The 41504-nt window shown below is 60.5% G+C and carries 34 protein-coding genes and 1 pseudogene; 30 read left to right on the forward strand and 5 right to left on the reverse strand.

Features of this window, described 5'->3' with window-relative positions:
• From B3605_RS03085 to B3605_RS03115, 7 genes are all read left to right on the forward strand, one after another.
• Nucleotides 1–1382, forward strand: a 1382-nt coding sequence (locus B3605_RS03085) for a sugar ABC transporter ATP-binding protein (RefSeq protein WP_296432209.1), incomplete at its 5' end; no start/stop codon positions are given.
• 9 nt (nt 1383–1391) lie between these two features.
• Entirely contained in the window at nt 1392–2393 is a 1002-nt protein-coding gene (locus B3605_RS03090) for an ABC transporter permease (RefSeq protein WP_112973070.1), read from the forward strand.
• Nucleotides 2390–3403, forward strand: coding sequence for an ABC transporter permease (locus B3605_RS03095; protein WP_112943543.1), 1014 nt, complete (start codon nt 2390–2392; stop codon nt 3401–3403). The genes B3605_RS03090 and B3605_RS03095 overlap by 4 nt, the downstream gene beginning before the upstream one ends.
• Nucleotides 3400–3720 (forward strand): L-rhamnose mutarotase, encoded by a 321-nt coding sequence (gene rhaM / locus B3605_RS03100; RefSeq protein WP_112943544.1) that lies wholly within the window; start codon nt 3400–3402, stop codon nt 3718–3720. The genes B3605_RS03095 and rhaM overlap by 4 nt, the downstream gene beginning before the upstream one ends.
• Entirely contained in the window at nt 3717–5099 is a 1383-nt protein-coding gene (locus B3605_RS03105) for an FGGY-family carbohydrate kinase (protein ID WP_112943545.1), read from the forward strand. Before rhaM ends, B3605_RS03105 begins: the two co-directional genes overlap by 4 nt.
• A gap of 85 nt (nt 5100–5184) precedes the next feature.
• Nucleotides 5185–5952, forward strand: coding sequence for a 2-keto-4-pentenoate hydratase (locus B3605_RS03110; RefSeq protein ID WP_113008908.1), 768 nt, complete (start codon nt 5185–5187; stop codon nt 5950–5952).
• Nucleotides 5953–6057: 105 nt separating this feature from the next.
• Nucleotides 6058–6561: a hypothetical protein gene (locus B3605_RS03115; RefSeq protein ID WP_112818775.1), complete on the forward strand. Its 504-nt coding sequence runs from the start codon at nt 6058–6060 to the stop codon at nt 6559–6561.
• A gap of 39 nt (nt 6562–6600) precedes the next feature.
• On the opposite strand, the gene B3605_RS03120 is transcribed toward B3605_RS03115, so the two are convergent.
• Both B3605_RS03120 and B3605_RS03125 read right to left on the reverse strand, forming a co-directional pair.
• Nucleotides 6601–7332 (reverse strand): CpsD/CapB family tyrosine-protein kinase, encoded by a 732-nt coding sequence (locus tag B3605_RS03120; protein ID WP_409457178.1) that lies wholly within the window; start codon nt 7330–7332, stop codon nt 6601–6603.
• Between the two features lie 110 nt (nt 7333–7442).
• Nucleotides 7443–8978 carry a GumC family protein gene (locus B3605_RS03125; protein ID WP_113008907.1) on the reverse strand — a complete coding sequence of 512 codons (1536 nt, stop codon included), beginning with the start codon at nt 8976–8978 and terminating at the stop codon, nt 7443–7445.
• 484 nt (nt 8979–9462) lie between these two features.
• Between B3605_RS03125 and B3605_RS03130 the strand changes: the two genes are divergently transcribed.
• The 6 genes from B3605_RS03130 (at nt 9463) to B3605_RS03155 (ending at nt 15585) form a co-directional block, all read left to right on the forward strand.
• Complete coding sequence (locus B3605_RS03130) at nt 9463–10776, forward strand: polysaccharide biosynthesis/export family protein (RefSeq protein ID WP_296432212.1); 1314 nt, start codon at nt 9463–9465, stop codon at nt 10774–10776.
• Between the two features lie 91 nt (nt 10777–10867).
• On the forward strand, nt 10868–12409 hold the full coding sequence (locus B3605_RS03135) for an O-antigen translocase (protein WP_296432214.1): 1542 nt from the start codon (nt 10868–10870) through the stop codon (nt 12407–12409).
• A 646-nt stretch (nt 12410–13055) separates the two neighbouring features.
• On the forward strand, nt 13056–13559 hold the full coding sequence (locus B3605_RS03140) for a copper chaperone PCu(A)C (protein ID WP_113168312.1): 504 nt from the start codon (nt 13056–13058) through the stop codon (nt 13557–13559).
• A gap of 56 nt (nt 13560–13615) precedes the next feature.
• Nucleotides 13616–13984, forward strand: a complete 369-nt coding sequence (copC, locus tag B3605_RS03145) for a copper homeostasis periplasmic binding protein CopC (RefSeq protein WP_112818769.1) — start codon at nt 13616–13618, stop codon at nt 13982–13984.
• Nucleotides 13981–14859: a copper homeostasis membrane protein CopD gene (gene copD / locus B3605_RS03150; RefSeq protein ID WP_113168313.1), complete on the forward strand. Its 879-nt coding sequence runs from the start codon at nt 13981–13983 to the stop codon at nt 14857–14859. The genes copC and copD overlap by 4 nt, the downstream gene beginning before the upstream one ends.
• 123 nt (nt 14860–14982) lie before the next feature.
• Complete coding sequence (locus B3605_RS03155) at nt 14983–15585, forward strand: HupE/UreJ family protein (protein ID WP_112818935.1); 603 nt, start codon at nt 14983–14985, stop codon at nt 15583–15585.
• Nucleotides 15586–15658: 73 nt separating this feature from the next.
• Here the strand turns inward: B3605_RS03155 and B3605_RS03160 are convergent, their stop codons facing one another.
• Nucleotides 15659–16066 (reverse strand): response regulator, encoded by a 408-nt coding sequence (locus B3605_RS03160; RefSeq protein ID WP_047505068.1) that lies wholly within the window; start codon nt 16064–16066, stop codon nt 15659–15661.
• A gap of 308 nt (nt 16067–16374) precedes the next feature.
• Here B3605_RS03160 and B3605_RS03165 point away from each other — a divergent pair, with 308 nt between their 5' ends.
• The 12 genes from B3605_RS03165 to B3605_RS03220 all read left to right on the forward strand — a co-directional run bounded on the left by B3605_RS03165 (nt 16375) and on the right by B3605_RS03220 (nt 33701).
• Entirely contained in the window at nt 16375–21849 is a 5475-nt protein-coding gene (locus B3605_RS03165; protein ID WP_296432220.1) for an alpha-2-macroglobulin family protein, read from the forward strand.
• A complete protein-coding gene (gene pbpC, locus B3605_RS03170) occupies nt 21846–23936 on the forward strand; it encodes a penicillin-binding protein 1C (RefSeq protein WP_296432222.1) in 2091 nt (696 codons plus the stop codon). Before B3605_RS03165 ends, pbpC begins: the two co-directional genes overlap by 4 nt.
• Nucleotides 23937–24041: 105 nt before the next feature.
• Nucleotides 24042–26537, forward strand: a complete 2496-nt coding sequence (locus B3605_RS03175; RefSeq protein ID WP_296432224.1) for a heavy metal translocating P-type ATPase — start codon at nt 24042–24044, stop codon at nt 26535–26537.
• A gap of 9 nt (nt 26538–26546) precedes the next feature.
• The gene (gene cueR, locus B3605_RS03180) at nt 26547–26942 is read left to right on the forward strand and encodes a Cu(I)-responsive transcriptional regulator (protein ID WP_018896509.1); all 396 of its coding nucleotides are present in this window, start codon (nt 26547–26549) and stop codon (nt 26940–26942) included.
• A 161-nt stretch (nt 26943–27103) separates the two neighbouring features.
• Complete coding sequence (locus tag B3605_RS03185) at nt 27104–27643, forward strand: sigma-70 family RNA polymerase sigma factor (protein WP_296432226.1); 540 nt, start codon at nt 27104–27106, stop codon at nt 27641–27643.
• Nucleotides 27630–28394 carry an anti-sigma factor family protein gene (locus tag B3605_RS03190; RefSeq protein WP_112818763.1) on the forward strand — a complete coding sequence of 255 codons (765 nt, stop codon included), beginning with the start codon at nt 27630–27632 and terminating at the stop codon, nt 28392–28394. Before B3605_RS03185 ends, B3605_RS03190 begins: the two co-directional genes overlap by 14 nt.
• Nucleotides 28395–28413: 19 nt before the next feature.
• Nucleotides 28414–29127 (forward strand): Bax inhibitor-1/YccA family protein, encoded by a 714-nt coding sequence (locus B3605_RS03195; protein ID WP_018896506.1) that lies wholly within the window; start codon nt 28414–28416, stop codon nt 29125–29127.
• Nucleotides 29128–29382: 255 nt separating this feature from the next.
• On the forward strand, nt 29383–30150 hold the full coding sequence (cobF, locus tag B3605_RS03200; RefSeq protein WP_112818934.1) for a precorrin-6A synthase (deacetylating): 768 nt from the start codon (nt 29383–29385) through the stop codon (nt 30148–30150).
• A 65-nt stretch (nt 30151–30215) separates the two neighbouring features.
• Complete coding sequence (gene cobG, locus B3605_RS03205) at nt 30216–31577, forward strand: precorrin-3B synthase (protein ID WP_113168317.1); 1362 nt, start codon at nt 30216–30218, stop codon at nt 31575–31577.
• A 2-nt stretch (nt 31578–31579) separates the two neighbouring features.
• Nucleotides 31580–32212 (forward strand): precorrin-8X methylmutase, encoded by a 633-nt coding sequence (locus tag B3605_RS03210; RefSeq protein WP_112818761.1) that lies wholly within the window; start codon nt 31580–31582, stop codon nt 32210–32212.
• Nucleotides 32209–32940, forward strand: coding sequence for a precorrin-2 C(20)-methyltransferase (locus B3605_RS03215; RefSeq protein WP_112949545.1), 732 nt, complete (start codon nt 32209–32211; stop codon nt 32938–32940). Before B3605_RS03210 ends, B3605_RS03215 begins: the two co-directional genes overlap by 4 nt.
• Nucleotides 32937–33701 (forward strand): precorrin-3B C(17)-methyltransferase, encoded by a 765-nt coding sequence (locus B3605_RS03220; RefSeq protein ID WP_113168318.1) that lies wholly within the window; start codon nt 32937–32939, stop codon nt 33699–33701. The genes B3605_RS03215 and B3605_RS03220 overlap by 4 nt, the downstream gene beginning before the upstream one ends.
• On the opposite strand, the gene B3605_RS03225 is transcribed toward B3605_RS03220, so the two are convergent.
• Complete coding sequence (locus tag B3605_RS03225) at nt 33665–34435, reverse strand: cobalt-precorrin-6A reductase (RefSeq protein WP_183794334.1); 771 nt, start codon at nt 34433–34435, stop codon at nt 33665–33667. The two genes, B3605_RS03220 and B3605_RS03225, sit on opposite strands and share 37 nt — an antisense overlap.
• Between B3605_RS03225 and cbiE the strand changes: the two genes are divergently transcribed.
• The 3 genes from cbiE to B3605_RS03240 all read left to right on the forward strand — a co-directional run bounded on the left by cbiE (nt 34434) and on the right by B3605_RS03240 (nt 37846).
• On the forward strand, nt 34434–35666 hold the full coding sequence (gene cbiE, locus B3605_RS03230; RefSeq protein ID WP_113168320.1) for a precorrin-6y C5,15-methyltransferase (decarboxylating) subunit CbiE: 1233 nt from the start codon (nt 34434–34436) through the stop codon (nt 35664–35666). The genes B3605_RS03225 and cbiE overlap by 2 nt on opposite strands.
• 10 nt (nt 35667–35676) lie before the next feature.
• Nucleotides 35677–36435 carry a precorrin-4 C(11)-methyltransferase gene (gene cobM / locus B3605_RS03235; RefSeq protein WP_113168321.1) on the forward strand — a complete coding sequence of 253 codons (759 nt, stop codon included), beginning with the start codon at nt 35677–35679 and terminating at the stop codon, nt 36433–36435.
• Nucleotides 36436–37057: 622 nt separating this feature from the next.
• Nucleotides 37058–37846 carry a response regulator transcription factor gene (locus B3605_RS03240; RefSeq protein ID WP_112943566.1) on the forward strand — a complete coding sequence of 263 codons (789 nt, stop codon included), beginning with the start codon at nt 37058–37060 and terminating at the stop codon, nt 37844–37846.
• A gap of 6 nt (nt 37847–37852) precedes the next feature.
• Here B3605_RS03240 and B3605_RS03245 read toward each other — a convergent pair whose 3' ends face one another.
• Nucleotides 37853–38863, reverse strand: a complete 1011-nt coding sequence (locus B3605_RS03245) for a sterol desaturase family protein (protein ID WP_113198381.1) — start codon at nt 38861–38863, stop codon at nt 37853–37855.
• Nucleotides 38864–40274: 1411 nt separating this feature from the next.
• Here B3605_RS03245 and B3605_RS03250 point away from each other — a divergent pair.
• The gene (locus tag B3605_RS03250; RefSeq protein WP_162735405.1) at nt 40275–40562 is read left to right on the forward strand and encodes a hypothetical protein; all 288 of its coding nucleotides are present in this window, start codon (nt 40275–40277) and stop codon (nt 40560–40562) included.
• 471 nt (nt 40563–41033) lie between these two features.
• Nucleotides 41034–41504: pseudogene (locus B3605_RS03255) on the forward strand (polyprenyl glycosylphosphotransferase); the annotation flags it as partial.

Consider the following 41504-nt stretch of genomic DNA (forward strand, 5'->3'; position numbering starts at 1 on the left):
TCGGCGAAAACGGTGCAGGCAAGTCCACGCTCGTCAAGATCCTGACCGGCATCTACCGTCCGAACGAAGGCGAAATCCTCATCGATGGTAAGCCGACGACGTTTGCCAATGCGCAGGCAGCGATCGATGCTGGCGTCACCGCGATCCATCAGGAAACCGTGCTCTTCGACGAGCTGACGGTTGCCGAAAACATCTTCCTCGGCCATGCGCCACGCACGCGTTTGCGCACCATCGACTGGAAGTTGATGAACAGCCGCGCCAAGGCGCTGCTCACCTCGCTTGAAAGCAATATCGATCCGACGATCCGTCTGAAGGACCTCTCGATCGCGCAACGCCACCTCGTGGCCATCTCGCGCGCACTATCGATCGAGGCCCGCATCGTCATCATGGATGAGCCGACCGCCGCCCTGTCGCGCAAGGAGATCGACGATCTCTTCCGTATCGTCGAAGGCCTGAAGGCGCAGGGCAAAGCCATCCTTTTCATCAGCCACAAGTTCGACGAGCTTTACGAGATCGCTGACAACTTCGCTGTCTTCCGTGACGGGCGCGCCGTCGGCCACGGTAATTTGAAGGCCACACCGCAGGACGAGATCGTTCGCATGATGGTCGGCCGCGACGTCGAGAACGCGTTCCCGAAGATCGACGTCGCGATCGGCGGACCGGTGATGCAGGTCGAGAAATACTGTCACCAGACAGAGTTCCGCGATATCTCGCTGACGCTTCGCAAGGGCGAAATTCTCGGCATTTACGGCCTGATCGGCGCCGGCCGTTCCGAACTCTGTCAGTCCCTGTTCGGCATCACCAAGCCGTTGTCGGGTAAGCTCACGCTTGATGGCCGGGAGATCAGCATCAACTCGCCGCTCGATGCGATCAGGGCGGGCATCGTCTATGTACCGGAAGAGCGCGGCCGCCACGGCCTGGCGTTGCCGATGCCGATCTACCAGAACATGACGCTGCCATCGCTGGGGCGCACCTCGCGCAAAGGCTTCCTGAAGGCGGCCAATGAATTCGCGCTGGCGCGCAAGTATGCCGAGCGGCTCGATCTGCGCGCGGCGGCACTCTCGGTTCCAGTTGGAACTCTGTCCGGCGGCAACCAGCAGAAGGTGGTCATCGGCAAATGGCTGGCGACTATGCCCAAGGTCATCATTCTCGACGAACCGACCAAGGGCATCGACATCGGCTCGAAGGCGGCCGTGCACGGCTTTATCAGCGAGCTCGCCGCCGAGGGCCTCTCCATCATCATGATCTCATCGGAGCTGCCGGAGATCATCGGAATGTCCGATCGGGTGCTTGTCATGAAGGAGGGCCTGTCGGCCGGCCTTTTCGAGCGCAAGGACCTGACGCCGGAAACGCTGGTGCGCGCTGCCACCGGTAACGCTTGAGGATAGCTGATGTCCAGACTCTTGAGAAAACGCGAAACGCTGCTTTTCATCATCATCGCGGTGATGATCGCCGCCTTTTCGAGCCGCGCTGACGGCTTTGCAACGCCTGGAAACCTTGCCGGCATCTTCAACGACACGTCGATCCTGATCATCCTGGCGCTGGCGCAGATGACGGTTATCCTGACGAAGTCGATCGACCTGTCCGTTGCCGCCAACCTCGCCTTCACCGGCATGGCGATTGCGATGCTGAACGCCGCGCATCCGGATCTGCCGCTGATCGTCCTGATCCTCGCCGCGATCCTCATTGGCGCCTGCCTCGGCGCCATCAATGGCTTCCTCGTCTGGGCACTCGAGATCCCGCCGATCGTCGTCACATTGGGAACGCTCACCATCTATCGCGGCATGGCATTCGTGCTCTCCGGCGGCGAGTGGGTCAATGCGCATCAGATGACGCCGACCTTCCTCAACGTTCCCCGCACCGTCGTTCTCGGCATGCCGGTGCTGAGCTGGGCCGCGATCATCATCGTCGCGCTGATCTATATCGTACTGAGATACACCCAGTTCGGCCGCTCTACCTATGCCGCCGGCGGCAATCCGACAGCGGCGGTCTATGCCGGTATCGATGTCGGCTGGACCAAGTTCCTTGCCTTCGTTCTGTCGGGCGCGCTTGCCGGTCTTGCGAGCTACCTCTGGGTGTCGCGCTATGCGGTCGCCTATGTCGATATCGCCAACGGCTTCGAGCTCGATAGCGTGGCTGCCTGCGTCATCGGCGGCATATCGATCGCCGGCGGCGTCGGATCGGTGCTTGGCACCGTGCTCGGCGCGCTTTTCCTCGGCGTCATCAAGAACGCCCTTCCCGTCATCGGCATCTCGCCCTTCACGCAGATGGCGATCTCGGGCACCGTCATCATTCTCGCAGTCGTCTTCAACGCAAGGCGCGAGCGCAATCGCGGCCGCATCATCTTGCGCGACAAGGCCGCCGCGGAAACTCCAGCAGAGGTGGCAGCATGAGCACCGTCGTTTCCACGCCCACCGACAAACGGGTCATCCCGGATCGCCTGGGAACGCCATTCAAGCGGATCATGTCCAGCTGGGAAGTACTGCTCTTCGGCGTGGCCGTCGTTATCTTCATCTTCAATTCGCTGGCATCGCCCTACTTCCTCGACGCCTGGAACCTCTCGGACGCGACCTTCAACTTTACCGAGAAAGCGATGATCGCGTTTGCCATGGCGCTGCTCGTCATATCCGGCGAGATTGACCTGTCGGTTGCCGCCATCATCGCGCTGGCCTCGACCGCCATGGGGGCCGCGGCGCAGGCGGGTGTCGGTGCGCCGGGTCTTGTCGCCATCGGCGTCGGCGTTGGCCTGCTCTGCGGGATGTTCAACGGCTTCCTCGTCTCCGTGATGAAACTGCCGTCCATCGTCGTCACCATCGGCACGATGAGCCTGTTTCGCGGTATCTCCTATATCGTGCTGGGCGATCAGGCCTACGGCAACTATCCCGAGGAATTCGCCTTCTTTGGCCAGGGATATGTCGTCTGGGTCTTCTCCTTCGAGTTCGTGCTCTTCATCGTGTTGGCGATCCTGTTCGCCATCCTGCTGCACGCTACCAATTTCGGCCGCCAAGTTTACACGATCGGCAACAACGATTTCGCCGCGCGCTTTTCCGGCATCCCCGTCGAGAGAGTGAAGTTCATCCTCTTCATGCTGACGGGCGTGATGAGCGGCATCGCCTCGGTCTGCCTGACCTCGCGGCTTGGCTCGACGCGCCCGTCGATCGCGCAGGGCTGGGAGCTCGAGGTTGTGACCATGGTCGTTCTCGGCGGCGTTTCGATCCTCGGCGGTTCCGGCAAGATCGGTGGCGTCGTCATCGCCGCCTTCGTCATGGGCCTCGTCACCTTCGGCCTTGGCCTGCTCAACGTTCCCGGCATCGTCATGTCGATCTTCATCGGCCTGCTGCTGATCATCACCATCGCGATCCCGATCATCGCTCGCCGCATCAAAGCCATGAGTCCGAAATGACGCTGGAAATACACGCCTTCAAGATGACGCTCAATCCCGGCATGGAAGCCGAGTACATCAAGCGCCACGACGAAATCTGGCCGGAACTGGTCGAGCTGCTGCACCAGTCCGGCGCCAGCGATTACTCGATCCATCTCGACCGCGAGACGAACACGCTGTTCGGCGTGTTGACGCGCACCAGCGACAACACCCTGTCGAGCCTGCCAGACCACCCGGTGATGAAGCGGTGGTGGGCGCATATGCGCGATATCATGGCCACCAATCCGGATAATTCGCCTGTCCAGACCGACCTCGTCACCGTCTTTCATATGCCATGACATCAAGTCAGATCTACGCCCGCGTCGCGGTTCTCGATATCGGCAAAACGAATGCCAAGGTCGTTGTGCTCGACAGCGCCACCGGCGCTGAGGTTGCGGTCGTCAAGACGCCGAACGTGGTGGTCAAATCCGGTCTCTATCCGCATTACGATGTGGAGGCGCTGTGGGCCTTTGCGCTCGACGCGCTGAAGCAATTTGCCGTGTCGCCCGGTTTCGATGCGATCTCGATCACCACGCATGGTGCCAGCGCCGCTCTGCTTGCTGCGGATGGTACGCTCGCCATGCCGGTGCTCGATTATGAGCAAGAATATCCACGCGAGATTATCGACGCCTATACGGCGCTGCGCCCATCATTCGACGAAACCTATTCGCCGCGCCAGTCGATGGGCCTGAACATCGGAGCGCAGCTGCACTATCAGCAGTCGGCCTTTCCGGCGGCGTTCGCCAATGTCGCCACCATCGTCACCTACGCCCAATACTGGGCGGCGCGGCTGACTGGTATCGCGGCCAACGAGGTAACATCGCTCGGTTGTCATACGGATCTGTGGAACCCGCGCGAATCGAGCTACTCCAGCCTCGTCGACACGCTTGATATAAGACCGCTGATGGCGCCGATCCGCTCGGCCTTCGACGCGCTCGGCCCGGTGCTCCCTGAGATCTCGGAAGAGATCGGCCTCTCAAAACCAGTTCCCGTCTATTGCGGCATCCACGATTCCAACGCTTCGCTGCTGCCGCATTTGGTCAGTCGGCAAGCCCCGTTTGCTGTCGTCTCGACAGGCACGTGGGTGGTCAACTTCGGCGTGGGTGGCGATCTCGACCATCTCGATCCGAAGCGCGATACGCTTGCCAATGTCGATGCCTACGGTCGGGCGGTCCCGTCGTCGCGCTTCATGGGCGGTCGCGAATTTGAAATCCTGTCGGCCAAGATCGGGCCCGTGTCTATCGAGGACGCGGTCGCGGCCATGCCTGATGTCATCGAAAAAAGCATGATGCTCTTGCCGAATGTGGCGCCCGGGTCCGGTCCATTCCAAGGCAAGGAGCGGCGCTGGGTCAACGCCGAAGCGGCGAGCGCTGGCGAACATTACGCGGCGGTTTGCCTCTATCTGGCGCTGATGACCGAAGCGTGCCTGGGCTTGATCGGCGCCGGCGGTCCCGTTGTCGTCGAGGGGCCGTTTTCGCTGAATGAGACCTATCTCGATGTGGTCGCTGCGCTCACCGGCCGGGATGTGTTCGCCGTTCCCGGCTCGACGGGCACGAGCGCAGGTGCCGCACTTCTCACCGGAATTGCTCCGATGACAGGTAAAGAGAAGCATTTTCCTCCGCGCGAGATCTTTCACTTGCCGGAGTATCGGCGATGCTGGTACGCCGCGCTAGCATAAGACTCTTTCCGGATCGCCTCTTTGCGCCATCTATGAATGCCGGTAGAGTTGAAGCGCCTTTCATACTAGGTGAGGAAAGTACGACATGACAGTTTCATCCGGCGAGGGTTTCGATCCGCGGGCGCTGGCCGCGCGATTGAGTGGCCTTGAAAAGGCAGGCGAAAAAGCGCCGACGGCGGATTTCGCATTGCCCGCGACTTTACGCGAAGCGATGGATGCGCAGAATTTTCTTGCCGCCGAAGAGCGCATCTCGACACACGCATGGAAGGTCGCCATGTCGCCCTCGGGTGAGCCTGTCCTCGCGCCCTTGCATCCTTATTTTGAGGCCGTTTCAGGCGCGTCGATTTCCTGGCGTCCGGGCATGAAATTCGAGGCGGAAGTCGCGGTCCGCCTGGGCCAGGATCTTCCGGTCCGCCAGAGCGGTGACTATACACGCGATGAGATCGTCGCGGCGATCGCGGACTGCCATCTTGGCGCAGAGCTTTTGGCCAGCAGCATTGTGGAGAGCGGACAGGTGTCGTTCCTGCTCTATCTGGCAGAACGCATCGGCAATAAGGGCTATGTTCTCGGTCCTACGCTTCCGAAATGCATCGTCGACACCATCGGCAATACCTCACTTAAGGTGACGCATGGTGAACAGGTGATCTATGACGGCATCGCGCGCCATCCGAAGGACGACGTGCTGGTATGGCTGATGGCCTACGCGAATGACAAGCTGCGCCCGCACACCTCGCTGAAGAAGGGCGCCCTGATCACCACCGGTACGCTCTGCGGAGCCATCGAGCTGACGTCGCGCGGCCCGATCGACATCGTTCTCGGCAACGAAACGCGTCTCAGCCTTTCCATCGTCTGATCGATGAGTGCGTTCTTCCCCGCCTTCGCATAGGCGGCGCAGAAAAAAACGCGGAACATTGATGGTCTTCATGCATTCTCCCGGATTGGACTTCGGGAGGATGTCATGGGGATATATCGTCTCGCTTTATGCGCGCTCATTGTCTGCACTGCTGGAGGTGCAACCGCGAACGAGGCACCGTTTCTCAAGTCGCTTGCCGGCAGTTGGACCGGCGGCGGGATGATGAAGCGCACAACGGCCTCATCCCCGATCAATTTAAACTGTAGTTTTCAGTCGAAAGCCAATGGTGAAGCGTTGTCGATGGATGGCAAGTGCACCGGTATGTTGGTCGTTTCGCGCGCGGTGTCCGCGCAGCTTACGGCTACCGGCGGCAGCTACTCCGGCCGTTATATTGGTCCCTCAGGTAGGGTTTCGTCACTCAACGGCGCAAGGCGAGGCGATGCCATCGAGCTCGCGGTCACTTGGTCGAGGATCGTCAACGGCGATCGTGCTGCGACCATGACGATCCGGCACTCCGGCGCGAACGCACTGAGGATCAGAACGGTCGACAAGGACCCCGCATCCGGTAAGCAGGTCGTGACCAGTGAGATCAACCTGCAGCGAAATTAGCTGGCTGGCTTTTTGATGCGTGGCATCGAACTGGTTCGATCAGTAGCCATACTTTTCGGCACTGAACTTGCACTTGTTCAGCACGACGCCGAGGACGCTTGTCTTTTCGGCAAGCGTCTGTTCGCAAATGTCGATTTCGCTGAGCGTACTCTGCTCAGCGGCAGCAACCAGAATTACGCAATCGACATTCGGCAGAAACGCCAGAACGTCGTCCGTCGAAAGCATCGGCGGCAGGTCGTAAATGACGACATCGGGGCGCATCCGTTCACGCATGTCCTGCAGCGCCTGGGTCGACGCGGCGCTTTGTAGCAGTTCGGCGGAAAACTGGACGGCCTGTTTATTGGCGGCTATGGCGAGATTGCCTCCGTGGCGCCGAAAGATGTCGTCGGCCTGTAGCTCGCCTCGCAGGAACGATTCCATCGATGCGGCATCGCGAATTCCAAGCGTCTTGCCGACCTGGGGACGTTTCATGTCGAGATCCAGCAGTGCAGTGCGGCAGTCTTTCTGGTTCGCCAGACTGAACGCAAGGTTGAGTGCGCTAAAGGTCTTGCCGCAACCGGGTGTTGGCGATGTAATAGCCACTGATGTCCAATTGTTCTCCCGCATGTTCTGCAGGATCTTGGTGCGCATCATGTCGAAGGCGGTATGCGCGGTGTCTGAGCGATTGACCGTCACGATACGGTTTTTCGCAACGAGACTCGCATCCGGGGTAAACGGCTGAAGCTTTTCCCACGCTAGGTCGCTGATTTCCCGCGAAGGCGCTGGGGACATGTTACTCTTCTCCTGGAGCGCTTGCGAAAATGACGATACCACGGTCTGTTCCATTGGGTTTGCCTTAACTCTCTTGTTCGATGTAGCCGGCCATTCTCAGCGGTTTCGTGTTACATCGAACCGGGCTTCATGAAGCCGGATAGCAGCCTTTGAAAAGCGCTCGCCAACGGCGCATAGAAGTAGTGGATGATCAGGAGGAAGGCGGGGATGATGCTCGCCGAGACGGCTGCTGCCGCAAACCTCTTGTTGTAGAAGCCGCCGGTCGTCTCGCTCGGTGACCCGATATACGGAATGACGCCAAGCGGCTGACGCTGTAGGAGCTGGCTCAGTTCCGATGGTCTGCGGATCGTGCGGTTCATCATTTCGAGTAGGAACGTAAGCCCTAAGCCAAGAGCGATCCCGCCAACGGCGCCTGCAAGAATGACTATTCGACGCTTCGACTTCACCGGCGTTTCTGGCGGCTTGGCCGCCTCCAACAAGGAGAAGCGTCCGCCGTCCGAGCGGGCCTCGATCTGGGTGCCCAGCGATGCTTCAGCCCGCCGTGCAATTGCCGTGTTGTACTGTGTCTGGATATTGCCGAGATCGCGCTCGATGACGTTCAGCGCCGTTTGTGTTGCCGGGGTTTCGCTTACGGATTTCGTGATGTCGGCGATGCTCTTTGTCAGCGATGTGCGATCGCGGTCGATCGCCTCCAGACGCTTGTCGATATCCGCCAACTGTAGATCGAGAGCCGACACGCCCTGTTTGCCGGCCTGACCGGTTGCCTTTGCCGCACCCTTGCCGCGCAGCGTCGCAATGCGCGATCGCAGGCTTATAATATTGGGGCTGTCTTCGGAGAAGATCGCAAGCTGTTCGGCCAGGGCCTTGTTCAAATCCAAGAGCATCTGCTGCTCCGTGCTAAGCGGACCGACATTGCCTGTCGTGAAGGCATTTTCCGCAAACAAGCTTCTCCGCGCGCGGAGGTCCGCTTCTTCACGTTCCAGCGCCACCAGTCGCTCCTGCTGGCTCGCCTGTTGCTGCCGACGGAACTCCAAGCTCTCTGGAAGAGTATCCCTGTGATCGGTCTTGAATTTAAGAAGCTCGGCCTCGATTCGATTCAGCTCGGCATCCAGCCGCTTCACTTCTTCGTTGAAAAATTGCAACGTATCGCCGGCTCGGTCAGTACGCTGTCGTTGATTGCCCAGCAGGATCGAAGAAGCGAGTTCGTTGGCGGCCTTTGCCGCGAATTCCGGCGTTCCAGCTTCGAAGATGATGCTGAAAACCGTCGTTGCTCCGTCGCCAAGTGGTAGTTGATCAAAGGTGATGCGGGAACGCATGTCCTTGATTACTGCATCCGTCGATAGCTCCTGCCTTTCGCTACCGTAGACATCCAACTTGTCGGCGAGCTGGACCAGATTGTCGCCCGTCGTCATCTGCTGCTGAAGGATCAACAGCTGTTCAAGAGAGCTGGTAGGGACTGTCGACTTCACGAGATTTGTCGGAATCTGTGGAGCCTCGACGAGGATCTTTGCCGTTGACTGGTAGGACTTTGGCATCAGCAGAGCAATCGCCAGTGCAAGCGCTGTCGTGACGACGGTGAGAGCGATGATGTGCGGCAGTCGCCTTAGCAGGATCGACAAGTAGAAACGAAAATCAATATCACCCATTACAAGTTCGCCTGACTGATCCTGAGAATCTGAACGTGCTTTATCTTGCGTTCATTTTCGGTCAGTTCCCCAGCCGAGGGTAGTTCATCGATAGTGGATGCCGCGCTCGGGTTGCTAGTACCTTTGGTCAGGGTGTCGCTTACTGGCAATTTGACTGCATGATAATTTTGTAATTGATGATTTTATAGTTCGGAGTCGTGCGTATTTATGTCGTCACCGGCACATATTTCTGATTCATTCAGTTATTTAGTCATCGATGCGAATTAAATATTCTTTCTGTCGCCAAGAGAATGAGACGAAACTAGTCTATATTGGTAGAGCGGGCATATTGATCTCTCGCAGTAATACAATGAATGTTAAATCTACGAAATTCAATGAACCCTGCGTCCCTGGGCGAGATATTGCCGGGTGCGCGATAAGGAATTACTCGGCGAGGTGCGCAGTATGTTGAGCGTTTTCGCATTACGGTGAGGAATGATCGAGCATGGTCATGCAACGTAAGTGTTTTTCGACAGGTCGTCATCATCCAAAGCGGCTGGGTTGGTTGCCAACCCTGCTTGCGCTGGGAACGGCGATGTTTGCCGGCGTCGCCGCTAGCGCTCCGCTTCCGCCTCATACGAAGATCAGGTTGAGCGTTGTTCAATGGATGCCGACCAAGGGCGTCTATGAACAATGGGGCTCGATCGGAGGCGATTTCACCATTTCGGATGCGGGCACGGTGTCTGTCCCGGTGCTGGGCAGCATTGCCGTTGGTAATCTCGACGACGACGGTCTGGCCGCTGAAATCGCCAACCGTTTGAAGGAAAAGATCGGACTGGTCGATGCGCCGGCAACGACCGTCCAGATACTTGAATATCCACCTGTGTATGTCGTTGGGGATGTATCCAAACCCGGTGAGTACAAATTTAGCTCGGGGTTGACTGTATTGCAGGCGCTTGCTTTGGGCGGCGGCGAGTATCGCGCGCCTCTGGCGCTTGAAGGCGCTGGCGAAGTGACGCGGTTGGCCGGTAGCTTGAAGGAGCTGGACGACGCTATCACCCGCAGCAACGCCAAAATTGTCCGCTTGGAAGCGGAGATGGCCGGCGCGACCTCGGTCGATTTCTCGCAGCAGCCCGACAAGGCTGATCCGTTCGCCGCGGCCGTCTATAATCAGGAGAAAGTGATTTTCGAAGCCAGGGCGAACGCGGTTGATCGGAAAGCCAAGTCGTTCGCCGAGCTGCGGGATCTCCTCAACGAAGAAATCGGCGTTCTCGAACAGAAGACGAAAAGTACTGACGAGAATATCAAATCCATCCAGCAGCAGGTCGATAGCACCGCGATGCTCGTTGCCAAGGGCGCCGTGGTCGCGACTCGGCAGGGTGAGGTCGAGCGTGCACTGAGAAGCTATCAAGACACCCGGCTGGACATCAGCACGGCGATTATGCGAGCCCGCCAAAGCATCAGCCAGACGACGAGGGATCTGCAAGCGCTTTACGACGAGCGAAAGACGGAAGTCGCATCAGATCTCCAGTCTGAACGAGCCGCACTCGTTCAGCTTAAGCTCAAGCGCGAGACCAGCCAGAAACTGGTGTTGGACAGTCTGTCGTCTCTCGGTGGAGCCGTAAAGCAGGATGAGAAGCCCGTCTTGGGTTTCGTTATCGTGCGCAGGGAAAACGGGACGATAAACGAAATCTCCGCATCGGAGACTTCTGCACTCATGCCCGGCGATGTCGTCAAGGTAACTCGACCTTCCCTGCAAGCAGTGAAGCCGGTCGAGCAGGTTTTTGCGATTCCCGGGGCGGATCAGGCAAGCCGATGAACAGGCTCTCGTCGCGCAACAGCCACGGCCGTATCGCGGGTTCGCTCGCGCGGTATGCCGAACGCGCGCCATTAGAGGGTAGCGTGCCTTGATGGCCAGGGATGCAAACGCGACTGGACGACAAAGCTACACGCAGATCCTAAAATCCACGGTTCTGATCGGCGGGTCCTCCGTTGTGAGTATCGGTTTTTCGATTATTCGCAACAAGGCGATGGCGCTCCTGCTGGGACCTGAAGGCGTGGGTCTGATTGGCCTTTACAACGCGACGATCGACATCGTTCATGCCATAGCGGGCTTCGGGATGAACGCCAGCGGTGTCCGCCAAATTGCCGAATCCGTCGGCAGCAACGACCCGGATCGGATTGCCAGAACAGCGACTGCCCTGAGGCGTATCTCGGTCGTGCTTGGGCTGCTCGGAACGCTTGTCATGGCGCTGCTTGCCGCGCCGATCGCCAGATGGACATTTGGCGACGACCAGCATGCGACGGCGATGCGGCTGCTGTCCATCGTGATCGTGTTTCAGGTCATGTCGGGAGGGCAGGCGGCCCTTGTTCAGGGTGTGCGCGACATCGCCAGCCTTGCACGCCTCGGCATATTGGGTGCTTTCTACAGTACGGTGATCAGCATACCCATCATCTACTTCTACGGTGAAGAGGGTATCGTTGCGTCGCTTGTCTGCATCGCTGCGGCGACGCTCGCCACGTCATGGTGGTACAGCCGCAAGATAGAAATCAACCCGTGCCGCCTGTCGTTCAAGGATCTGCGCTTCGAAGCCGCCGGCCTGTTCAAGCTCGGCTTCATCTTCATGATCACCGGCTTCCTGACCTTCGGCAGCGCCTACGCCATCCGCATCATGGTCTTGGATGAGGCAGGCATCGTCGCGGCGGGGCTATATCAAGCCGCGTGGTCGCTGGGTGGATTATATGCAGGCTTCATCCTGCAGGCGATGGGAACGGACTTTTATCCGCGGCTGACGGGTGTCGCCAATGACAACGCCCAATGCAATCGTCTGGTCAACGAACAGACGCAGGTGAGCGTGCTCCTTGCCGGTCCCGGATTGCTTGCCACGCTCACGCTCGCCCCACTGATCATGCATGTCTTCTACTCGCCCGCCTTTTATGCGGCCGTGGATCTCTTGCGGTGGATCTGCCTGGGGATGATGCTTCGCATCGTGGCCTGGCCCATCGGTTTCATCATTCTGGCAAAAGGCGCCCAGCGGATATTCTTCTGGACTGAGGTTGCGGCCACGGTCGTTCATGTCGGTCTCGCCTGGATCTGCATCAAGGCCTTCGGAACGATGGGTGCCGGTATCGCCTTCTTTGGCCTCTATGTGTGGCACAGTATTCTCGTCTACTGGATCGCGCGGCGCTATACCGGCTTTCGCTACTCGGCGATCAATCGTATCCTCGTCATGGTCTACCTTCCTATGTCGGGCCTGATATTTCTCGCTTTCCAGTTCCTGCCGACTTGGCTGGCCGCATCGATGGGCTGCGCCGCCACCGCCGCCACGGGGCTCTACTCGCTCAAGACATTGGCCGAACTGTTGCCGCCGGAAGCGCTGCCGCGCGTGGTCAGAACGAGGCTCTGCCGCGCTGCATTGTCCTGGTCAGGTTCCGTGCGCCAAGTCCCGTGATCCGCTGAAAGATACAGATACGCCTGCCAATTGCTCAAACTGTCGCATTGAGGTTTGCCGGTATTTTGCGTAAACACGATGCAGTGAGCGGCGAGGACTTAGTTGAAAGCGGCGGAAGCAGGCATAGTTCGATGGCTGGTACGTATCAGCTGCGCCGTTGCGCTGGCCCTCGTCGGCTTCGCGCATCAGGTGCCGGCCTTTGCCAATGGCGCTTTCATTTCCAATGAGCTTTCCGAATACATTCTACCTGACGGAACCGCGCCGGTTATTTGCACGGTTGACAAGACGCATACGGAGCACGACGGCGGCAAGCTTCATGCACATGGCTGCGAGGCCTGCCGGATCAGCGCGTCGACTGTGTTGCCCGCTCCCGTTTTCGTCGCATGGCCAAGCGCTTCGATCCCCACCTATCTTGGCCCGAGCCTTAGCGCCGAGGCTACCGGAAACCGGCCTTTATTCCCCGGTGGCGGTCCAAGGGGCCCACCGTTGATGGCCGCTCTCATTTGAGCTGCTATGCGGTCTTCCGTAGCCGGTGATCCCGCATAGAAATCCCACTGTCCCACTCATCCGTCCGCTGCCGATGCCGCACGACACATTTGTCATGCGAGTTCAGCAAACAGCGGTCGCTCTGGCAGGAACAATCATCATGAAGAAGTTTAAAGTCCTTCTGGCTAGTCTGGTTCTCGCAGGGCCTTTCGGCGCACCTGCCGACGCACAGATCGTCACTGCAGGCGACATCGAGATATCCAATCCGCAAGCCCGCGCCATGGTGCCCGGTGCGAAAGTCGGTGGCGGCTATCTCAGCATCACCAACAAGGGGAATGCCGACGACAAGCTCGTCGGCATCACCTCGACGCGTGCCAAATCGTCGGAAATCCACCAGATGAACGTCGACAACGGCGTCATGACCATGCGCCTCGTCGCCGGCGGCCTTGTTATTCCTGCGGGGCAGACAGTCGAGCTCACGCCGGGCGGCTACCACGTCATGTTCAAGGACGTCACCGAGCCCTTCAAGCAAGGCGAAACGGTCAGGGCGACACTGACCTTCGAAAAGGCCGGGCAGGTCGCTGTCGAATTCGCGGTAGGCGGCGCTAGCGCCATGAAGATGGATGGTCATTCCGGGATGAGCGGTATGTCCAAGCCGCAATAGTCGGCAGGTATTAGACTGTCATCGACAATCAGAAAATCATTACAGTGAGCAATCCTATGTCTAGAACGAGCAAATTCCTTATCGCGTCCTTCGTTGCCACTCTTGTTGCCGCAGGGCAGGCGAGCGCCCATGCGCACCTCACGTCAAGTGTTCCCGCCGATAAGGCCACGGTACAGGTGTCCCCCACAGCGGTGGAACTGCATTTCTCCGAGGAGCTTAACCTCCGCTTCTCGGGCGCGACGATTGCCGGTGCCGGTGACAAGCAGGTTCCGACCGGCGACGCCAAGCTGTCGGATGACGGAAAGACGCTGACGGTGCCCGTTTCGGGAAGCCTTGATGCCGGCGGATATGTCGTCGATTGGCATGTCCTGTCGACGGATGGCCACAAGACCAATGGTAGCTATGGCTTCACGGTCAAGCCGTGACGCCGGATACGGCCCTCGTTCTTTGCCGTCTTCTCTTCGATGCTGCAGTCATCCTGATCTGGGGTAGCTCCGCCTATCTCTGCGCGCTCGTTTCGCCCGAACTGGCACGTGTCGTCGGCGACCGGCTGCGGTGGTTGAGCGCGGCTGCAATCGCAGTCGCGTTCGCGTCCACCGTTGCCATGCTGCCGCTCCGCACGGCGATCATCGGCGACGGGTGGTCCGATATGGTGACGCCGGAGATGCTCGGCGCCGTGCTGACCCAGACGGATGTCGGGACGGCCTGGATGGTCCAGGCCGCCGGCGTGGTCCTGCTTGGCGCGACGGTGTTTCTTCCGTACAGGTATCGGCAAATGGGACGAGCCGTCTTCGCTGCACTCCTGCTGCTCAGCCTGACGCTGAGCGGCCACGCAGCGATGAACAGCGGTTGGCTTAGGGTGCTCCACCGCATCAATGACGGTGCGCATCTTTTGTCCGGCGGTGCATGGCTGGGTGCGCTCGTGCCGGTCCTCTTGATCCTGTCGATGCTTGGACGCGGCACGCTGCAGGCCGATGCGCGCGTCGCGGTCATGCGGTTTTCGACCGCGGGGCATGTCGCAGTTGCGCTCGTGCTTCTCTCAGGCGCCGCGAACACGCTGCTTATCCTAGGGGGCTTGCCGTCGGATTGGTCGTTCAGCTATCAGCGTCTGCTGAGCGCAAAGATCGCGGTGGTGGCGGCAATGGTGTTGATTGCGGTCATCAACCGCTATGTCTTCGTGCCGAAGTTTGCTCGAGATCACTCTCTTCTTCAGCTGAAGATCTGCGTCATCACCGAGGTCGTGCTGGGGCTCGTGGTCGTGGCCCTCGTCGCCTGGTTCGGTACGCTGCAGCCACGCTAGACGCGAAAACAGTAGCACGACCCACCTACGTCAAATAACGGTGCTGCCTGTTTTTTCGCTTTGAAGCCTTGATTCTCCATGTCATTTTCGGCGCAACACTGCACACCGATAATGGGGACGATCATGTTTTCAAAAAGCATCAAATTCAACGCCGCGCTTGCCGCCCTCGTGCTCGCGCCATCGCTTGCATTCGCCCATCCGGGCGCCGGCCAGGCGGTCGGCTTTGCGCATGGCTTTAGCCACCCCATGTCCGGGCTCGACCATATCCTGGCCATGATCATGGTCGGCGTTGTTGCTTGGCAGCTTGGCGGCCGTGCCGTCTGGATGGTGCCGGCCACCTTCGTCGCCGTTATGGGCCTGGGCGGAGCGCTCGGCATGATGGGTATCTCGATCCCCTTCGTTGAAGCCGGGATCGCGCTTTCCGTGATCGTTCTCGGCGCGGTCATCGCGCTTAACGTTCGTGCGCCTGTTGCCGTTGCCGCCGGTCTGGTCGGTCTGTTCGCCATTTTCCATGGTCACGCGCATGGTTCCGAAATGCCGGCTGCCGCCGCAGGCATGTCTTACGCCGCCGGCTTCATGATCGCGACGGCCACGCTGCACGCCATCGGTCTTGCTATGGGATTTGCGATTGCACGGGCCGGTGATGCTCAAGGCGCTTTCGTAACGCGCTCCGCCGGCGGTGTCGCGGCGCTGGCCGGGGTCGGCCTGCTGACCGGTCTTATCTGATCGCTCTGTGCTCCGGGATGAGGTACCTTCATCGGCTCCTCATCCTATGTTTCGCGGAGGCAACTCGGCCTTTCTAATTCAAGCCGCGGCGAAGTTCCGCTGCTTTTCTCAGCGTTCGTTGCACGGTCGAGGGCATGGCCGGCTTGGTGACGACACCAAGCGCGCCGTTTAGCTTGTCCGCCACGGCCTCGGGATTGCCGGTCATGAACACCACCGTCACCCCGAATTCCTCCACCAGACGGCGGCCGATTTCAGGGCCGGTCGGCCCATCCGAGAGGTTGACGTCGACGAAGGCGATATCGGCGTCACGTGCAAGCTGCAGCGCCTGATCGCGGCCATTCGCCAGACCGGCGACATCGAAGCCCATCTCTTTTATCGTTTCCTCGAGATCAAGGGCTATAAAAAGCTCGTCCTCGACGATCAGGACGCGCTGCTTGGTGCTATTTTCAGTCTGTGAACTGTACTCAACGCCGGTGCCCATACTTGGCCCCCTGTTACTCATTTTCACCAGAACTCGGATTCACCAGAACTCGGACGGAAAACGGCTCGGCAACAGATATGTTCCGGCGCGGGACAGCTTTATTTTCAGTTAAGATATTGTTAGTATTAAAAAAATGCTAATTTCGGCCTCTCGTGGCGAATGCTCTCTCAGAGATCCACAGCCGGTCTTGATGGTGTTGTTACATGATTGAGATTTACTGCAGGGCGACGCTCCATCCGAGTTGACAACAGGGATGCGAGTGGGGAGAGTTGCCGCCAAATGAGGCGCCAGCATATTGGGGGGAACCTATGTTCGCACGCGCGTTCTTGACAGCCGTAACCGTTGTTCTTTCGACCGCTCTAATTGGTTCACCCGCCTTTTCCGCGGACAGCAAGCGCCAGATACAAACCGTGCGTGATGCCGACTATTTCGGCTTTGATCTGCGCAGCGAGCAGAATGTCACGCTCGACCAGTGCAAGGCCTCGTGCATTGGCGACAAGTCGTGCAAGGCCTTCACCTATAACCCCAAGGCTAGTTGGTGCTTCCTGAAATCCGACTTCAAGACGATGAATGCCTTCCCGGGCGCCATCGCCGGCAAGATCGTCGAGACAGCGGGCAGTCAGGAGCCGGACCTCGGGGCAGCACCTCGCATCGGCTTCCTCTCGGGCGATGTGCTGCAACAGGCGCGCGACGACAAGGCCAATCTCGAGCTCGCCGATGACCAGCAGGGCCAATCCGCCGACAGTCTCATCGCCAACGCGCGGATCGATCTCACGGCCAACAATGTCGTCGATGCCCTGAAATCCTTCCGGGGCGCGCTCGCGCTCACACCCGATAATGCGGATCTGTGGCTGGAAACGGCGCGCGCGGGCGACAGCTTCGTCAAGACCGACGACAACAATGGCAGCGAGATCTATGCCCAGGCCGTGCTCGCCGCCATCAATGGCTACGACCTGACGCGGACGACGACCAGCCGCGCCGATGCGCTTGCGGTTCTGGCGGTGGCGCTGGAGAAGAACGCGAACTACCGGGCCGCGCTGAACGCCTATAAGGCAAGCCTGGCGCTGGTGAATTCAAAGGAAGTCCAGGCCGCCTACCTGCAGCTGAAGTCGACGCAGGGCTTCCGTATCACGGATCACACCGTCGATGCCGACAGCGCCACCCCGCGCGCATGCGTCACCTTCTCGGAATCGTTGGTCAAGACCACCGACTATACCCCCTTCGTGACGCTCAATGGCGCCTCGCCGAAGGCGCTCGAAACCAAGGACAGGCAGATCTGCGTCGAGGGCCTGACGCACGGCGAGAACTACAAGATCTCCTTCCGCACCGGTCTTCCCTCGTCGGTCGACGAGGTTTTGGAGGCGCCCGTCAGCCTTGATATCTACGTCAAGGACCGCACCGCAAGCGTCCGCTTCACCGGCGACAGCTTCGTGCTGCCATCGACGGCGCGCCGCGGCATCCCGATCGTCTCGGTCAACATGGCCTCGGCCAACCTCAAGCTCTACCGCATCGGCGATCGTGGCATCGCGCCGTTGCTGACCAGCTCGCAGTTCCTCACCCAGCTCGATGGCTATAGTGCCCAGCGGATCGAGGACGAAAGCGGCGAGCTTGTCTGGCAGGGTGCGATCGACATCGCCAATGACCTGAACAAGGATGTCGTCACCAGCTTCCCCGTCGATGAGGCGCTGCCGGAGCGCAAGCCCGGCGTGTATGTGCTGACCGCGACATCGCCGACCGGGCCGGACCAGGAATGGAATTCGCAGGCCACCCAGTGGTTCGTGGTCTCCGATATCGGCGTGACGACCTATGCCGGGACCGACGGCCTCAACGTCTTCGCCCGTTCGCTTGCATCAGCCAAGCCGATGGCTGGTGTCGCGCTGCAGTTGCTTGCCAAGAATAACGAGGTGCTTGGTACCGCCACGACCGACGACAATGGCCGCGCCACCTTCACCGCCGGCTTGATCCGCGGCACATCGGCGCTGACGCCTGCCGTTATCACGGCGAAGAACGGGACGTCGGACTACGTCTTCCTCGACATGACACGAGCCGGTTTCGACCTCTCCGATCGCGGCGTCACCGGGCGCGCATCGCCGGGCGCAATCGACGTGCTGACATTCACCGAGCGCGGCATCTACCGCGTCGGCGAAACGGTCCACGCGTCTGCGCTGGCGCGCGATACGGATGGCAAGGCAATCGAGAATCTGCCGCTGACCTTCATCTTCATGCGCCCTGATGGCGTCGAAGACCGCCGCATCGTCAGCCAGACCAGCAATCTCGGCGGCTACAATGTCGATTTCGCCGTGCAGGACAATGCCATGCGCGGCACCTGGACGATGAACATCCATACCGACCCGAAGGGTTCGCCGATCGCCAGCAAGAGTTTCCTGGTCGACGATTTCGTGCCTGATCGTACCGACATGGAGCTGAAGACCGAGGCGAAGGTGATTGGACCGGACACGCCGGCAACGATCAATATCTCTGGCAAGTATCTCTATGGCGCGCCCGCCGCCGGGCTGACGCTGGAAGGCGATGTCGTCATCAAGCCGACACACCAGGCGGATGCGTTTCCGGGCTATTTCTTCGGCCTTGCCGATGAAGAGGCGAGCGAGGATTCGCGCCAGTCGATCGAGGGATTGCCGGACCTCGACGAAAAGGGCGAAGGCGTTACCGATCTGACGGTCGGCGAGCTGCCCGCAACGACGCAGCTTCTGAACGCGACCGTCTATATTCGAATGCAGGAAGCCGGCGGACGCGCGATCGAGCGCTCGCTTGTGTTGCCGGTGCAGAACCAGGGGCCGATGATCGGCATCAAGCCGGAATTCTCGGGCGATCTCGGCGAGAACTCGATCGCCAACTTCACCGTCATCGGCGTCAACGCCGATGGTGCGAAGGAGGAGATGAAGGGGCTTCGCTGGAAGCTCTTCAAGCTCAACCGCGACTATCAATGGTATCGCGACGGCACGGCCTGGAAATACGAGCCGGTCTATACCGCCGAGCAGGTGGGCAACGGCAATGTCGATGCCGGCATCGATGGCGCCAAGATCGCCTCGCCCGTGCAGTGGGGCCGTTATCGCCTCGAGGTCGAGAGCACCGACGCCGATGGCCCGACCTCCAGCGTCGAATTCGACGCCGGCTGGTTCGTGCAGGCAACATCCACGGAAACGCCCGATGGGCTGGAGATCGCGCTCGACAAGGATAGCTACAAGGTCGGCGAGACCGCGAAGCTGAAGGTCTCCTCGCGCTATGCAGGCGAACTGATGATCGCCGCCGGTACCGAAACCCTGGTTGCCGTGCAGAACGCGGCGATCGGCGAGACGGGTGGCGAGGTGGATATCCCCGTTACCGCCGATTGGGGCGCCGGCGCCTATGTGACCGCGACGCTGTTCCGTCCGGGCGATGCCCAGGACAGCCACATGCCGATGCGCGCCATCGGCGTGAAATGGCTGAAGGTCGATCCTGAGGATCGGGCCTTGCAGGTCAAGATCGAGGCACCTGAGAAGATGCTGCCGCGCGGCCCGCTGCCGATCACGCTCGCCGTTGCGGGTGCCGGCGCAAACGAGGACGCTTATGTCACCGTTGCCGCTGTCGATGTCGGCATTCTCAACCTGACGCGCTACGAGCCGCCGAACCCGGAAGAATGGTATTTCGGTCAGCGCCAGCTTGGTCTCGAGATCCGCGACCTTTATGGCCGCTTGATCGACGGCTCGCTCGGCGCCACCGGCAAACTGCGCACCGGCGGCGATGGCGGCGCGATCGCGCTGCAGGCAAGCCCTCCGACGCAGAAACTCGTCGCCTTCTTTTCCGGCCCGGTGAAGCTGGATGCCGAGGGTAAGGCGCATGTCAGCTTTGATATTCCTCAGTTCAACGGCACGGCGCGCCTGATGGCGGTCGCCTGGTCCAAGTCCGGTGTCGGCCATGCGACGCAGGACGTGATCATTCGTGATCCTGTCGTCGTCACCGCCAGCCTGCCACGTTTCCTGGCGCCGGGGGACAAGTCTGAACTGCGCCTTGATATCGCCAATACCGATGCGCCCGCAGGCGACTACAAGCTGGCAGTCACAGGCAATGACGCTGTCGGTATCGATAACGCCACGCAGACGATCCGTTTGGATGCCGGTGCGAAGCAGGCGGTGACGCTGGCGGTGACCGGCTTGCAGCCGGGCAACGGCGTCGTTTCGATTAACCTCTCGGATGCATCCGGCCTGTCGCTCGACCAGAGCCTCGATGTCCCCGTTCGGCCGGCGGTATTGCCGGTCACGGAGCGTCGTGTGCTGGCGCTGAAGCCGGGCGCGAAGCTGACGATCGACAAGGCGCTCTTGGCGGATAGCGTTCTTCCGGGCGCATCGGTCAGCGTCAACGTCACGCGCTCGGCTGCCTTCGACATCCCGGCCTTGCTGATGTCGCTCGATCGCTATCCTTTCGGTTGCGCCGAGCAGACGACCAGCCGAGCTCTGCCGCTGCTCTATCTGAGCGAGCTTGCCGAGCAGGTCGGTCTCGATGGCGATGCCGATATCAAGAAGCGCGTGCAGGATGCCATCTATCGTGTCCTGTCCTACCAGGCATCCGCCGGCAGCTTCGGTCTTTGGGGACCGGATAGCGGTGATCTCTGGCTCGATTCCTACGTCACCGACTTCCTGACGCGGGCCCGCGAGCAGAAATACGATGTGCCGGATCGTGCGCTCGCACAGGCGCTGGAGAACCTGCAGAACGCCTTGAGCTATGACGTTAATGTCAAGGATCAGGGCGATCAGATCGCTTATGCGCTATATGTGCTCGCGCGCAACAAGAAGGCCGCGATCAGCGATCTGCGCTACTATGCGGACACGATGATCAACGACTTCCCGACACCGCTCGCCAAGGCCCATATCGCGGCCGCGCTGGCGCTCTACGGCGATGCGACGCGGTCGAAGAACATCTTCGTCGACGCGCTGCAGATGTCGGCCCAGTCGATGGTCACCAAGGTCAACCTGTCGCGCACCGACTATGGCTCGGTGCTTAGAGACGGCGCCGCCATCCTCGCGCTCGCCGCCGAAAGCCGGCCGGTGCCGCCGATCGTGCCGGAACTGGCGAAGGCAGTGACCAAGGAGTGGGAGCGCAGCAAGTACACCAGCACCCAGGAACAGGCCTGGATGCTGCTCGCCGCCCGCGCGATCCAGGGCGGCGACGAGTCGCTGAAGATCGACGTCAACGGCGCGCTCCACAACGGTGCCTACATGGCGCGTATGAATGGCGAGGCGCTGGCCGATCACGCGCTGACCCTGATCAACCAGACGAGCGATGCCGTTTCGGCTGTTGTCACGACCGTTGCAGCACCCGTGACGCCGCTGCCGGCTGGTGGCGATGGTTTCGCCATCGAGCGCAGCTACTACACGCTGGATGGCGAGGAAGCGAATGTCTCGGAGGCAAAGCAGAACGAGCGCTATGTCGTCGTGCTGCATGTCACCGAGAGCAACAAATGGCCGTCGCGCATCGTCATCACCGATCTCTTGCCAGCCGGTTTCCAGATCGACAATCCGAGCCTGGTCGACAGCGCGCAGCTGACCAACTTTGACTGGATCGGCGATGTGACGGCCGCGCATACCGAGTTCCGCAACGATCGTTTCGTCGCTGCTTTCAACCGCAGCGCCGATGACAACCGGGAGATCAACGTCGCATACGTCGTGCGCGCCGTGACACCCGGCGTCTACGACCACCCGGCGGCGAACGTAGAGGACATGTACCGGCCGCAGCTTTCGGCGCGGACGGCAACCGGCAAGATGGAGGTCGTGGCGGCACAGCCATGAGACTGAGGCGGAAAATCGCGATCGGCCTTGTGGCGGCGATGGCAATCGCCGGCGCCGGGCTGATCGGGCTCGACGCGGCGGACAAGGCATTTCCGCCGCCGCTCGACAAGGCGCGCGTATCCGCCGAGGTGCTGGATGCCGACGGAGAGCTTCTGCGCGCCTTCGCAACGCCGGAGGGGCGCTGGCGTCTAAAGACGACCGTTGGCGATGTTGATCCGCAATTCCTGCGTATGCTGGTCGCCTATGAGGATCGGCGCTTTTACGAGCATCGCGGCATCGACATGCGTGCGATCGGCCGCGCCGCCTTCCAGCTCGTCACCAACGGCCGCATCGTTTCGGGGGCCTCTACGCTCTCGATGCAGGTTGCCCGGCTGATCGAGCCGCGCCAGGGCCGATCGCTTTCGGCCAAGCTATTGCAGGTCGCACGTGCGCTCCAGATCGAGCGACGCCTGTCCAAGGATGAAATCCTCGATCTCTATCTGACGCATGCGCCCTATGGCGGCAATCTGGAAGGCGTCAGAGCCGCAAGTCTTGCCTATTTCGGCAAGGAGCCGAAGCGTCTGACGGTGGCGCAGGCAGCGTTGCTCGTGGCATTGCCGCAGCTTCCCGAAAAGCGCCGCCCCGATCGCAACCTCAAGGCCGCCGAAACGGCGCGCAAGCGCGTGCTGGAGCGCATCGCGGTCGTAGACGCGATCGGGGAAGGGGAGGCGGAGCGCGCCGAGGCGACGCTTGTGCCGGCAAAACGCATGCAACTGCCGGCGCTCGCGGCACATGTCGGCGAAGCCGCGCTGCGTATGGCGCCGGATGCGTCGCCGTACCGGACCACGCTGAAGAAGCGGGTGCAGGAGGGGCTGGAGGCTGTCGCCAAGGCGGCCGCGCTGAAGCTAGGTCCCAAGCTGTCGCTGGCGATGGTGATGGCGGATGCGCAGACTGGGGATATCGTCGGCGAAGTCGGCTCGGCCGATTATTTCGACGCCAGCCGATCCGGCTGGATCGACATGACGCGCGTCCCGCGTTCGCCGGGATCCACGCTAAAGCCGTTCATCTATGGCCTCGCCTTTGAAGAGGGATTGGTTAGCCAGGAGACGATTATCGAGGATCGGCCGGCGGATTTCTTCGGTTACCGGCCGCGCAATTTCGATATGAGCTACCAGGGAGACGTGACAGTGCGCGATGCGCTGCAACTCTCTCTCAACGTGCCTGCAGTCAAGCTGCTCGATGCCGTCAACCCGGCCAAGCTCCTCATCCGCTTCCGCCGCGCCGAAGTGCGCCCGCTGCTGCCGCCCAACGAAACGCCGGGGCTGGCGATCGGGCTTGGTGGCGTCGGCCTCACGCTCAAGGATCTGGTGCAGCTTTATACGGCGCTCGCCAATCGAGGGCAGGCGGTCAGGATCGGGGACGGCATATCCGGCCAGCCCGGAGAGATCGAAGGCGAGGCGTTGCTTGAACCGGTCGCGGTGTGGAATGTCGCCGATATCCTCTCGGGCGTCATACCGCCCGCCGGTGCGCCGCAGCGTGGCATCGCCTACAAGACCGGCACGAGCTACGGATACCGCGACGCCTGGTCGGTGGGCTATGACGGTCGCTATGTCCTCGGCGTTTGGGTCGGTCGTCCGGATAGCGGCGCCTCGCCCGGCCTGACCGGATATGGCACGGCCGCGCCGATCCTGTTCGAGGGTTTTGCCAAGTCGGGCATCTCAATGACGCCGCTGCCGCGCCCGCCATCGGGCGCCGTGCGCATCGCGCAGGCGCAGCTGCCGATCAGCCAGCGCCGGTTTGCGATCAATCCCAGCGGATTGCTCGCGACATCCGGCCGCGAGCCGGCGCCGCAGATCGTCTATCCGCCTGAAGGAGCGCATGTCGATCTCGGGGCCCAGGGTCTGGCAAAGGGCGGCGAACTCTCGCCGTTGATGCTGAAGCTCCAGGGTGGCCGAGCGCCCTTTCGATGGCTCGCCAACGGCAAGCCGTTACCCGACCTGTCGCGGCGGCGCACCAACCAGTGGACGCCCGATGGCGGCGGCTATTCCAAGCTGACCGTCATCGATGCGATGGGTCGCGCCGCAAGCGTCGGCGTGTTCATCGATTGAGGCGGTTTTGACCGTCGTCAAAACAAGCGCATTTTGCGCTTGACCTTCCAGTTGCTGGAAGGTTGATAAGTATCTCCACTGCCTTGTCAGGCACAGGAGATACTCATGGATAACACCCACGCACATCACCACGGCCGCAGCGACCACCATCATCATCCGGCGGATGACGTCGTGGTCCGCGACCCCGTCTGCGGCATGACGGTCGATCCCGCTGCCGGCAAGCCGTCGTTCGAGCATGAAGGGCGGCGCTATTTATTCTGCTGCGAGGGCTGCCGCACCAAATTCGAAGCTGCGCCGCAGGATTATCTGACAGCAAGGGACCCGGTCTGCGGCATGAGCGTCGACCGTGCGACCGCGAAGCACTTCCTGCGGCATGAGGGCGAGAAGCACTATTTCTGCTCGGCCGGCTGCAGGACGAAGTTCGAAGCTGCGCCGGCGGATTATCGCAATGGCAAAAAGCCGCAGCCGAAACCTGCTCCGAAGGGGACGCAATATACCTGCCCGATGCATCCCGAGGTGATCAGCGATCATCCCGGCGATTGCCCCAAATGCGGCATGGCGCTTGAACCAATGGGCATCCCGCCCATGGATGAAGGCCCCAATCCCGAGTTGATCGATTTCACCCGCCGTCTCTGGATCAGCGGCATTCTCTCGGTTCCGCTGCTTGTCATAACGATGGGGCCGATGATCGGCCTTCCTGTGCGCGATTGGCTCGGCGAGCCGCTTGCGACCTGGGCCGAACTTGTTCTAGCCACGCCCGTGGTGCTCTGGGCAGCACTCCCGTTCTTCCGCCGCGCCTGGGCGTCGCTCGTCAATCGCAGCCCGAATATGTGGACGCTGATTGGCCTCGGTGTCGGGACGGCTTACATCTATAGTCTGGCCGCCACGCTGGCGCCGGGCATCTTTCCGCATACGTTCCGTGGACATGGCGGCGCCGTGCCCGTTTATTTCGAGGCGGCGGCCGTTATCGTGGCCCTGGTTTTCGTCGGGCAGGTGCTTGAGTTGAAGGCACGCGAGCGGACCGGCTCGGCCATTCGCGCACTGCTCGATCTCGCGCCGAAGACCGCGCGGCGTATTGGCCGCGATGGCAGCGAGGCCGATGTGCCGGTCGACGATATCGTTGTTGGAAATCGCCTGCGCGTTCGGCCGGGCGAGCGGGTTCCTGTCGATGGCACGGTCAGCGAGGGGCAATCGACGATCGACGAATCCATGCTGACAGGCGAACCGATGCCCGTCGAAAAGAGTGTTGGCGATACGCTGACGGGCGGTACCATCAACAAGAACGGCATGCTGGTGATGACGGCCGAAAAGGTCGGTGCGGAGACAACGCTGTCGCGCATCGTTGACATGGTCGCCACGGCACAGCGCTCGCGCGCGCCGATCCAGGGCGCCGTCGATCGCGTCTCTGCTTTCTTCGTCCCGGCCGTTGTCGCCGCCGCGATCGCCGCTTTCGCGATCTGGGCTCTCGTCGGTCCCGAGCCGCGCATGGTTCACGCGCTGCTCGCCGCCGTCTCCGTCCTAATCATCGCCTGCCCCTGCGCGCTGGGTCTTGCCACACCAATGTCGATCATGATCGCCACCGGTCGCGGCGCCCATGAGGGCGTGCTGATCAAGGATGCGGAAGCGCTGGAACGTTTTTCGACGGTCGATACGCTGATCGTCGACAAGACGGGCACGCTCACCGAAGGAAAGCCCCGGCTGACAAATGTTGTGGCGCTCGGTGACGTGGCAGAAGACCAACTCCTGCAACTCGCCGCCAGCCTGGAGCGAGGATCGGAGCATCCGCTGGCGGCCGCTATCGTGTCGGGCGCGGAAGAGCGCGGGATCGCCTTGGCCGATATCACGGGCTTTGAGGCGGCAACGGGCAAAGGCGTGCGCGGGAATATCGGCGAGGCGGCCGTGGCGCTTGGCAACGCTGCGATGATGGCCGATCTCGGCATCGACGTCGCCGCCCATGGGGAGCAGCTGCAATCGTTGCGGGACGAAGGCAAGACCGTGATGTTCGTCGTCGTCGACCAGCGCCTCGCCGGGCTGGTGGCTGTCGCCGACCGTATCAAGCCGACAACGGCCGCCGCGATCAAGGCGCTGCATGCGAGCGGCCTCAAGATCATCATGGCGACTGGCGACAATGAGCGCACGGCGCGCTCGGTCGCCAGAAGCCTGGGGATCGACGATGTGCGCGCCGACATCCTGCCCGAGGGCAAGAAGGCGCTGATCGACGAGCTGCATGCCATGGGGGCGGTGGTCGCCATGGCCGGCGACGGCGTTAACGATGCACCGGCGCTGGCCGCGGCCGATGTCGGCATCGCCATGGGCACGGGGGCCGATGTCGCGATGGAGAGCGCCGGCATCACCCTGGTCAAGGGCGATCTCAACGGCGTTGTCAGGGCGCGGCGTCTGGCCGAGGCGACGATGCACAATATTCGCCAGAACCTCGGCTTCGCCTTCGGCTACAACGCGCTCGGCGTGCCGCTCGCCGCCGGCGTTCTCTATCCCGTCTTCGGTCTGTTGCTTTCGCCGATGATTGCGGCGGCGGCGATGAGCCTGTCATCCGTTTCGGTCATCGGCAATGCGCTGCGGCTGCGCGCCGCCAAGCTTTAGGAGGCTGCGATGAATATCGGTGAAGCATCGGCACGGTCCGGCCTGCCATCGAAGACGATAAGATATTACGAGGATATCGGCCTCATCCGCCCCGATAGAAACGACAACGGCTACCGCGACTACGCGGTTGCCGATGTTCACAAACTGCGCTTTTTGCAGAAGTCGCGAGGGCTCGGTTTTTCAGTCGAGGAGTGCCGGCAGCTGCTGGCGCTTTACGAGGACAAGAGCCGGGCCAGCGCCGATGTGAAGGAGTTGACCCAGGCCAAGCTCACCGAGATCGACCGCAAGATCCGCGAGCTCAGCGAACTCCGGCACACGCTTGAGCACCTGGTCCACGCCTGTCACGGCAATGACCGACCGGACTGTCCCATCCTCGAAGAATTGTCGGACGAGCAGCATGCCTGACAGTTTGCGTGCATTTGTGGCATCTCCGAGCGATGCTTAAAGTATTGATTTTAATTTGATATTCTTCATGAGTTCGGCCGTTTCGGTCGCTGGACGATGAAAAAGCAGAAAAAATCGCGGCCGCGGGGAATAAAACAACGCGCGGCTTCGTATACTCAATTATGGAACGGAAAGAACGCCCATTCGATGTCATTGGTCAGCTCGCAGCGCTTCGGCGCTACGCGCGCTCCCTGGTGCGCAACTCGGATGACGCGGAAGATCTGGTCCATGATGCCCTGGTCCGGGCATACGAGAAGAAGCAGAGCTTCCGCAGTGGCGGTAACTTGCGTACGTGGTTGCTCTCGATTGTGCATAACGCTCACATCGACCGCGTCCGACAGGGGCGATCGCTGACACGACGGCACGATGAGGCCGCCGTAGAGGCCGAGCAGTCCTTGCCAGCCGCGCAGGAACATGCCGTGCGTCTGCAGCAGGTGCGCAATGCTTTCTTCCGTTTGCCGGAAGAGCAGCGCGAGGCCCTCCATCTCGTGGCGATTGAAGACCTCTCCTATCAGGAAGCTGCTGCAGCGCTCGGCGTTCCGATTGGTACATTGATGTCGCGCATTTCGCGCGCCCGCGCCCGCCTGCGCGAAATCGAGGAAGCGACACCGCGTGCACCACATTTGAGGTTGATCGAAGGAGGCGGAAATGAAAGCAGTTGATCCCATTATCGACGCCGATCTCGATGCCTATGTCGATGGCGAACTCGATGTGACCCGCCGCATCCAGGTGGAATCCTATCTTTCCGAGAATCCCGAAACGGCCGCGAAGGTCATGGCCGATCTGAGTATGCGCGGCGAACTGCGCCTGGCGCTCGCTCATGAAGGCGCCTCGGGCCGGGCGGAAACGCGCGATCTTGCGCGCCGTCTCGAGCGCGGACTTGCTTACGGTCGTATCTTCCACGCCATGCAGCGCGTTGCTGCCGTCGGCGTCATGGTGGCGGCCGGCTGGGTAGCGCACACCTCGTTCGGTGCCTTTACCGCAACTGAAGTGGCTGCATCCGTCCCGGCGCCCGCCTATGTCGAGGACGCCGTTCAGGCCTACAAGACAGCCCTGGTGCGCCAGTCCGTCTCGTCGCAGCCGGCGGAAGGCTATAAGCCGGATGAAATTCGCGCTGCAACCGGCATCGTCATGCCGCAGCTTCCGGGTGGCTGGACGATCTCGGACGTACAGATATTCCCGTCCGAATTCGGCCCGAGCGTCGAAATGTCGATCACGGCCGACAAGAAGCAGCTGTCGCTGTTTGCCGTTCGTCCGGGCGTTTTCTCCGTTCAGTCGGTCAACCATATCGCGCTCGATGGCGCCGAGGCAGCCTATTGGCAGATCGGTGACGTCGCCTATGCGCTGGTGACCGCGGATCGCTCCATCTCACTGGATCAGGCAGCCGATGGGCTTGCCCGTACCCTTTACTAGTTCACTCGAGGAGATCTCAATGAACCCAATCAATCAGCAGCGTTACGGTGCGGCCGTTGGCTCGCAGGCCATGTTCGACGAGGGTCTTCGCCAGCACATGCTGCGCGTCTACAACTACATGGGCATCGGTCTTGTCATCACTGGCATCGTCGCGTTCATCGTTGGCTCGACGCCGGCGCTTTATGTGCCGATCTTCCAGTCGCCGCTCAAGTGGGTGGTCATGCTGGCGCCGCTCGCCTTCGTCTTCTTCTTCTCGTTCAAGATCCAGACGATGTCGGCAAGCGCCGCGCAGATGACTTTCTGGGCCTTTTGTGCCGTCATGGGCCTGTCGATGGCTTCGGTGTTCCTGGTCTTCACCGGCACCAGCATCGCACGCACCTTCTTCATCGCCGCCACGATGTTCGGCTCGACCAGCCTCTATGGCTATGTGACCAAGCGTGACCTGTCTCGCATGGGCTCGTTCCTGATGATGGGTCTGATCGGCGTGGTGATCGCCAGCGTGGTCAACATCTTCCTTGGATCGAGCGCTCTGCAGTTTGCGATCTCGGTCATCGGTATCGTTGTCTTCGTCGGCCTGACCGCCTACGACACGCAGAACATCAAGGAGCAGTATTCGGAGAATTACGATCAGGAATCGAACCAGAAGCTTGCCGTCTTCGGCGCTCTGTCGCTCTACCTGAACTTCGTGAACATCTTCCAGTTGCTGCTCAACTTCACGGGCGAGCGCGAATAGTCGAGTTATGGCGCTTCTGGGGGCAAAGGAAGCGCCAGAACGCCCGATCCGCACTCTGTGACAGGATCGTGGATTGGGTGTTCACCATAGGGAAGCGGCCGGGCGCAAGTCCGGCCGCTTTTCTGTTTTGCGCACGTGTGCTGTTGGGCACATCGGCGGGCGTTGCAGCCTGTTGGACTTGGCCATTTGATCCATGCCCTTGCAGCGCCGAACCATGTGCGTCAAAAGCAGGGAGAATTGATCGGGAGAGCCGGCGTGCGCCACATTTATGTCATCGGTATCGGAACGGGAAATCCCGAACACGTCACCATCCAGGCCATCGGCAAGATGAACGCCGCCGACATGATCTTCCTGCCGACGAAAGGCGAGGAGAAGGAGAAGCTTGCTTCCGTTCGCCGCGAGATTTGCGAGCGCTTCGTCGCCAATCCGAAGACCCGGATTGTCGAGTTCGCGATTCCGCACCGCAAGACGGCAGACCGCAGCTATGTCGAAAGCGTCGATGACTGGCATGCGGCACTGGCGCAGATTTTTGTGCGGCTGATCAACGATCTCCCCGACGGCGGCGCTGGCGCCTTTCTCGTCTGGGGCGATCCGAGCCTTTATGATAGCGTGATCCGCATTATCGAGCGGGCAAGGGAACTCGGCACTGTTGATTTCGACTTCAGCGTCATCCCGGGGATCACCAGCATCCAGGCGCTGGCGGCAAGCCACCGCATTCCGATTAACATGGTAGGAAAGCCGGTCGAGATCACGACGGGGCGCCGGCTTGTCGAGCATGGGAACCGGGCGAATAGCACCGTGGTCATGCTAGATGGAGAGCAGGCCTTCTCCAAGATCGAGGATCCGGATGCCGAGATCTTCTGGGGCGCCTATCTCGGTACGGACGATGAGATCGTGCGTTCGGGACGGCTTGGCGATGTCGCCGCGGATATCGTGAAGTTGCGCGCCGAAGCGCGGGCGCGACACGGGTGGATCATGGATATCTACCTGCTGCGCAAGGGTCGCGATTTCGACGATCTGTGACACTGGCAATGGCTTTGCCCCGTGCGTCGCGATCATGCAGGCGCCGGGCGGAAGGAAATGACGAGATGGCACTCGACGAGCGCATCAAGACGGACATTGCAGGCGAAGCCGCGCAAGCCTATGCGCGGCGCGGTGCCTGTCCGACTCTCGCGCGGCCGATGCCGACGGGCGATGGCCTGCTCGCTCGCCTGCGTCCGCAGGGTGGCGTCCTGACGGTTCATCAGTGCGCGCAACTGGCACAAGCCGCCTTGCTGCATGGTAACGGTTTGCTCGAGATCACGGCGCGGGGCAGCCTCCAGATCAGAGGACTTCGGCCGGAGACGGTCGAGCCGTTCGCCCAAGCGGTGGATGCGGCCGGCATCATCGTGTCGCCCAATCCCGTGATCGAGTTGCCGCCGCTGAATGGTGCTGAATTCGGTGACGTCGCGGATGCTGCCGCGATGGAATTGCTGCTGCGGGATCGGCTCGCCGAATATCTGCAGCCGCCGGGGCTTGCGCCGAAGCTGTCGATCATCGTCGATGGCGGTGGGCGCTTTGATTTGGCTGATGTCACGGCGGATGTCAGGCTGTTGGCCCTTTCGGCGGAAGAGTGGCTGGTCGCCATTGCTGGGTATGGTGCCAGCGCTCGTCCGGTTGCCGTCGGCACTGCCGATGAAGCGATCGAGGCGGTCGGTGATGCCCTCAAGCTGCTGCTTTCGATCGGCTGGCAGAAACGTTGCCGCGATATCGATCCGGAGCGATTGGTATCTGTCTTCCCGGATATGCACGCCATTTCGCGCCATCCGCGCGCGGGCGAGACGCCATCGGTTGGCATCTCTGCAATGGAAAACTGTACGGCGGTGATCGGTCTCAAGCCGCGTTTTGGGCAAATACACGCGAACGACCTTCTGGCGTTTCTGACGTTCGTCGAAAGCCATGATGTGACGAACATCCGACCGGCGCCCGATCGCGGCCTTTTCATAACAGGCTTGAACAAAGAGAGCGCGGCGGCAGTGCGGCTATCAGCGAAGCGCTTCGGTCTATCCGCCGATAGCGACGATCTCTCATCGCGCATCGCCACTTGTGCCGGTGCAGGCGCTTGCGCGTCGAGCTTCTACGCCACCAAGGCATTAGCGGAGACGCTGATCGAGCGGTGTCCGGAGGCGTTGGATGGCTCGCTCGACCTGCATTTGTCCGGCTGCGCCAAGGGCTGCGCCCACCCACGCCGTGCTCTGACCATCTCGGGAGCCGCAGACGGCTACCATCTTGTCCTCGATGGCCTAGCGTCGGATGCGCCTGATACACAGATTGCTGGTAGTGACATCAATTCCGCTATAGAGAGGCTTTCCCGTCTCATCAAAAGTGAAAGACAAGCTGGCGAATCTGCTAGGGCCTGTCTCCACAGGGTGGGGACGGCCACGATTACGCGAGCACTGCGACAGGACTAGGAATGCCAGACTACGATTACATCCACAGCGGTGACGCCATCTATGAACGGTCGTTCGCGATTATCCGCAGCGAGGCCGATTTGTCGCGGTTCTCCGCCGAGGAGGCCGACGTTGCCGTGCGCATGATCCATGCCTGTGGATTGGTTGAAGCCGCCGAGCATTTCGTGTTCGCGCCGCATTTCGTCAGCGCCGCGCGCGCGGCGCTCCATGCCGGCGCGCCGATCTTCTGCGACGCCGAAATGGTGGCGCACGGCGTGACCCGCACCAGGCTTCCCGCAAAGAACGATGTCCTCTGCACCTTGCACGATCCGCGCACCGCGGAACTGGCGAAGGAGACCGGGAACACGCGTTCGGCCGCCGCCCTTCATCTCTGGAAGGACCGTCTTGCCGGCAGCGTCGTCGCGATCGGCAATGCACCGACCGCGCTCTTCCACTTGCTTGAGCTCATGCGCGATGGCGCGCCGAAGCCAGCGGCGATCATCGGCATGCCTGTCGGCTTCGTTGGTGCTGCGGAATCCAAGGATGCCTTGGCTGAGAATTCCTACGGCGTGCCTTATGCGATCGTGCGCGGAAGGCTTGGTGGCAGCGCCATGACGGCAGCGGCCGTCAACGCGCTGGCGAGGCCCGGTCTATGAGCGGCGCCGGTCGTCTCATCGGCGTTGGCACTGGTCCCGGCGATCCGGAACTGCTCACCGTCAAGGCCGTCAAGGCAATCGAAGCAGCCGATGTGATCGCCTATTTCGCCAAGCGCGGCAGGGGCGGCAACGGCCGAGCCATCGTTGAGCACCTGATCGGGCAGGACGCGGTTATGCTGCCGCTCTACTATCCGGTGACCACCGAGATCGAAAAGAACGAAGCCGAATACCGGCGACAGATCACCGATTTCTACGAGGAGTCGGCGGCGGCTGTCGCCGCGCATCTCGACGCCGGCCGAACCGTGGCCGTCCTCAGCGAGGGCGATCCGCTGTTTTATGGCTCCTACATGCACCTGCATGTACGCCTCGCCAACCGCTATCCTACCGAGGTCATCCCCGGCATCAGTGCGATGTCCGGCTGTTGGTCTCTCGCCGGCATCCCGATCGTGCAGGGCGACGACGTATTGTCGGTTCTGCCCGGGACGATGGCCGAGCAGGAGCTCGAGCGCCGTCTATCCGATACGCAAGCCGCGGTAATCATGAAGGTGGGGCGCAACCTACCGAAGATCCGCCGCGCGCTGCAGGCATCGGGAAGGCTTGCCGAAGCGGTCTACGTCGAGCGCGGCACCATGGCCAACGCGGCGATGATCAAGCTCGCCGACCGGCCGGAGGGCGATGCGCCTTACTTTTCGCTGGTCCTCGTTCCCGGATGGGAGAGCAACCGATGAGCGGGCAGCTTTTCGTTATTGGCACCGGTCCGGGGAATCCAGATCAAATGACGCCGGAGGCGCATGCAGCCGTTTCGAAGGCCACGGTCTTTTTCGGCTACGGCCCCTATCTCGATCGCCTGAATTTGCGGGCCGACCAGGCGCGTCAAGCCTCGGACAATCGCGAGGAACTGGATCGCGCGAGCGCCGCGTTGCGGGCCGCGTCCGAGGGCGCGGTCGTCTGCGTTGTCTCGGGTGGCGATCCTGGCGTATTCGCAATGGCGGCTGCGGTCTGCGAGGCGGTCGACAATGGTCCAGACGCGTGGCGGGATGTCGATCTCGTTATCCTCCCGGGTATCACCGCTATGCTGGCAGTCGCCGCCCGTGTCGGCGCCCCGCTTGGCCATGATTTTTGCGCGATCTCGCTCTCCGATAATCTGAAGCCCTGGGCGACGATCGAAAAGCGTCTGACCGCAGCAGCCGAAGGCGGCTTTGTGATCGCGCTTTATAATCCGATCAGCAAGGCGCGCCCCTGGCAGCTCGGCAAGGCGTTCGAATTGCTGCGCGAAAAGCTGCCCCGCTCGACACCAGTTATCTTCGGCCGCGCCGCTGGACGGCCCGATGAGCGTATTTCCGTTCAGCCGCTCGATGTCGCGGATGCCGCGACGGCCGATATGGCGACATGCGTGATCATTGGGTCGGCGGAGACGAAGATCATCGAACGCAAGGGCCGGGCTGATCTCATCTATACCCCTCGCTTCAGCCCGGGGGGCAGCAGGTGATTGATCATCGCCAAGGCCTCGTCGACAGTGGCGACCGTGGAGATGGCGGGCGCTTCTGCGCGGCCGATCATGATCACCTCGATACCGAGCGCGCGGGCCGCGGCGATCTTGGCATAGGTGGCCGAGCCGCCGCTGTTCTTGGTGATGACGACATCGATGCGGTGCTCCCGCAGCAGCGCGACCTCGCGTTCGACATCGAAGGGTCCGCGATCGAGAAGATAATGTGCATGGGGAAGCTGGGGTTGCAGATCGACCGGGTCGACGCTTCGGATAAGATAGTGGTGCTGCGGGGCGGCATCCGCCCTATGCGCTTCCTGACGACCGATGGCGAGAAACACGCGGCGCGGCGCACTGCCGATTTGCGCGATCGCGTCCTGGACACTCGCGGCATGCCGCCAGCGGTCGCCCGCCTCGGCCTGCCAGGGCGCGCGACGAAGGCAGAAGGCTGGAAGACCGCTTATTGCGGCAGCTTCCGCGGCGTTTTGCGAGATGCGCGCGGCAAAGGGATGCGTGGCATCGATCAGCAGGTCGAATTTTTCGTCACGCAGAAAGCTCGCGAGCCCCTCCGCGCCGCCAAATCCGCCGACGCGGGTGGGCAGGGACTGCGGAGCGGGTTTTTCGGTCCTGCCAGCGAGAGACAGCAGGGCATCGTAGCGCGGTTGAGCGGCAAAAGCCTTGGCGAGCGCGCTTGCCTCGGTCGTGCCGCCAAGCATCAGAATGCGGATTTTGCTCATGGCTGATATGTCTTCCGCTCCCGGCCAACCTTGGCTGACTATTATCGGCATCGGCGAGGATGGTCCAGCAGGGCTCGGCGATGAAGCCAAGCGGCTGATCGCCGCTGCCTCCGTCGTCTTCGGCGGCGCTCGCCATCAAGCGCTGGTGGCCGGTCTCATTCAGGGCGAATGCCTTGCGTGGGAAAGCCCGTTCGAGCGTTCGGTGGCTGCGATCATCGCGCGACGTGGCTCGCCTGTCGTCGTGCTCGCCTCGGGTGATCCGTTTCTCTATGGTGTCGGCGCCACACTGTCGCGGAGCGTTGATGCCACGGAGATGCGTACGATACCGGCGCCGTCATCCTTCAGCCTTGCTGCTTCGCGGTTGGGTTGGCCATTGCAGGAAGTTTCTAGCGTTTCGCTGCATGGGCGTTCGCTCGATCTCATACGTCCTCATCTGCATCACGGCCGGCGCATCATCGCGCTGACCTCGGATCAGGAGACGCCGACGCAGCTCGCGGCTTTGCTCGTGGCCAATGGTTTTGGCCGGTCGCGGCTGCATGTGCTGGAAGCGCTTGGCGGCGCGCGTGAACGCGTCAGGACCTGCCAAGCCGATGCATTTGACCTTAAGGACATCGATCCGCTGAACGTCTGCGCCATCGATATCGTGGCCGGCAAGGGTGCGCGCGTGTTGGCCTTTGCGCCCGGCCTCGACGATGCGCTCTTCGAGCATGATGGCCAGATTACCAAGCGCGAGATCCGGGCATTGACGCTGTCGACGCTGGCGCCTCGCCATGGCGAACTGCTGTGGGATATCGGCGCCGGCTCCGGCTCGATCGGCATCGAGTGGATGCTGTGTGACCCGTCGCTTCGGGCCATTGCCATCGAGCAATCTAGCGAGCGGGCGCAGCGCATTGCGCGCAATGCGGCCGCCTTTGGCGTGCCGGGGCTTGCGGTCGTGCAAGGCGCAGCACCACAGGCGTTGCAGTCGCTGCCCGAACCCGACGTCGTCTTCGTCGGTGGCGGGGGAAGCGAGGATGGGGTAATGGAGGAGGCGATCGCGACGCTGAAAAGCGGCGGCCGACTGGTCGCCAATGCCGTGACGCTCGAGATGGATGCGAAATTGCTGGCTTTGCGCGCCAGCCTAGGCGGGTCGTTGACCCGCATCGATATTTCCCGCGCCGGTGCGATCGGCGCGATGACGGGCTGGCGCCCGGCAATGCCCGTCACGCAGTGGCACTGGGTCAAGAATTGAGGACAAGGATATGACCGTTCATTTCATCGGCGCTGGCCCGGGTGCCGCGGATCTCATCACCGTGCGCGGCCGCGACCTCATCGGAAAATGCCGCGTTTGCCTCTATGCGGGTTCGATCGTTTCGCCAGATCTTCTCGCCTATTGCCCGCCGGGAGCGCGGATCGTCGATACCGCCCCCATGTCGCTCGATGAGATTGAGGCCGAATATCTGCGTGCCGCCAATGCTGGCGAGGATGTTGCGCGCCTGCATTCGGGCGACCTCTCGGTCTGGAGTGCAGTCGCCGAACAGGTCCGCCGCCTTGAGAAGCATGGCATTGCCTACACGATGACACCAGGCGTGCCGTCCTTTGCCGCAGCGGCGGCCGCGCTCGGGCGCGAACTCACCATCCCCGAGGTCGCGCAGAGCCTGGTTCTGACCCGCGTATCGGGGAGGGCGTCGCCGATGCCTGATGGCGAGACCCTGACGCGGTTTGGCGCTACGGGCGCTACGCTTGCCATCCACCTCGCCATTCATGCTTTGGACCGGGTTGTCAGCGATCTTTCGCCGCTCTACGGGGCCGAATGCCCCGTCGCCATCGTCGTAAAGGCGAGCTGGCAGGATGAGCGGATCGTGCGCGGGACGCTCGGCGATATCGAGGCCAAGGTGGCCGCGCAGGCGATCGAGCGGACGGCGATCATCTTTGTCGGCCCATCCTTGTCATCGACCGATTTTCGCGAAAGCTCTCTTTATGATGCGACCTATCAGCGTCGCTTCAGAGGCCGACAGTAAAAAAACCGCGAGACTTAGGCGTTCGAGCCGCGCAATTGCCCGGCCGTGTGTCTGCGCGTCCGATGATCGGCGCGCGGCGAGGCGTAATGTTATCCACAGCGCCCAATATCGTCGAAGATCGCCCTGACATCCGCGCCTCAAGGGTAAACGAGGGATTAACCAATTGGATTAGCTTGGTTTCGTGATCCCGTTACAGAGGCGTTGCTACAGTATTTACTAGAGATGATGTTGCTTCGTCTATGTCAGAACAGTACGGACTTTGGCACTATACCGTGAGGCGAAAACACAAACGATTATTATCGTTAAGAAATGGTATTTCTAAAGAATAAATGCCGTACGCTTCTTGGTTGATGTTTTTGCTTCGGAGTAAAAAATAATTCCTGTTTTCATCTTTTGGCGGTACAAATTTATATACTGCGCATTTTTAATCTAACTCTGACGAAATATTTTGTATTGATTGTCACTACTGATGTATGTAGGTTCTTAATAAAGTAGAAACCACACGCGATAAGTGATCCAAAACGGATAAACTACTTTACTGACTTAATACACGCCGATGTCCCCCGAGTATTGCATTTCGTTGCGAATGGTCACCTCTAACACTATTGAGTATGAGGCTAGTATGAATTACGTACCTTCGGAATTTGAAAGCGGACGCACGCCTGTCAACAGACTTCAGGCCGTTGCCGTGGCACCCAGAGCTCTCAGCGAACTGGGCGAAGTAAAGGTTATCGGCGAGGACCGGTGCTTGCTGATTATCGACGGCAGAACACTCGAGCGCGAATGCCTCGCGACGACGTTGACGCAGAACGGTCTTGGCATGAAGGCCTGCGCGGTGGGCTCGGTGGCGGAATGGCGGCGAAAGAAAGATGCAACGCAGCGCGTCAAGGCGGTCCTGCTGAACATCACCGGCCGTGCGTCGAGCGATGGCGCTCTTTATGAAGAGATCGCCAGCATCGCAACCGAACTCGCACCGGCGCCGTTGGTCATCCTTGCGGATGGCGACGATCTCAACCAGACGCTCCGGGCGATCGAGCACGGTGCTCGTGGCTTCATTCCCACCTCTGTGGGTATCGAAGTCTGTGTGGAAGCCATTGGGCTCGCCGTCGCCGGCGGCACCTTCATCGTCGCGGGCAAGACCTTCACGTCGTCGGCTCCTGTCGACAACGCGCCGCGCCAGAAAGAGCTGTCACGCATGTTCACGCTGCGCCAGGCCGAAGTCGTCCAGGCGTTGCGCAAGGGCAAGGCGAACAAGATCATCGCCTATGAACTAAATCTGCGCGAAAGCACCGTCAAAGTTCACATTCGCAACATCATGAAGAAGCTGAAGGCAACCAACCGTACTGAGGTCGCCTACAAGCTGAACGATCTGTTCCAGTCCGACTCGCGCTGGAACGCATCGGCGGACTAAGCCAGGCTAGGCGGTGCCATCCGTGCTGAGCGGATCGTTCTCGCTGATGGCGCCTGACGGGTTCCGCGATCCTTCATCACCTGTTCTTATCTCTTGGCCGTCGGGGTGTACCCGGCGGCCAAGAATTTGTCGGTAGCCCTTCTTCGAAAAGGGCTGGAACAGCTGGCCAATAAAGTTATCGGCGACACGACCGCTGATGCCGATATCCGTTGGCGGGCGACGGTCGGGATTGAAATAGGTGCCGAACAGTTGATCCCACAAAACCAGGTTCTCGCCGTAGTTCGTATTGCCCTCTGCCAATACGCGCGAGTGATGCCAGCGATGCAGGCCCGGCGTACTGAAGACCAGGTCGAGCGGGCCTGTCCGCACGTCGATATTGCAGTGGGTGAGAAGGCCGATGAAGGCCGTCACGGCGCCAATCCATAAAAACACCGGCAGCGGCGCGCCCAGGAGATAGAGCGGAAGCTGGCTGAGTGCGATCTTGAACAGCGAGTCCATGAAATGAAACCGGCCGGTATTCACGACCCACAGTCGCTCGACACTGTGATGAAGGGCATGAAAGCGCCATAGCGACAGGATCTCGTGCGCTGCGCGGTGGGCCACGTATAGTCCGAGTTCGGCGATCGCCAATCCAAGAACCACCTGAAGAGCCAGCGGCAAGCTGCCGGGCCACACATCGGGTAAGCTCATGAACAAAGGATGGGCGACGGTCGCGACAGCCATCGGCGCGGTCGCACCCAGCGCGGCGGCCAGCTGAACGCCGCCCTTGCTCAGCAGCGTGTGCGCGACGTCATTAAATGTCTGGCCGTCCCGCTGCAACCATTCCTTTTCGAAAGGAATCACGCGCTCGAAGAGGGCGATCAAGCAGACGATCGCCAGATAGACCGCGTTGAACCACAGCAGCGGCGCTGTGCTCCGAAAGGCGAACCCGGCTCCGACCAGTCCCGCTGAAAACAGCGCTGGCCACAGTATCCATGAAAGCAGAGCATAGGGAATTGATGTGCTCTTGTCGGTCACGTGTTCTCTCCGCCAAAGTTCAATGCTGTTCATTGATACACTACGACTGTGCCTCCTATGCAATATCGCGCGTCTAGGCAACCTCGCGTGCACAGGTCGCGTGGAGCGCGCCCGTACCTTGAGCGTTTGCCGAAGAGAATACCGGTCTTTGTTCCCCGTGCAGCTTCACGGGCTTTGCCGGTGTCATTATCGCCACCGATCCTAACAACTCGCCTAACCTTGTGTCGACAGTCATCATGGTGTTGCTGGCTTATGCAGGGCGTGAAGCACAGTGCTTGTTCGTCCGTCAGTCGCGCCAATAGCGCCTACGATCAGATGATGGCGACCGGCTTCCTTCTCGTCATCGTTTGCAGTGTCAATGCAGCGGCCTCGTCTGGACGCCTCGACTTGCTATTCATCTGGTCTAAGATCTCGACGGTCAACCTCGTTATCGGCGCGGTCGTTACTGGTTACCCCAGTTTACGCTTGTGGCGGAAGCGCTGTGCGGTTTGCTGGTCGGCGTCTAATTGCCTGATCAGTTCTCACAGAGAACCGTCACCACCCGTCGCCCTATGCGAGCCGATAGAACAGCTTCAAGAACACTTCCGGTTGACATGCTTACGGCATTCTTTATTCAAAGTAATTTCATTGTATTTGCCTGTATATCAAAAATGATGATGCGATAATACAAATATACCGACCCCTGAGATTTGCGTTTGTGCTAGCGCTATTGCCGTTGCCGCTTGCGTCAGTCTTCACTGTTTCCGTAATGAATTTTGACTATTGCATCAGTGAAATTTTGCGCTTAGCATCGTACCAAGTTAATAATAAAGTGAACGAGAGCAATATCGTCGAGTGCGGCTTCCTTAGAGTCTAAGTATTGTGTCCGGAAAAATCTTTTTCGGAGGTGTTGTTTGCGTGCTTTCCGGGGGGGAGATATGCGAAAGACAATGAGAATCGCCACCTCTCTCGATGGGGGATCAGTCGAGAAACGTTATCGCTCACGCTCCGATAGCCCCTTCGTCATCGCATCTGCCTCCGCTCACGTTGCAGTTGAGCTCGCGCTGCCGCTACTCAGCAGCGGATCGGCGGATGGAGTTGCTCGTCGGCGACATTCCATTCTGAGAAAATCTCACCGATCGCGTGCTTCTTCGCGCGGTGCTGCCGCCACGCGGCGGGACGATATCCGAGCGCGCAAGCCGCTCTTCATCGCGACATGAGTGAGATGACATTTGAGGCGCACGCTGATGACAGATGAACTTAGGGAGATCATGCGCGTTGGCGCGAGACACGCAATCCCGGGTCGGAAAGCCACGATCGCATACCGGCTGCTGCCTACAGCGCCGGTTGCTTGTCGATCGATCCATCAGACGCCCGATGGGGGAAGGCGGCAGTTCTGCGTTTGTGGCATCGATAACCGAGGTCGATGACGATGGCGTGGAAGAGCGCACGCAAGCGCAGCGTTACATTTCGCAAGCGCCAACAGCGGGATGAGCCCTTCGCTTGGAGCATGCAGCCCTATCGGGAGACCGGACCGCGCGTGATGACCTGCATGGCTCTTGTCATGCCCGAAAATGGATCCGGCAGCGGCCGTGCGCATAACTGGATCGTTCTGATCAGCAACGAGATAAAGTCACGTGCCTATCAGCATAGTTCTGCCGAAATGCAGGCCCGGTCATTTGGTTCTGATGGCGATGACGACGATCAGTTCGAAGAGTGATGGCGCAGTGGAATGGGCCGTCTCAACCTTAGTTTCGAATAAATCTGAAGTATAAGTTTGAAGTATTAATACTAAATGAGCAATGCAGGTCGGTCCCGACACTGGGCGCGCTTACAGCGCATGAACGGCCTGCCTTTCATTGTAAGCATCGCTGTCTGGCCCGAGGTTGTAAGGCCGTTCGTGGCGTGGCTTGTCGCTAGCCAATCGTTGGCTCGATTACGCGTCCTCCCGCTCAGGGGCCATGCCACATCAGACATATACTACCAGTACGGTCGAAATTTGTTGGCGTATAAATCGCCTACTCTTGGTTTGTGTTTTCGAGAGTTACTCCCACGCTAAGTAGTATGTTCGACGAAACATCGGAGAAAAACATACTCTGGCTGCGAAATACTAAATAAGGAGTATTGCTGGGCGAATTGTTGGGCGTATTAATCTTGTGTTAACTAGACTGGCGGGTTGAGGATAAACGTTATGACCATGCCAGTGGAACACAGCTGGAACGCGCGGCTTTCAGCCAGAAATGATCGACTGTGGTTCAGCTTCAATGCCGTCGCGACGACCTATGTCGCGGCTGTTCTTGATTTCGCGGCGCTATTCTTTGCAAGCGCCGGTGGGTACATGTTGTACGAGCAAGTATTCTTGGGGATGGATGGCGACTTGTCGCGATTTGCGGGCATCGGCCTGCTTGTCGCCACGGTTTTCGTCTTGGCTATGGGCGGCGCTCATGCTTACCGTCCTGCCGGGCTGTTGTCGTTTCGCCGGCAGATGGCTATTATCTGCACGTTCTTACCAGCGGTCGTTGCGTTTCTTCTTGCGATTGTTTTCTTCCTCAAGATTGGAACAACGGTGTCGCGCGGCGCCATCCTATCGGCCGCCGTTCTATCTTTTGGCACGCTGACGACCCTGAGGCTCGCTTGGTATTCCTACCTGAACCGCGCGGTT

Source organism: Rhizobium sp. UBA1881 (assembly GCF_002338015.1).
Taxonomy (GTDB): Bacteria; Pseudomonadota; Alphaproteobacteria; order Rhizobiales; family Rhizobiaceae; genus Rhizobium.

What these genes read in the sequence shown, in the direction of transcription:
- B3605_RS03090 (WP_112973070.1), top strand. Translation starts at nt 1,392, where the DNA reads ATGTCCAGACTCTTGAGAAAACGCGAAACGCTGCTTTTCATCATCATC.
- B3605_RS03095 (WP_112943543.1), top strand. Translation starts at nt 2,390, where the DNA reads ATGAGCACCGTCGTTTCCACGCCCACCGACAAACGGGTCATCCCGGAT.
- rhaM (WP_112943544.1), top strand. Translation starts at nt 3,400, where the DNA reads ATGACGCTGGAAATACACGCCTTCAAGATGACGCTCAATCCCGGCATG.
- B3605_RS03105 (WP_112943545.1), top strand. Translation starts at nt 3,717, where the DNA reads ATGACATCAAGTCAGATCTACGCCCGCGTCGCGGTTCTCGATATCGGC.
- B3605_RS03110 (WP_113008908.1), top strand. Translation starts at nt 5,185, where the DNA reads ATGACAGTTTCATCCGGCGAGGGTTTCGATCCGCGGGCGCTGGCCGCG.
- B3605_RS03115 (WP_112818775.1), top strand. Translation starts at nt 6,058, where the DNA reads ATGGGGATATATCGTCTCGCTTTATGCGCGCTCATTGTCTGCACTGCT.
- B3605_RS03120 (WP_409457178.1), bottom strand. Translation starts at nt 7,332, where the DNA reads ATGTCCCCAGCGCCTTCGCGGGAAATCAGCGACCTAGCGTGGGAAAAG.
- B3605_RS03125 (WP_113008907.1), bottom strand. Translation starts at nt 8,978, where the DNA reads ATGGGTGATATTGATTTTCGTTTCTACTTGTCGATCCTGCTAAGGCGA.
- B3605_RS03130 (WP_296432212.1), top strand. Translation starts at nt 9,463, where the DNA reads ATGGTCATGCAACGTAAGTGTTTTTCGACAGGTCGTCATCATCCAAAG.
- B3605_RS03135 (WP_296432214.1), top strand. Translation starts at nt 10,868, where the DNA reads ATGGCCAGGGATGCAAACGCGACTGGACGACAAAGCTACACGCAGATC.
- B3605_RS03140 (WP_113168312.1), top strand. Translation starts at nt 13,056, where the DNA reads ATGAAGAAGTTTAAAGTCCTTCTGGCTAGTCTGGTTCTCGCAGGGCCT.
- copC (WP_112818769.1), top strand. Translation starts at nt 13,616, where the DNA reads ATGTCTAGAACGAGCAAATTCCTTATCGCGTCCTTCGTTGCCACTCTT.
- B3605_RS03155 (WP_112818935.1), top strand. Translation starts at nt 14,983, where the DNA reads ATGTTTTCAAAAAGCATCAAATTCAACGCCGCGCTTGCCGCCCTCGTG.
- B3605_RS03160 (WP_047505068.1), bottom strand. Translation starts at nt 16,066, where the DNA reads ATGGGCACCGGCGTTGAGTACAGTTCACAGACTGAAAATAGCACCAAG.
- B3605_RS03165 (WP_296432220.1), top strand. Translation starts at nt 16,375, where the DNA reads ATGTTCGCACGCGCGTTCTTGACAGCCGTAACCGTTGTTCTTTCGACC.
- pbpC (WP_296432222.1), top strand. Translation starts at nt 21,846, where the DNA reads ATGAGACTGAGGCGGAAAATCGCGATCGGCCTTGTGGCGGCGATGGCA.
- B3605_RS03175 (WP_296432224.1), top strand. Translation starts at nt 24,042, where the DNA reads ATGGATAACACCCACGCACATCACCACGGCCGCAGCGACCACCATCAT.
- cueR (WP_018896509.1), top strand. Translation starts at nt 26,547, where the DNA reads ATGAATATCGGTGAAGCATCGGCACGGTCCGGCCTGCCATCGAAGACG.
- B3605_RS03185 (WP_296432226.1), top strand. Translation starts at nt 27,104, where the DNA reads ATGGAACGGAAAGAACGCCCATTCGATGTCATTGGTCAGCTCGCAGCG.
- B3605_RS03190 (WP_112818763.1), top strand. Translation starts at nt 27,630, where the DNA reads ATGAAAGCAGTTGATCCCATTATCGACGCCGATCTCGATGCCTATGTC.
- B3605_RS03195 (WP_018896506.1), top strand. Translation starts at nt 28,414, where the DNA reads ATGAACCCAATCAATCAGCAGCGTTACGGTGCGGCCGTTGGCTCGCAG.
- cobG (WP_113168317.1), top strand. Translation starts at nt 30,216, where the DNA reads ATGGCACTCGACGAGCGCATCAAGACGGACATTGCAGGCGAAGCCGCG.
- B3605_RS03210 (WP_112818761.1), top strand. Translation starts at nt 31,580, where the DNA reads ATGCCAGACTACGATTACATCCACAGCGGTGACGCCATCTATGAACGG.
- B3605_RS03215 (WP_112949545.1), top strand. Translation starts at nt 32,209, where the DNA reads ATGAGCGGCGCCGGTCGTCTCATCGGCGTTGGCACTGGTCCCGGCGAT.
- B3605_RS03220 (WP_113168318.1), top strand. Translation starts at nt 32,937, where the DNA reads ATGAGCGGGCAGCTTTTCGTTATTGGCACCGGTCCGGGGAATCCAGAT.
- cbiE (WP_113168320.1), top strand. Translation starts at nt 34,434, where the DNA reads ATGGCTGATATGTCTTCCGCTCCCGGCCAACCTTGGCTGACTATTATC.
- B3605_RS03225 (WP_183794334.1), bottom strand. Translation starts at nt 34,435, where the DNA reads ATGAGCAAAATCCGCATTCTGATGCTTGGCGGCACGACCGAGGCAAGC.
- cobM (WP_113168321.1), top strand. Translation starts at nt 35,677, where the DNA reads ATGACCGTTCATTTCATCGGCGCTGGCCCGGGTGCCGCGGATCTCATC.
- B3605_RS03240 (WP_112943566.1), top strand. Translation starts at nt 37,058, where the DNA reads ATGAATTACGTACCTTCGGAATTTGAAAGCGGACGCACGCCTGTCAAC.
- B3605_RS03250 (WP_162735405.1), top strand. Translation starts at nt 40,275, where the DNA reads ATGGCGTGGAAGAGCGCACGCAAGCGCAGCGTTACATTTCGCAAGCGC.